The sequence below is a fragment of the Streptomyces sp. NPDC007991 genome (assembly GCF_042958445.1).
GTDB lineage: Bacteria > Actinomycetota > Actinomycetes > Streptomycetales > Streptomycetaceae > Streptomyces.
Genome location: NZ_JBIBJD010000004.1, coordinates 1 through 56,906 on the forward strand (window position 1 = coordinate 1; position 56,906 = coordinate 56,906).

Consider the following 56,906-nt stretch of genomic DNA (forward strand, 5'->3'; position numbering starts at 1 on the left):
ATCTGGTCCGCGGCCATGATGCTCGACCACCTCGGCCATCGCGCCGCGGCCAGGGACATCACGGACGCGATCGCCGCGGTCCTGGCCAAGACCGACATCCGCACCCGTGACCTGGGCGGAACCGCGACCACCGCCGAGTTCACCGACAAGCTGATCGAACTCCTCTGAGCCGGCACGGTGTCAGCACCGTGCTGGGGGGCGACCACCACCCAGACCACACCATCGAAAGGGAGCGACCTCATGCGCAACCCGAAGCGTGTCGCCGTGATCGGTGCCGGCAGCATGGGCAGCCAGGCCATGTGGCGCCTTGCCGGCCGCGGAGCCGAGGTCATCGGCTACGACCGGTACGCGCCGGGTCACGACCGCGGCGCGGCCGGGGGCGAGAGCCGCATCTACCGAGCCGCCCACCTCGGCGAGCCCGGGTACGTTCCGCTGCTGCGGCTCGCGGACCGGATGTGGGAGCAGCTCCAGGCGGAGACGGGCCGGCCGCTGCTACGCCGCAGCGGCAGCCTCGTGATGGGAGAGACCGCCTCACCGTCCATGCGCCTTCTCCTGTCCACCAGCGCCGCCCAGGGGCTGGATCACGAGGTGCTGGACCGGGAGGAACTCGCCCGCCGCTACCCCCAGCACCGGCTCCCGGACGGACACACCGCCGTCCTCGACCGGTTGGGCGCCGTCATCAGGCCCGAGGCAGCGGTCCAGGCCGCGGCCGCCCGCGCCGAACAGCTGGGCGCCCGGCTGCACCGCTACACCCCCGTGCGCGAGGTCGTCCCCGCGGCGGGCGGCGGGGTGCAGATCGTCACCGACCAGGGCACGGACCATGTGGACGCCGCCGTGGTGACCGTGGGGCCCTGGATCAACACCCTGCTCCCGGACCTTCCCCGCAGCGTCGACATCCGCCGGGTGGTCTGCTCCTGGCACCTGCCCACCCGCCACGACTGGTTCGCGGGCGGGGCGCCCCCCTTCGTACGCGCCACACCCCACGACTGCTTCGGACTCCCCTCGCCCGACGGCCTCTCCGTCAAGCTCGGTCTCTCCTTCGCCCGCCACCTGCCGGTACCCGACCCCGAACGGCTCGACCGCACCGTCCGCCCGGAAGAACTCGCCACCTTCCACAAGCTCATCCGTGAACTCATGCCCGACCTGAACCCCGACCCCATCAGGATGTCGGCCTACATGGAGGGCTACACGGAGTCCGGGAACCCGCTCGTCGGCCGTCTCCCCGGCGAGGACGACGTCATCGTCATGGCCGGATTCTCCGGCAGCGGCTTCAAGATGTCGCCCGCCATGGGCGAGATCGCCGCCGACCTGGCACTCGACGGCACCACGGAACACCCCATCGACTTCCTCGCACCGGCCGGGGCCGGCGCCGCCTGATCCCCGGTATGTCGCGTGCTCGGACTCGGGCGAACTCGGCGGTGCCGAACCACACGCTCAGCGATGCTCGGGGTTGTCCGCCCCCGGGCGGCAGCCCGCGTCCCACTCCGTGCGCTGGTTGCCGTGGGCCGGGATGCCTCCGGAGCGTTTGAGCAGGGCCGCCAGGTGCATCAGGTTCCAGGTCATGAAGGCGGTGTTGCGGTTGGTGAAGTCGTTCTCCGGGCCTCCCGAGCCGGGGTCCAGGTAGGAGGGGCCGGGTCCGGCGGCACCGATCCAGCCCGCGTCCGCCTGCGGTGGGACGGTGTAGCCGAGGTGCTGAAGGCTGTAGAGGACGTTCATGGCGCAGTGCTTGACGCCGTCCTCGTTACCGGTGATCAGACACCCTCCGACACGTCCGTAGTAGGCGTACTGCCCCTGGGGGTTGAGCAGGCTGGAGCAGCTGTACAGGCGCTCGATGACCTGCTTGGTGACGGAGCTGTTGTCGCCCAGCCAGATGGGTCCGGCCAGGACCAGGATGTCCGCTGCCATCACCTGCTCGTACAGCGCCGGCCAGGCGTCGGTGGCAAAGCCGTGTTCGGTCATGTCGGGGTAGACGCCCGGTGCGATGTCCTGGTCGACCGCGCGGACGAGCTGCGTGCTCACCCCTTGCGCGTCCATGATCGCCCGGCTCTTGTCGATGAGTCCCTGGGTGTGGCTCAGCTGGGGCGAGGGCTTGAGCGTGCAGTTGATGAAGAGGGCACGCAGGTCGTCGAAGCGGTATCCGTCCTCAGCGGACGGGGTCGGCGGTGCTGCCATGGGGGCCTCCGGGGAGATCCATCAGAAGGGTCCTGGGGCGGGTGCCAGCGGCAGCGTCTCGCGGAAATCCCGTGCTGTCCCGTTACGACGCACCGGCACTCGGTGGGTTCGGCTGAACTGCGCCCGCCGCCGTGAGTCCGAGGTCACGCGTCACGGGCACGGAAGACTCGGTTCAGCTGGTGCTCCAGCACCGCGGTGGCGGACTCCGGACTGCGCTGGCCGACCAGGATGCCGGTGCCGAGTCCCGCGGACAGGGCGAGCAAGCCGGCCGCCTCCAACCGCGGGTCCACACCGGGCTGGAGGAGGGCCGCCTCCTGCGCCTGCCGGAGGAGTGCGGTCAGGGCGTCTTCGGCGGCGTCGGGGTTCTTGATGAAGGGCTGGGCCGCCAGCGCCGGGTCGTTCACGGACAGCACGGCGTACGACGTGTAGAGGTGGTGGAAGGTGCGGCTCTCCTCATCCGTCGGCAGCGCCGCCATCAGCAGCGCCTCGACCATCGCGCGCGGACCGGGGCTGTCCCCGGCGGCCCGCACACGGGCGGAGACCCGCTCCCCGAATCGCTCCGCCAGGTGCTCGAGCCCGAAGAGGAGCAGCTTCTCCTTGGTCTGGAAGTAGTACTGCACCAGCCGCAGTGACACGCCGGCCTCCGCTGCCACATCGCGCATCCCGACGGCATGCAGCCCGCGCCGTCCAGCGACCCGGACGAGCGCCTCGGCGATCTCGGTGCGCCGTTCTGCGTGGTCCACGCGCTTGGGCATCGGCTGGTTCTCCGCTCATGTCGTGTTGCTGCCGTGGCTCCCCGGAGCCTGTTGATGATACATCTGTACCAACATCGTGGTACGTTCGTATCACGAAACCGAGAACGCCGGAGGTGCCCATGGCCCAGACCGCTGCCCGTACCCAGGCCGATGTCGGCCGCTACGTGAGCGATGCCTGGCGAGAGCGGTACTTCGCGGCCTGCGATGCGGTCTACGCACGGGGAGCGGCCGTGCTCGCGGAAGAGGACGTGGAGACGTCCTTCGCCACCACGCACGTCTACCACTACGGCCCCGCGAGCGAGGCGGCCCGATCCCGCACCCCCGTCGTGCTGGTGCACGGGGCGGGCTCCTGCTCCGCCATGTGGTACCCGAACACCCCCGCCCTCAGCGCGCAGCGCCCGGTCTACGCGATCGACACCCCGGGGGATCCCGGCCGCAGCGTGCAGCGCGAGCCGATCCATCGCCCCGACCACGCCGCGCAGTGGCTGGAGGAGACACTCGCCGGACTCGGCCTCGATCGCGTGCACCTCGTCGGCACCTCCTACGGTGGATGGCTCGCTCTCAACCAGGCGCACCGCGGGCCCGGTCGCCTCGCCTCGGTCACGCTGCTCGACCCCGGGGGCCTGGAGAAGGTGGGGCTGCGCTTCTTCGTCTGGATCTTCGCCGGTTTCTTCGCGACCTTCGCACCCAAGGCGTTCCGCCCGCGGCTGGCGGCCTGGCTGGAGCAGCCGGTCCTCGTCATGCCGGAGCTGCGCGCGATGATCAGAACGGCCGTCCGCGCCTACCGCATACGCCGCCCGGCGCCGCTTCCCCTGTCCGAGGAGGAGCTGTCCACCATCCGAACCCCGCTCTACCTGGTGCTCGGCAAGCGAAGCCTCCTCGTGCACCCGCAGCGGCAGGCCGAGCGCGTACCGCGCCTGATCCCCGGTGCCCGGGCCGAGATCATCTCCGGCACGGGCCACGGGCCGCAGATCGACCACGCGGAGGAGATCAACCGCAGGATGCTGGATTTCATGGCCTCCATCGACTGACGACGTCAGCACGGGTGCGCCATGGGCGCCCTGCTCCCGGCAGTACGGAAAGAAGCGAACGGCGTCCGACACCGTCGCCTGCTCCCCGCCGCCGCGCGTCCCGGCCGGCCGGGCGTTTCCGCCGCTCACGTCGGGGGACTCGCCGTGCGTGGTCGCGTATGGAGCGGAGCAGCGGGTGCGCGTTCCCGTGCTCCGGGCCGGCTGGCTGAGGCAGACGTTCGTCCACTGGGCCTTCCCGCCGGACACGGTCCGGGCGCTGCTGCCCGGGGAACTGGTGGTGGACGAGTACGACGGGGCGGCCTGGGTGGGGTTCACGCCCTTCGTGATGGCGGATGTGCGCCCTGCCGCGGTGCCGGCCACGGTGCCCGGTATCCCGACGTTCGCGGAGACCAACCTGCGGACCTACGTTCGGCACCGGGACGGGAGGGACGGGGTGTGGTTCCTGTCCATCGAGGTCGCCTGCCCGCTGATGCTGGCGGCCCGGGCCGTCGGCGCGCCGTACAACCCGGGCACGCTGAGCGTCTCCCTGGACGGGGACGCCGTGTCGTACGCCGGGTCCAGGTGGGTCGGCGAGGCCTCCTACCGCCTGGTGGTCCGGCCCGGGGACCCGGTCACGCCCACCGAGCGGGACGTGTGGCTGACCTCGCGCTGGCGGGCGTACACCCGTCGGCTCGGCATGCTCTGGGAGACGCCGGTCGAACACGAGCCCTGGCCGCTGGCCGACGCCGCCGTCGACGTGCTGGAGGAGACGCTGACCACCGCGGCAGGCCTTCCCGCGCCCACCGCCGCGCCCCTGGTGCACTTCTCGGAAGGGGTTCGGCACGTGCGGCTGGGCGTGTCGAGGCCGCGTGTCCCGACGCCGGACCGGTCCGGGGAATAGCACCGTGAGCCGCACGCGCGGCACCCGCGAAGGGCGCTCACGGCTGCGCTTCGACGGCTGGATCGCGGGCGTGGGCACCTCGTCGGGGACGCGCGTCGTGCTGGGCCACTGGCAGCGGTCGCCGTTCGGGCCGTTCAGCGACGTGATGATCGAGCGGGCCGACGGGGAACGGCTGCTGCTCGCGCCCTCGCACCGGACGGCGGACTTCGTCGGTGGCACCTACAGCTTCGACTCGGTGCGTGTCGTGCCGGTCGACGTGAGCGTCGCGGACGACACCTGGACGGTCACCGCGGGGCCGCTCGAACTGCGCTTCACGGTCGGCCGGCGACGGCCGGCGGGCGTCCTGCTGCGGGCCGTGCCCGGCGCGCTCGCCGCCCGCCCGGCCTGGGCTGCCCTGACGAACGGACCCGCCCGCCTGCTGCCGACCCACGTGCGCACCCGCGGCCGTACCGGCGTGCGACGCCGCGAGTGGTACGGCGTACGGGACATGCTGCCGATCGGCGTGGTGTCCGCGGTCTTCGAGGGCCTCGACCTCGGTGTCACGGCACCGGTCGCACCGCCCGTGCGCTTCGGATTCGGATCGGTACCCCGCAGGCCCGCCCTCACACGGGTCACGACGACGGTGGAGCCGGCCTGGGGGCGCCGAAGGAGCCGCACCGCGCGGCGCGCAGGGCGGTGAAGCCGGCCCCAGGAGCTGGAACGCGCCGGTGGGCGGCCCATACCGCCGCGATGTCCGACCCAGCCCCCCATCCCCGGGAGCCACCCCGCAGCGGCCCAGCAGACAGGGCCTCAGATTCCGTCACCCGTCTCGGCGTTGCCGGCTGCGGCGTTCCGGCCCGTCAGGCGCTTGACCGGACGATCAGCCGCGTGGGCAGGATCAACGGGGTGGGGTCGTGTCCGTTGACGACCGTGACGAGCATGCGTGCCATCTCCCGCCCGAGAGCCGTTATGGGCTGGTGCACGGTGGTGAGGGGCGGATCGGCGACCTGGGCGACGGTCAGGTCGTCGAAGCCGACGACGGCGATGTCGGCGGGGACCGCCCGGCCGGCCGAGCGCAGGGTGCGCAGCGCCCCCGCCGCCATGTTGTCGTTGGCGGCGAACACCCCGTCCACGTCGGGATGGCGGGCCAGCAGGACGGCCATGGCGGCAGCTCCGCTGGGCTCGGTGAAGTCCCCCTCCTGCGGCGGCAGCGGATCGAGCCCGGCCGCCAGCAAGGCGTCCCGGTAGCCGCGGTACCGGGCGCGCCCGGCCTCGGTGTCCATGCGCCCGCAGATCGCGGCCACGCGAGTCCGGCCGCGCGACACCAGGTACTCGGTCGCCTCGCGCGCTCCGCCGACGTTGTCGACGTCCACGAACCACCGGGGAGCCGAGCCGACCGGGCGCCCTCCGAACACGACGGGCATCTCCGCCTCCTCGGCCATACCGGCCAGCGGATCGCCCTCGCGCAGCGCCATCAGCATGACACCGTCGGCTCCCTTGGACCGGAAGAGCTCCTCCACCCGCTTGCGGCCCCGGTCGGAGGCGGCCAGACACAGCATCAGATGCAGATCGGCCTCCTCCAGAGCGCTCGACGCCCCCACGATCACCTGGGCGTAGAACGGATCCGCGAAGATCGACGGATCCTCTCCCGAGACGACCAGTGCGGCCGCTCCCGTCTGACGCGTGGCCAGGGCACGGGCGGTCGGATTGGGCACGTAACCGAGTTGCCGGACAGCCCGTTGCACCGCCTCCCGTTTGGCACGGCTGACATGCGGAGCGTTGTTGAGGGCACGGGAGGCCACGGAACGGGAGACACCGGCGCGTTCGGCCACCTCGTCGAGCGTCGGCTGCCGACGCGGGGCATCCTCTGCCATGAACCACGAGCCTTTCCCTGGACCGCGACGCCCCCCAATTCTGGGACCGCTTCCAGTCTCACGGCCATGGAGGCGTGTTCCCGCCATACGCATCACATGAGGCATCGACCCTTGACAGCTCAACTACCCCGCCACACCATACCGAACACACCCCAGCGATTTTCCAGTGTTGTTGGGATCGCTTCCAGTGGGAGCGCTCCCAAGATCAGGTCGTACCACCGCTCCTGCTCAGGTCGCGCGCTCGGGACCAGAGCGTGCGACGTCCCCTGCCAGGAAATCGAGGTTCCGTCATGCGCAGCAGACTCCGCGCCTTGGCAGCAGCGCTCTTCGCCCTGCCACTGGCGTTGGCCGCCGCACCGTCCGCCCACGCGGCCGACCCCACCTCCATGACCAGCGGGTTCTACGTGGACCCCGACTCCAGCGCGAAGAGGTGGGTCGCCGGCAATCCCGGCGACGGCCGGGCGGCCGCCATCAACGCGAACATCGCCAACACCCCGATGGCCCGCTGGTTCGGCTCCTGGAGCGGCACCATCGGCACCGCCACGGGCGGGTTCGCGGGAGCGGCGGACCGCGTCGACAAGCTCCCCCTCCTCGTCGCCTACAACATCTACAACCGCGACTACTGCGGCGGGCACTCCGCGGGCGGCGCCGCCTCGCCCTCCGCCTACGCCGACTGGATCGCCCAGTTCGCCGGCGGGATCGCGAACCGCCCTGCCGTCGTCATCCTCGAACCGGACTCCCTCGGCGACTACGGCTGCATGACCCAGGCCCAGATCGACGAACGGGAGGGCATGCTGACCGGCGCCCTCGCCCAGTTCAGCCGTCAGGCCCCCAACACCTGGGTCTACATGGACGCCGGCAATCCACGCTGGGCCGACGCGGCGACCATGGCCCGGCGCCTGCACGAAGCCGGCCTCCGACAGGCCCACGGCTTCTCGCTCAACGTCTCCAACTACGTCACCACCACCGAGAACACCGCGTACGGCAACGCCATCAACCGTGAACTGGGCTCCCGTTACGGCTACACCAAGCCGTTCGTCGTGGACACCAGCCGCAACGGCAACGGCTCCAACGGCCAGTGGTGCAACCCCTCGGGCCGCCGCATCGGCACCCCCACCCGGCTGGGCGGAGGCGCCGAGATGCTCTTGTGGATCAAGGTTCCGGGCGAGTCCGACGGCAACTGCGGCGTCGGAGGCGGCTCGTCGGCCGGGCAGTTCCTCCCCGAGGTCGCCTACAAGATGATCTACGGCTACTGATCCGGGACTCCCGTGGCCCGGTACGCCTTCCCCACGACCGGGCCACGGGGCCACGAAGTCGTACGCCGCCCCTTACCACGCGGTCCCGGCCCGTTGATCCACATCCTCGGCGGGTACCCGGTCGGCATGGCTGACGTCGTACAGGCTGGACTGTGGGGGCTGGTGGCGGGCTCGGCGCTGCTGCTCGGTGCCGCGCTGGGATACGGTCTGCGGGTACCGCAGAAGGCGATCGCGATCGTGATGGCCTTCGGGGCCGGAGTGCTGATCTCAGCGGTGTCGTTCGAGCTGGTCGGGGAGGCGTACGAGCAGGCGGGGCTCGCCCCCGCGGCCCTCGGCACCCTCGCCGGCGCCCTGGCCTACACCGGGGGCAACATCTGGCTGGCCCGCCGGGGTGCGCGCCACCGCAAGCGCTCCGGCCACGATCGGGCGCAGGCGCAGCCGTCGGAGGCCGAGCAGGGCGGGTCCGGGACGGCGCTCGCTCTCGGCGCCCTGCTCGACGGTGTGCCGGAGTCCGCGGTGATCGGCGTCAGCCTGCTCGACGGCGGCGCGGTCAGCCTCGTGACCGTGGCCGCGGTGTTCATCAGCAACGTCCCCGAGGGACTGTCCAGTTCGGCGGGGATGAAGAAGGCCGGCCGCACCAAGGGGTACGTCTTCGGCGTCTGGACGGCGATCGCCGCGGCCGGCATGGTGTCGGCCGTCCTCGGTTACACGGTGGTCGGTTCCTTCTCCCCCGCCGTGATCGCCGCGGTGACCGCGGTGGCGGCCGGGGCGATCCTCGCCATGATCGCCGACACGATGATCCCTGAGGCGTTCGACGAGGCGCACCTGGCCATCGGGCTCGTCACCGTCAGCGGCTTCCTCGTCTCCTTCGCCCTCTCCCACACCTGACCGCCGCGCTGGGGTGCTGACGGCAACGCCCGGTTTCAGGGCGTTGAAAGCACCCTGAAACCACGCTGAACGCGCCCTGCCGCACTCTCTGCGGCATGACCACAACGACATCCCGCTCACTCGCCATCGCGGCCAAGGGGCTGCGCAAGGCGTACGGGGACAGGACGGTCCTCGACGGCATCGACCTGGCGGTGCCGGCCGGTACCGTCTTCTCCCTGCTCGGCCCGAACGGCGCCGGCAAGACCACCGCCGTCAAGATCCTCTCCACCCTCGTCACCGCCGACGCCGGCGAACTGCACGTCGGCGGCCACGACCTGGCCACCGCGCCGCAGGCGGTGCGGGCCGCGATCGGTGTCACCGGGCAGTTCTCCGCCGTGGACGGGCTGATCACCGGCGAGGAGAACATGCTCCTCATGGCGGACCTGCACCACCTCTCCCGAAGCGAGGGCCGCCGCAGGGCCGCCGAACTCCTTGAGCGTTTCGACCTGGTGGAGGCCGCGAAGAAGCCCGTCTCCTCCTACTCGGGCGGCATGAAGCGCCGCCTCGACATCGCCATGACGCTGGTCGGCGATCCGCGGATCATCTTCCTCGACGAGCCGACCACCGGCCTCGACCCGCGCTCCCGGCACACCATGTGGCAGGTCATCCGCGAACTGGTCTCCGACGGTGTCACCGTCTTCCTCACCACCCAGTATCTGCAGGAGGCCGATGAACTCGCCGACCGCATCGCGGTGCTGAGCGAGGGCAGGCTCGCGGCCGAGGGCAGCGCCGACGAGCTGAAGCGGCTCGTCCCTGGCGGGCATGTGCGGCTGCGGTTCACCGACCCGGCCGCGTACCGGTCCGCCGCCGTCGCCCTGCGCGAGGCCACCGGGGACGACGAGGCGCTGTCGCTGCAGATCCCCAGCGACGGCGGCCAGCGCGAGCTGCGCGCCATCCTCGACTGGCTGGACTCGGCCGGCGTCGAGGCGGACCAGCTGACCGTGCACACCCCCGACCTCGACGACGTGTTCTTCGCCCTGACCGGCGGTGCCGGCGTCCCCGACCAGCCCAAGGAGACCGTCCGATGAGCGCCCTCTCCCTCGCCGTGCGCGACTCGTCCACGATGCTGCGCCGCAACCTGCTGCACGCACGGCGCTACCCGTCCATGACCCTGAACCTGCTGCTCACACCGATCATGCTGCTGTTGCTCTTCGTCTACGTCTTCGGAGGCGTGATGAGCGCGGGCATCGGTGGCGGCGGCGCCGACCGCTCGGACTACATCGCCTATCTCGTCCCGGGCCTGCTGATGATGACCATCGGCTCCACCGTGATCGGAGCCGCGATCTCCGTCTCCATGGACATGACCGAGGGCCTCATCGCCCGCTTCCGCACGATGGCGGTCTACCGCGGGTCCGTACTCGTCGGGCACGTCGTCGGAAGTGTGCTCCAGGTACTCGCCAGCCTGGTCCTCGTCGGTGCCATCGCCGTGGCCATCGGCTTCAGGTCCAGGGACGCCACGGCCCTGGAGTGGCTGGCGGCGTTCGGACTGATCGCACTGTTCGCCCTGGCGCTCACCTGGATCGCGGTCGGTATGGGCATGGCCAGCCCGAACCCCGAGGCGGCCGGCAACATGGCGACGCCGCTGATCCTCCTCCCGATGATCTCCAGCGCCTTCGTCCCGATCGACGCGGTCCCGGGCTGGTTCCAGCCGATCGCCGAGTACCAGCCGTTCACCCCGGCCATCGAGACCCTGCGCGGCCTGCTGCTCGGCACCGAGATCGGGAACAACGGGTGGATCGCGATCGCCTGGTGCGTCGGCCTGACCGGACTCGGCTACCGCTGGTCGACGTCGCTGTTCAACCGCGACCCGAAGTAACCGGCATCACGGCGCGGGCCGCCTCCCGCAACTCGTCCCGCCCCAGGGCGGCGTACTCCGACACCGCCTCGGCGTACGCCGCCCGGTCGGCGTCCTCGGCCGCCTTCCGGGCGCGGTCCGCCGACATCGTCGGCTGGAAATCGCGCAGCACCCGCAGCCGTTCGGCCAGCGCGATCAGCCGTACGGCACCGGCGTCACCGGAGGCGAGCCCCGCCATACCGAGGGCGTGCAGCACCGTCCCGATCACAGGAAGCTCCATGGGAGAGCCGGACGGACCGGCCAGCAGGGTCCGCAGCCCCTGCCGGAGCCGGTCGACCGGCTCGGGGACCAGTTCGAGACGGCCGGCGTGCGCATGCGCCGTCACCGCCACCGCCAGGGTCTGCAGCACCCACCGGTCGAAGAAGGGGTCGCCGCCGTGCGGCGAGTCGGCCGCGGCCGGCGGCTGCACGGCGCTGCGCCACAAGCCGAGCCCGACCTGTGTCAGTCCGCGGGCGAGCGCGATCTCGGCGCGCCCGAGGACGGCCATGCTGTAGTCCTCCTGCTGCGCGGTGTCGGCGCCCTCGGCCTGCCGCAGCCAGTACTCGGCCTCGTCGGGGTCGCCGCGGTGCAGGCACGCGAGGACGAGGCCCCAGCGGACGCCGATGAGATCGTGGTCGGCGCCGAGCCGCGGCAACGCCTGGAGCGCCGCCTGGAGGTGTCCGTACGCGGCCTCGCCCTGCTCCGTCTGCAAGCACAGCTCACTCAGCCGGGCGTACCCCATGACCTGGAGGAACGGATTCTCGACCGGCGCCAGTACGGCGGTCATCCGCCGGGCGGAGGCGAGCGCGCGGTCGATGTCGTGCTCCGCCTCCCAGACGTAGGTGGCGACGCCCTCCGCGATGCCGGCGAGCAGCGGCTGCTCGCTCTCGCAGAGCTCGTGCAGCACGTCGTAGTCGGGCGGCAGCATCTCCGGGATCGCGCTCACCACCACCGCGACGGCCCGCAGCAGCGTGTCCGGCGGGGCCGGGGGCAGCCGCCGGAGGGTGACGAGCTGGCGTACGACGTGCGGGCCGTAGCCCATGAACAGGCTCGTCGTGGACAACACCGCGGCGGCGCGGGCGACTTCGACGTGGTCGGGCTCGGGGTGGTAGTGCGACAGCGGCGGGCCGGTGTCCGCGGCGAGGGCGGTGAGGCGGGCGTAGTTGGAGCCGGTGGACCACAGGGCGGCGAGGACTGCGGTGAGGGCGGCGGTGGCGGGTCCGTCCGTACGGGCCAGGGCGTGCCGCAGGGCCAGCACGAGGTTGTCCTGCTCGGCCCTGACCCGCTCCCAGGCGGTCAGTGGTTCGCAGCGGAAGAGCCAGTCGTGGTACGCGACCCCGAAGTCCCGCGCCCAGGCGAGGAACCGGCCGACGGCCTCCTCTTCCTCGCCCGTTTCGGCACACCGGGCGGCGCTGAACTCCCGTACGGTCTCCAGCATCCGGAACCGTACGCCGGCCGGGGTGTCGGCGACGGTGAGCAGCGACTGATCGGCCGGCTGCTCCAGCAGGAACAGCGCGTCCTCGCCCAGCACCTGCTCCGCCGCCTCGCCCGAGAAGCCGCCGGGGAAGACGGACAGCATGCGCATCGCGGCCCTGGCGTCCTCGTCGAGCAGGTTCCAGCTCCAGTCCACGACGGCGTGCAGGGTGCGGTGGCGCTCCGGCGCGTCCCGTGCCCCGCCGCGCAGCAGCGCGAACCGGTCGCCGAGGCGGCGGGCGATCTCCGGCACCGACAGCACCCGCACCCGCGCCGCGGCCAGCTCCACGGCGAGCGGCAGCCCGTCGAGGTGGCGGCACAGCTCGGTCACCTCGTCCGCCGGCAGTGCCACGCCGGGCCGGGCGGCCCGGGCCCGCTGCGTGAACAGCTCGACCGAGGTGTCGAGGGCGAGCTCCGGCAGCGCGTACACCGTCTCGGACGTGAGGCCCAGCGGGGCCCGGCTGGTGGCGAGCACCCGCAGGTCCTTCGAGGACGAGACCAGGGCCCGTACGAGGCCGGCGGCGCCCTCGATGACCTGTTCGCAGTTGTCCAGCACCAGCAGAGCGGGCCCGGAGCCGAGCACGCCGAGGATGCCGGGCACCGGGTCGGCCGTGGCGTGGCCGCCCACGGCGCCGGGCCGTCCCTCGCCCGCGCCGAGCGCGGAAGCCACCTCCGCGGCCACGTCCGTGTCCGCGGTGACGCCGGCGAGCGGCACGACATACACCACCCGCTGCTCGGCCCGTCGGGCCACGGCGTGCGCGAGCCGGGTCTTGCCGAGGCCGCCGGGGCCGACGACGGTGACGGCACGCGAGGCGCGCAGCAGCCGCCGCACCGCCGCGATGTCCTCGTCCCGGCCGAGCAGCGGGTTCGGCTCGTGCGGCACGCCGTGCCTGGCCACGGGTGCCTCGCCGCTCAGCAGCTCCCGCTGGACGGCCTTGAGACCGGCGCCCGGATCCGTGCCGAGCGTCTCGCGCAGCTCACGGCGGTAGGCCTCGTACCGCGCCAGGGCGGCGGACGGTCCCGCCGTCGCCGCCTCGCCGCGCAGCAGTTCGGCGAGTACCTCCTCGTCGCGCGGACGCTCCGCGGCGGCCACGGCCAGCGGCCCGGCCGCCTCCGCGTGCCGGCCGAGGCGGGCGAGCGCGAGCCCGCGGGCCCGTATGAGTGTGCCGCGGACGGGGGCGCGCTCGGCGCGCAGCGCAGCCACGGGATCCTCGCTGTCACCGCTCCAGTCCGGGGTGCCCTCCCACAGCGCGAGCCCGGCCTCGGCCGCGGCCAGCGATCCCGCGTGGTCCCCGGCCCTGGCCCGGTCCGCGCTCGCGGCGGCGTGCAGCAGCAGGGCGGAGCTGTCGACCTGGTCCTCGGCGAGGGTCAGACGGTATCCGGTCGGCGTGCCGGCGATGACGTCCGCGCCCAGCTGCGCCCGCGCCCTGGACACGAGGACCTGCACCGCTTTCGCCGGCCGCTCCGGCGCCTCGGCCGGCCACAGCCCCGCCACCAGGCGCGCGGTGCTGCATCCCGTGCGCAAGTCGCCTGCGAGCAGCGCGAGGAGGGCGCGGAGCCGGGGCGCGGTGATCTCCTGTCCGCGGTGGGCGACCCGCGGCAGGAGGGTGAGGTCGGTGGTCACGCGTGCAGACTAGCCAAGGCGCCCGCCCCCGCCTTCTCTTCAGTCTCTTCAGCGCCCTGCCCGGGTCAGCATGCACCAGAGGTCCTCGCCTGCCGGTGGTGAGGCGATCACGACAGGGACGGCGGTAGCGTCACCCGGTCGGCGCAGGGCTCGGTGCGCGGTCTTTCAGCCTGCCGACGGCGCTCGGACCTGGGCAGTGTCCGTCCCTGACCGTCGGGCCGCGCCTCTCAGCGCCAAGGCCGACGGGAGAGTGCGGGCCGACCACTTTATGGTGGGCCGAGCGCGCGGTCCGGACTCTCAGGGCCGAGGCGGAAACCGTGTCGAGCACAGCCCCAGTGAGCCGGGAGTCGCCATGCCCCCTGCGGATCCTCCGCGTGTCAGCGTGATCATCCCCGCCTACAACTCCATGCCGGAGCTGACCAGGTGCGTGACGTCCGCCATGGAGCAGACGCTGGGACTCGACATGATCGAGATCATCGCCGTCGACGACGGCTCGACCGACGGCACCGGTGCCGAGCTGGACAGGCTCGGGCGCAGCTGCCCTGCCCTGCGCGTCGTGCACCAGACCAACAGCGGAGGAGCCGGAGGCCCCCGCAACACCGGCCTGGACATCGCCCGCGGGGACTACGTCTTCTTCCTCGACTCGGACGACTACCTGGGTCCGGACGCGCTGCGGCGCATGGTCGCGATGGCGGACGAGAACGGCACCGACGTCGTACTCGGCAAAATGGTGTCGGTGGACGGCCGGGCGGTCCCCACGGCTGTCTTCCAGCACAACCAGCCCAGAACCGATGTCTTCTCGTCCCACGCCTACCGCACTCTGGGCTGTTGGAAGCTGTTCCGCCGCTCGCTCATCGAGCGCCTCCACTTGAGGTTCCCGCCGTACCGCAACTGCGAGGACAAACCCTTCACGGCCGCCGCCTACCTCAATGCCGACGGTGTTTCCGTAGTGGCCGACTACGACTGCTACTACGTCCGCAACCGGCAGAACGGCAACAACCTCACCCGCACCGCCGCCGCCCTCAGCCACCGCCTGGACGGCACCCGGCTGTGTTTCGAGACCGTCGCCCGCTATGTCGAACCGGGCCCACGGCAAGACCGCATCATGCGCCGCCATGTGGAATGGGAGCTCTGCGGTCCCCTTCGCGCCCTGCTTCCGCAGGAAAGCGAACAGGAGGCCCGTGAGCGTTTCTTCCCGGAGTTCCGGCGCTGGGCACTGTCCTATGTGACGGAGGGCGTCTTCCAGCAGATCTCCCCGCCCGACCGTCTGCTGATCCACCTCCTGCGCACCGACCGGTACGACGACCTGATGGCCGTGGCCCGTTGCGCGAAGGAGGACGCCGGGCGCGGATATCTGGTCGACAAGGGCCGCGTCTACTGGTGCCACCCCTTTTTCCGGGACCCGGCCAAGGCCGTCCCGGACGACTGCTTCGACGCCACAGACCGGCTCCCGGTCCACACCGAGCTGGCCGAAGCGGCCTGGCAGGGGGACGGCGGTGTGCTCCGGCTCGCCGGCCACGCCTACATCGAGCACGTCGCGACCGTCGACCCCGGCACTCAGCTGGTCCTGCGCCCTCGCGGCTTCCCGCACCCCGGCATCCGCCGGCCCGTGACCGTGCGCACCGTCAGGAACCTGCCCGGCGAGGGCAGCCACGACAAGGCCGGCTTCTCCGTCGCCGTCGACCTCGGCACGGCGGCCGGAGGCGACCCGCTGGATCCGGGTGTCTGGGAGTTCTTCCTGGACGTACGCACGCAGGGAGTCAGCCGGACCGTGAGACTCCGGCGGCCATGCGGGGATGCGCGCGACGCGAGGACGAGCCCGGCTCAGCGAGTGGTGGCCGGCGGGTCCCGGCACCAGCACACCGTGGTGCGGCCCTTCTTCGGCCCGGACGACACCTTGTCCCTGGACGTCCGGCCGGACCGGAACCAGTTGAGTCAGACATGCCATGTCACCAGCACCGTCTGGGACGTGTCCGCACGCGGCCATCTGATCGTCAGTGGGTTCCTGACGGGCCAAGCCCGGCCTGCCCCGGGAGCCATCACCCTGTGTGCCGAGGCCGCGTCCGGCTCGGTGCACGAGGTGCCCCTGCACTGCTCGGCGGACGGAAACGGCACCGGCTTCACCGCCCGGCTCCCGGTCCGTACGCTGCCGCCGGGGCGGTGGACGATCACCCTGCACGCGAACGAGACGAAGGAGACGGCCGACGTGCCGGACCTGGGCGGGCTGACCGGCACCCACTGGTTCCGCCCGTCCCGGCTCGGCCGCCCCTACTACGCCAAGCCCCTCCCGCCCGGACGCCGGCAGGCCCTGGTCCTGCGGGTGGCTCCGGTGAGACTGGCGACGGCACTCCGCCGACGGCTCGACCCGCGCGGATGGGCCCGCGGCCGATGGGGCCGCCGGGGCTGAGTCCCGCCGCAGGCCACCCAGCGCGTGATGGTGAACGCACCGCTGTCGCCGCTGTGTTGCTCCCGCTCAGCCGGTGCGAGGCCGTGGCGGTGGTGCGGAGCTTTCCCGGACGACGAGCTCGGTGCCGATGAGGGTGACTTCCGGGTGGCGCGGTGCTCCTCGCATCTGGGACACCAGCACATCGAGGGACCGGCGACCCGCTGCGCCGAAGTCCTGGCGCACCGTGGTCAGCGGCGGCCGGAGGTAGGCGGCTTCGGGCAGGTCGTCGTACCCGACGAGGCTGACGTCACCGGGCACGTCGCGGCCCGCTTCGCGCAGGGCGCGCGGGGCACCGATGGCCATCTGGTCGTTGGTCTCAGCCTTCAGCGGGGTGGGCCCGGGCGAAGCGGAAGGCGGCGGCGCGGACGTCGCCGTGCAGGGTGAGCCGCAGGTCGTGGACGCCGTCCAGGGCAGCGGTGAGCCGGCAGCCGACGGTCGTCCAGGCATGGCGGTCACCGGTGGACGGGACCGCGATCCGCACCAGGAAGCGGTCGTCGGCGTGGAACTCCAGCGCCGCCGCGTCCGGTTCGTCGCCGCTGCGGGAGACCTCGGCCTCCACCCGGACGGCTCCCGTCAGATCGACGCAGCGGAAGAGCAGGGTCGCCGGGCGCGCCGGGTCGGCGGGGGTGACGGCGTCGCCGGTGGTGCGGGTCGCGTCGGTGATGGTGAGGTCCGCGTGGTCGTCGAAGTCTGGCCAAACGCCCCACCCCGGCTGCCGGGAGCCCGGCAGCCGGACCACTCGTCGATGCGCACCCGAGCGCGGCTCCGGCCGGCGCTCGGGCCGCGACGGCGATCCCGGCCGGGGTGAGGACCAGGCGGCCCGTCAGGCCGAGCCGGGCAAGCCGCCGACCGACGCGGTGATCCTCCGCCTCAGAAGCCCACCCGCACGGTGCGTCAGCGACGGGGCTCGGGCGCCTGCCGGGCCGTGGAACTCGGCCCAGTCGGGTGGCGTGTCCCCGTCCACCATGAACTCCAGCAGCATCGGCCCCCGCCCGGCCAGCGCGTGCTCCCAGACATCCCCCACCTGGCCCGGCCGGGTGCAGCGGATACCGGGCAGGCCGAGCAGCCGGGCGTAGCCGGCGTACGACACGGCGGGGACCTCGCCGGTCGCCGGAATGCGCGGATTCCCGGCGGTCTTCCGGCGCTCCCAGGTCAGCCGGCTGAGGTCCTCGTTGTTGAGGACGCAGAAGACCGTCGGTGGCAGGCCGGCGAGCCGCTCCAGATGCCGCCGCACGGTGATCAGCTCGTTCATGCCGCCTGCCTGCATGGCCCCGTCGCCGACCAGGGCGATCACCGGCCGTTCGGGGAGGGCCAGCCGGGCGGCGACAGCGTAGGCAACGGCTGCTCCGGGCGTGGCCAGATGCCCGGACAGGGCCGCGCGCATGCCGGTGCGCAGTTCGAGGTGGCGGGTCCACCAGTCCATCGCGGAGCCCGAGTCGGCGACGACGACGGCGCGGTCCGGCAGCCGCGCGGACAGTTCCGCGACCACGGAGCGGGGATTGATGGCCATGCCGAAGAACCGGTGGGCCTTCGAGTGGCCCTCGGCACGCCACTCCCGGACCGCGCGCTGCACGTCCGCGCGCCATCTACGACCGGACTTGCGGTGCAGCAGCGGGACGAGGGTCTCCAGGGCCGTTGCCGCATCGCCCGTCACCCGCGCGGCGAAGGACGCGTCAGGGCCCCACGGGGAATCCCCGGCGTCCGTGTCGACGGCGACGATCCGACGTCTCGCCTGCTCCGGCACCACGCGGACGTCCAAGTCCTCCGCCCCGACCAGCAGCAAGGTGTCGCAGTCGCGCAGCAGAGCGGCGGCGACCGCGCTGCCGAAGGGGCCGGCCGTGCCCGCGGCGTAGGGCAGGTCGTCGGGGAGCACGTCCCGGGCCAGCGGTGTTCTGGCGACACCGGCGCCGAGCAGTTCGGCGAGGCCCGCCACCTGCCCGGACGCCCCCGCCGCGCCCGGCCCGACGACGACCGCGACCCGGCGGCCCGCGTTCAGAACGTCGGCCGCGCGGCGTACGTCCCGCTCCGCGGGCGGCCGGAGCGGCGGACGAGGGGGCACGGGAGCGGACTGGTCCGTGGTCCGCGGGGAGCGGGGCGCCCCGGCGCGCAGAACAGCGCCGGGAATGAGCAGCGTGGCCACGCCCCGCTCCGACAGCGCCGCCCGGAAGGCACGGTCCAGGGCGGTCCCGGCGACGGCGGGGTCAAAGACCGCTTCGCAGGATGCGGAGACCTCGGTGAAGTGAGGGACCGTCTCGATGGCCGGTCGGCGACCGCCGTGTGCGGGCAGAGGCTGGTGGCCGACCAGGGCCACCACCGGCCGGCGGTCCAGCGCCGCGTCGTAGAGGCCGCTGAGGAGATGGAGTGCCCCGGAGCCGGACGGCGCGAGGCAACAGCCGACGCCTCCCGTGAGCTTGGCGTGTGCGCAGGCCATGAGAGCGGCTGACTCCTCGTGGCGCACCTGCACGAACTCCGGTGTGTCCCGACCGCCGCTCAGAGCGGTGACCAGGGCGTCCGTGTCCCGGCCCGGGAAGCCGAACACGCGGTCCACATCCCACGCCCGCAGACGTGCCGCGAGGAAGTCGGAGACGCTGGTCACGAGGACCTCCCGCACCGTAGGCCGGCTCTCGTACGACCGGGTAGCCGCGGCTCCGCCGCGCAAACAACGGCACCCCCGCTCGCGCACGCTTCCCCGTCACGGCCTGCCGGCGCGTCCCGCGTCCCTCCGACGCCGTTTCGGCCGCGCGTGCCGCGGACACCCATGCCAGGCTCGAAACGAGCAGTCGGCGGCCGGGCACGCGGTGCGGTCGCCGACGTGGTCGACAGGAGGGCGAACGCACGTGGCGGTGGCTGACCAGCACGGAAGAACCCGGTCCGCCGCGCGTGGAGAACGGGTGGTGAGCGCGCTCGACAAGCGCCTGCCGCTGCGTGAGGGGGGCAAGGAGTTCCTGCGCAAGGCGTTCCCCGACCACTGGTCGTTCCTGCTGGGCGAGATCGCCCTGTACAGCCTGCTCGTCCTCGTTGCGACCGGCGTCTTCCTGACCCTCTTCTTCCACCCCGGCATGACGGAGCAGCCGTACACCGGCTCCTACGTGCCCCTGCGGGGCGTGCTGACGTCGGAAGCGTACGCCTCGACCCTGCACATCAGCTTCGACGTCCGCGGTGGGCTGTTGATCCGTCAGATCCACCACTGGGCCGCCCTGGTGTTCGTCGCCGCGATCGGCACTCACCTGCTGCGGATCTTCTTCACCGGCGCCTTTCGACGCCCCCGGGAAGCGAACTGGACGATCGGCGTGACGCTGTTCATGCTGGCCGTACTGGAGGGTTTCTGCGGTTATTCGCTCCCTGACGATCTGCTGTCCGGGACCGGCCTGCGTACGGCTGAGGGCATCGTGCTGTCGATCCCCGTGGTCGGCACCTATCTGTCGTTCTTCGTCTTCGGCGGGCAGTTCCCCGGACACGAGATCATCCCGCGCCTGTACGTCGCCCATATCCTGCTGCTGCCGGGACTTCTGCTGGCGCTCGTCGCCGTACACCTGATCTTCATCGTCTACCACAAGCACACCCAATGGGCCCGACCTGGCAGAACCAACCGGAATGTGATCGGCAAGCCGCTCTACCCGCAGTACACCGCCAAGTCCGTCGGTCTGTTCTTCACCCTGGCGGGTGTGCTGGCCTTGCTCGGGGCCCTGCTTCAGATCAACCCGATCTGGGCGTTCGGCCCCTACCGCGCCGACCACGTCTCCCTCGACGCGCAACCCGACTGGTACGTGGGCTTCCTGGAGGGCGCGCTGCGGCTGATGCCGGGGGCGGAGACCGACGTCGCCGGACACACCGTCGTGTGGGACGTCTTCCTGCCGGGAGTGGTGCTGCCCGTCACGCTGTTCCTGATCCTCTACAGCTATCCCTTCTTCGAACGGTGGATCACCGGGCCGGCGGCCGAGCAGCATCTCTGCGACCGTCCGCGCAACCAGCCCACCCGCACCGCCCTCGGTGTGGCCGCCGTCTGCGCCTACGCCGTCCTGCTCATGGCCGGCGGCCAGGACGTGATCGCGCTCGTCTTCCACATCCCGCTGGAACTGGTGACGTACACCTTGCGCACCGCCTTGTTCCTGGTGCCGTTCCTGGCCTACCACGCCACCAAACGGGCCTGCCTGGGGCTCCAGGCAGCCGACCGCCGACGCCTGCTGGAAGGGCAGTCGGCGGCCGAGGTACGGCAGAGCGCGGACGGCGGCTACCAGCAGGCACGGACGCTGCTGCCGCCCGCCGAGACCTACCGCATCCTGGTACGCGACGAGCCGCGGCCCCGGGCACACGGTACGGAGGCATGGCGCTGGTTCCACAAGCACCGCCTCCGCAACGCGCTCAGCCGCTGGTACTTCGGCAAGCGGGTGGAACTGCCCGCGACCGGGCCGCAGCGGCATGGCGTCGAGGTCGTACGGGCCGGTCCGGGGGAGGCTGAGGATGCCGACGGCTCATGAGTGCCGGCGGTCCGGCGCCCGCTACACGGCGGCCCCGAGCCGCCGGGCCAGGTCCGTCACCCCGGTCACCTGCCGGCCGGCGGACCGCAGCGCCGACAGGTACGGAACCTGCACACGGGCCACCCATGCGGCGGCCGCAGGGGCCCGGCCGGCGCCGTCGATGTCCCAGGAGCGCATGGAGGCCGGCATCGCCGCCCCGGCCGGCACGTTCGCCGCGTGCAGCGCACGGACGGCCGCGGGCGAGGGTCAGGGCGATGCCGTCGTGCCGTACGGAGGCGAACCACACCGGGGGCACGCCGCCGGGCGGCCGTCAGCGGGTACGCGGATCACGGGCCCCCGGCCGCGAGCGGAACCGCGTCCGCGGTCGCCTGCCTCTCCTCCCGGTTGATCCATGACCAGGTGAGGGCCGCCGCGATGACACCGAGGGGCAGCATGCCGACGATCATCGCGAGTCCTTCCGCGGAGTGCCCCGCGGCGATCATCCCGAGCACGGGGAGATCCAGCAGCGGCGCGGCCAGGAACAGACAGAGGCATCGGCCGGCATCACCGGGCCGGTGTCGCGTCCGCACGACGACGGGCACCCAGAACGTCACCGCCGCCGCGAGCAGCACGAGCTCCGACACGACCGTGAGGGCTGCGGGCATCGGATGCAGCAGGTCGGCGAGCACCACCCAGGCGTGCACCACGACCAGCACGGGCAGGGCGATGACCGGCGGCAGGCTCACCCGCTCCCACATCGGCACGCGGCGCGCGAGCCACACGACGCCCGGCACCACCGCGGCCAGGACGAAGCCCGACAGAGCCATGGCGGCCACGGACGAAGGGTGCGTCACGTGCGTCGAGTGTTCCATCCCCGTCACTCCTCCCGGGCCGTGGTGCCTCGCACCGCGAGAGCCGCCGCCACCAGCAGCAGCGGGCCGGCGAGGGCGAGCAGCCACCAGCCGTAGACGAACGCCAGCGCGACGAGGAGAAGGCCCAACGCGGCGGGCGGCACCGCACCGGCCGCGCGATCCGGAACCCGGTAGCGGACGTGCTGGTCGGGCCCGGACCGGGAGGAGGCGAGCACGGCGACGGCAGCCAGCTCCAGCAGCACGACGACACCGCCCCAGAGCCAGTACACCAGCGAGTTCTCGCCGTACCCCACCAGCACCGCCAGGAGGATGCCGTTCAGTGCGCCCCAGCCGGCCACGACGACGAAGGGCAGGTGCCGCTTCACGGCGCGCTCCTCCCGGCGGCGTCCTGTTCTTCCTGACGCTGCCGGAGGTCCAGCAGCGGGGCGAAGCTGGTGACGGGCGGGACGGGGTGCTCCGAGGTGAAGTTCAGCCGGGGCGGCGGGGACGAGGTGGCCCACTCCAGGGAGTGGCCGCCCCATGGGTCGCCCGGGGCTTTCTCGGCCGTGCCCAGGGTCCGCCGGCGCAGCGCCCACAGCACATTGACGGCGAACACGGCCATGGCGGCGGCGAGGAAGGCGGCGCCGATGCTGGACAGGAGGTTCATCCAGCCGAATCCCTCGAAGGACGCGTAGGACGAGACCCTGCGCGGCATGCCGAGGTAGCCGAGGGCGAACATGGGCAGGAAGGTCACGTTGGTTCCGATCACCAGCAGCCAGAAATGCAGCCGGCCCGCCCCGTGGCCGAGCATCACGCCGGTCACCTTCGGGAACCAGAAGTACACCCCGGCGAACAGGCCGAACGCGCTGCCCGCGAACAGCACGTAATGCAGGTGCGCCACGATGAAGTAGCTGTCGGTCACGTGGTAGTCGATCACCGGGGTGCCGACCATGATGCCGGAGAGCCCGCCGATCAGGAACTGCGGGATGAACGCCAGGGCGAACAGCATCGGAGGAGCGAGCCGCAGCCGCCCGCCCACGATGGTGCCCACCATGGCGAAGTACTCCACACCCGCGGGAACGAGCAGGGCGATGGACGCCAGCGAGTAGTAGTCGTTGGTCGCCTGGCCGGTGGCGAACATGTGGTGTCCCCACACGCTCATCGACAGCGCCGCGAACACCAGCAGCGACAGCACCGTGCCCTTGTAGCCGAAGAAGCGGCGCCCGGAGAAGACGGCCAGCACCTCCGCCACCGCCGCCAGAAACGGGAAGAACATCACGTACACCACAGGGTGGCCGTAGAACCAGAAGAGGTGCTGGTAGCCGATGTTCCACACATTCGCGTCGAAGACCGACGGGTCGGCGCGGCCGGCGGCGAGCAGGCCGAGCGCGGCCAGCAGGGACGGGAAGGCGCCGATCACCATCAGACAGCTGACGATCATCGACCAGGAGAACACCGACAGACGCAGCATCGTCATGCCGTGCGTCCGTCTGCGCAGGACCGTCCACAGCACGGTCCAGCCCATGATGATGGTCCCCGTGGTGGACAGGAACACCCCCGCGATCCACAGGTCGGAGCCCGCGCCCGGCGAGTGCCGGCTGTCGGCCATCGGCGGATAGGAGAACCAGCCGTCGGCATGGGCTCCCAGGGGGGTCGCGAAGCCTGTCAGCATGACCACCGCACCGAGTGCGTAGAGCCAGTAGCCCAGCAGTGTCAGGCGGGGCATGGCGATGCCGGGAGCCCCGATCTGGAGCGGCACCAGGTAGACACCCATCCCGAGGGCGAACGGGGTGACGACCATGTAGATCATGCCGGAGCCGTGGATGGTGAACAGCTGGTTGTAGAGGTGGCTGCTCACCAGCTCCTGCTCGGGCTGCGCGAGTTGGGCCCGCATGGTCAGGGCGAGCGTGCCCATGCCCAGAAGCAGCACCAAGGCGGTACCGACGGTCAGCAGTCCGATCCGCTTGTGGTCGGTGCTGGTCACCCATCCCAGCCAGCCGCTCGGCGGGATCGGCCGTCCGCCGGTGTCTTCCGTCCCGGTGGGTGCGTCGACCGTCATACCGCCGCTCCCTGCTGGCCCTGGAGCCACCGGTCGTACTCCTCGGGCGACACGGCCTTGATCCAGAAGTGCATGGTGCGGTGCCGCTGCCCGCAGAACTCCGCGCACTTGCCCAGCCAGCGGCCTTCCCGGTCCAGGGTGAGGGTGAAGGTGTTCACATGGTCGGGGAAGGCGTCCATCTTGTAGCGGAAGTGCGGCACCCACAGTGAGTGGATGACGTCACGGGAGGTCAGCCGCAGCTGCACCGGGCGGCCGGTCGGGACGACGAGTGTCGGCAGGTCGTCGCCCCGGCAGGTCCCGGAGACGTTGCGCCGCCCGGGTGCCTGGGGGTAGCCGAAGGTCCAGCACCACTGGAAGGAGGTGACGTCGACGCGAACGGGCGGGTGTTCGGCCGCCTGGTGCTCCCGGTGGTTCTGCCATGCCGTCCACGCCACCAGGAAGACGGCGAACGCGACGAGGACACCGACGTAGTAGGCCTCCAGCCGTGGCCGCTCGGCCCTCTCGGACGCGGTCACCGACATCCCGGCCCGCCGCCTGACGAGCGCGTAGGCCACAAGGGCCAGCACGACGACGAAGACTCCGGCTGCGACGATCGACTCCAGGGCGAAGACGTCACCGAAGACATTGCGTTGCTTCACCAGGGCACTCTCTCCGCAGGGATGGCCGCGCTCTCTCGAACGAAACTCAAGCGGACATTACGGACAGTCGACCAGGTCCGCGAGCAGACACACCGCTGCCGGGAGTGGCGGCCCGGCGCCGACACTGCTTGGAGCGACGGCGTTCCCGCGCCCGGCTCCGTCTACGACCTCCCGGAAGCACCCGCGCCACGAGCGGGGCTCACCGCTGCTTCCAGCGCCTCCTGAACGGGGGGACGAGTCACCGACAACGACTTGGGGGGCAACGCCTCGGCCGTCACCCGCTTCGACGCGGCCCCGACGGGCGGCCGGTGGCGCGACAACGACGGCTGACAGACGGGTACCAGGTCCGTCGCTGCCTTCGGCTGGCTGGCTCCGCCCCGCCCGGGTCAGCGGCGTACCGCGCGCATGCCGGCCGCACCCACGGCGGCTCCCAGAGCCACGACGGCAAAGACGCGCAACGCCCGTTCACGCAGCGGCGGGGCCGGGCGCCGAGCGGCGCCGCGTTCCGGCAGCCGGGAGACAGCCTGGGCGCCCTTCTCGCGGGCCAGTTTCATCACTTCGGCGATGTGCAGGGCTCTCCGGCCGGTTCCCGCGTCCTTGATCTGTGTCTTGCAGGAGAATCCGTCGGCCACGACCAGGCAGTCGTCCTGGGCGTCGCGGACGGCGGGCAGCAGAGCCTGTTCGCCGCAGTCCATGGAGATCTTGTACTTGCCGGATTCGAAGCCCCAGGAACCGGCGAGTCCGCAGCAGCCTCCCTGAAGGTTCCGCACTTCAAGGCCCATCTTCTCCAGCAGTTCCTGTTCGGAGTCCATACCGCCGGTCGCACGGTGGTGGCAGTGGCCCCACAGCAGGGCCTTGCCGCCGAGCCGGGGCGGCTCGATACCGAAGGTCTGGAAGAACTCCGGGAAGTGGTAGGCGTTCTGGGTCAGCCGTCGGCCGTCGTCGTCGTGGGGCAGCAGCTTGGGCAGTTCGTCCTTGAACACGGCCAGGCAGCTCGGTTCCATGCCGACGATCGGGGTGCCGGCCCTCAGGTGCGGGCGCAGCAGGTCCAGTACGCGGTGGAGATAGCGCTCGGCGGAGTCCAGGAAGCCGTAGTCGTACAGCGGCCGTCCGCAGCAGATGTGCTCCTCGGGCATGATGACCCGCCAGCCGGCCGCCTCGATCGCCTCGACGCACGCCACGCCGACATCGGTGTGGAAGTGGTTGTTGAAGGTGTCCGGGAACAGGACGACGGGACGGCCGGAGGGGTTGGCGGTGCCGCCGCGCCGGGCGAACCACTCCTGGAGCGTCATGGGCGCGAAGCGGGGCAGCGGACGGTGGCGGTCGATGCCCGCGACCAGCTTGGTCAGGCGGGCCAGACCCGGCGTGTGCGTGGCGAGGTTCGCCAGTTCCGGGACACGGGAGGCGATCCGGGCGGCCTGGTCGATGAATCCGAAGGCGTAGGCATGACGCGGGCGCCGGCGACGGACCGACTTGAAGTGGTGGTACAGGAACTCCGCCTTGTAGGTGGGCATGTCGACGTTGACGGGGCAGTCGTTGGTGCAGCCCTTGCAGGCCAGGCAGAGGTCGAGGGCGTCATAGACCTCCTTGGACTGCCAGCCGTCGGTGATGACGTCGCCCCTGAGCATTTCGTACAGCAGGCGGGCCCGGCCGCGGGTGGTGTGCTTCTCCTCCCGGGTCACCTGGTAGCTGGGGCACATCGTGGTCTCGGCCTGCGGCACGCGGCACTTGCCGATCCCGACGCACCGCACGGTGGCGTGCGCGAAGTCGCCGCCGTCCTCCTCGTAGGCGAACCTGACCGGGTGGCGGGGCGGGTTGTAGTCCGTGCCCAGCTTGAGGTTCTCGTCCATCCGGTAGGGGTCGACGACCTTGCCCGGGTTCATCTTCCACTGCGGGTCCCAGATCGCCTTGAACTCCCGCATGGCCTGGAGGAGTTCCGGTCCGAACTGCTTTTCCAGCAGTTCGCCGCGCTGCTGTCCGTCCCCGTGCTCGCCGGAGACCGAGCCGCCCATGTTCACGCACAGGTCGGCGGCCTCCTCCATGAACGCCCGGTAGGTGGCCAGGCCCTCGGCGGTACGCAGGTCGAAGCTGAGACGGCAATGGATGCAGCCCTGAGCGAAGTGGCCGTACATGGCGCCCGTGATGCCGTGCCTGTCCATGACCTTGTGCAGCTCGCGCACGTACTCGCCGATCCGGTCCGGCGGGACCGCGGAGTCCTCCCATCCCGGCCAGTGGTCCTTGCCGTCGGGTGGGAACGCGGTCGAGCCGAGGCCGCTCTCCCGGATCGCCCACAGATGTTCGCTCGTGCCGCCCTCCTGCTCACTCCTGGCGATCCGGATGCGGTCCTCGGCGTATCCCTTGCTGCGGGTGAGCCAGTCGGCGAAGGCGTGGGCCTGTGCGACGGACTCCTCGGCCGCGTCGGCGCCGAACTGCACCACGAGCCAGGCTCCGCCGGTGGGGCGTGGCAGCTCCTCGATGTTCTCCAGGTTCATGTTCTGCAGCCGCTGGTCGCGGATGAGTTCGTCGTCGAGGGCCTCCAGGCCGATCGGCCTGAAGCGCTCGACGATCTCCGCGCAGTGCTCGGCGGCGTCGCCGAGGTCGTCGTACTCCACGACCACGGTGGTGCGCTGCAGCAGGGCGGGCGTGAGCAGGAGTACGGCCTGCAGGGCGGTGGCGCAGGTGCTCTCGGTGCCGACCAGGGCGCGGGCCACGTTGAAGCCGCGCTCGGGCAGGAGTTCGTCCAGGTTGTAGCCGGAGACCCGGCGCGGCACCTGCTCGGCGGAGCGGAAACCGGCCCGGATGGCGTCGGCGTACTTGTCACGCAGGTCGCGCAGGGCGGCGTAGATCTCACCCTTGCGGCCGCCCGCCGCGATGATGTCGTCCAGGTGTTCTTCCTCGTTCACCCCCACCCAGAACCGGGCGCCGTCGTAGGTGACGATCTCCAGGGCGTGCACGTTGTCGCTGGTGCGTGGGCCGGGTCCGTACAGCTGTGACTGCACGGAGTGGATGCCGCAGGAGTTGTTGCCGATGTTGCCGCCGATGAGGCACCGGGAGTGGGTGGAGGGATCGGGTCCGAACACCAGGCCGTACGTGCCGGTGTGCCGGTTCAGCTCCTCGTTGATCACGCCGGGTTCGCAGGTGACCATGCGGCGGTCGGGGTCGATCTTCCCGATGCGGGTGAGGTACTTGGAGTGGTCGATCACGACGGCCTCGTTGACCGTCTCGCCGGAGAGGCTCGTCCCGCCGCCCCGGTTGAGGATGGGTGCGCCGAAGCGGTGACAGATCCTGTGCACCGCGACGACGTCCTCGAGGGTGCGCGGTACGACCACCCCGATCGGCACCTGCCGGAAGTTGGACGCGTCCTGGGCGTAGAGGCCGAGCGAGCCGGCGTCGAAGCGGACCTCTCCGTCGACAGCCTTGCGCAGCGCCTGTTCCAGTTTGCCGGTGTCGAGGGTCTGGCGGGCCCGCGGAGCCCCCGGGATCTCCGGGTGCGTCTTGGCGGGGATGTCGCGCGTCGTGCGGCGTGCTGCCTTCTCCATCGGGTCTCAACTCTCCTTTGTGAGCCTGGTCAGGCCGGTCGCGCTCCGTACACGCGGTAGGGCTCGGCGTCGGCCCACTTGATCTCCAGTCCGAGCCCCGGTCGTCCGGGGTCGGGCCGCAGAGCGCCGCCGTCGGGTGACAAGGTGCCCTCGAACAGCAACTGCTCGACGCGCACGTGGTCGTGGAAGTACTCCAGGTGCCGCAGTCGGCGGACCGCGCAGAAGGCGTGGGCGGAGAGCGCCGGGGCGCAGTGCGCGGACAGGTCGATCTGCCGGGTGGCCGACAGGCCGGCCACCTCCAGTAGGCCGGTGATGCCGCCGCAGCGGGTGACGTCGGCCTGGAGGCAGTCCACGGCCGGGGGCTCCACAAGGTTGACGAAGTCCTGCGGGGTGAAGGCGTATTCGCCCGCGGCGATCTCCAGGCGCTCCGGTCCCCGGTCGCGCAGCATGCGCAGCCCTTCGAGGTCGGCGGAGCTGACGGGCTCCTCCAGCCACCGAACGTCCCACTCGTCGTGGAACCGGCGTGCCCAGTACAGGGCCTCCTTGCGGCCGAGCGCGCCGTTGGCGTCGGTGAAGATCTCCGGCTCGTCGCCGATGGCCTTCCGTACGGCCGTCAGCCGCCGCGGGTCCCGCTCGGGCTCACGGGAGGTCTTGAGCTTCACCCGGGGCACGTCCTGCGCCACCCATCCGGCGAGCTGCTCGGTGAGCCGGTCGAGCGAGTAGTTCGTGAAGCCGCCGCTGCCGTACACCGGTACCCGGTCGTGACAGGCGGGCAGGAGGTGGATCAGGGGCAGGTCCAGCAGCCTCGCCTTGAGATCCCACAGCGCCACGTCGACGGCGGAGACGGCCATCGCTCCGACGCCGGGGCGGCCCGCGTTGCGGATCTGTACGCCCATGCGGTGCCACAGGGCCGGGGGTGCGGTGACGTCCTGGCCGCGCAGCGGCGGAGCGAGCTTGGACGACACGAACGACGCGGTCGACACATCGCCGTAGGTGTAGCCGAGGCCGGTCCTGCCGCCGGCGTGCACACGGACCAGGACCATGGTCGTGGAGTCCCACTCCAGCGTCCCGTCCTGTTCCTTGCCGTCGGGCCCGTCGGTGGGCACCTCGAAGGCGTGCACGTCGACCGCCTCGATGCGGCACTCCTCCAGTACGGCTCCCCCGGCGCCCGTACGCCCGGTCACGGATGCCTCCCGGGCAGGTGCTCGACCAGCTCGGTGACCTTCTGACGCGCGCCCTTGGCGGCGATGCCGAGCCCTTCGGGGTCCCGCACGGTGGCCTTGGCGGCCTTCTTGCCCTGCGTCTTCGTGATGTGCGGCGGGATCGGCGCGATCTCCGGGTCGACCTTGAACTCCAGCACCACCGGCCGGTCGCAGGCCAGCGCCTCGTCCCAGGCCTTGCCGATCTTCTTCGGCTTGTCGCAGTACACGCCCTTCAGACCGATGAGTTCGGCGTACTTGGCGTAGGGGATGTCGGGGATGTCCTGGGAGCCGGGGAACTTGGGGTCGCCGGCCATGGCGCGCTGCTCCCAGGTGACCTGGTTGAGGTCCTGGTTGTTGAAGACGCAGAAGATGAACGGCGCCGGCCCGGACAGTCTGTCCAGGTACCGCTTGACGGTGATCATCTCGGCCATTCCGTTCATCTGGAACGCGCCGTCCCCCACAAAGGCGATGACCGGGCGGTCGGGGTGGGCGAACCGGGCGGCGATCGCGTACGGGGTGCCCGGACCCATCGTGGCCAGCGTCCCCGACAGCGACGCCTGCATTCCCTTGCGCAGCTTCAGGTGGCGCGCCCACCAGTTCGTGGCGGAACCCGAGTCGGCGGTCAGGATGACATCGTCCGGCAGGCGGGGGGAGAGCTCCGAGGCCACGGCCTCAGGGTTGATCGTCTTTCCGAAGTGCCGGCCGGCCCGCTTCCGGCAGATCGCGTTCCATTCGGCGATATCCTTCTCGATCTTCTGCCGCCAGCCGCGGTCCTCCTTGCGGTGCAGCAGCGGCAGCAAAGCCTTGAGGGTCTCCTTCGCGTCGCCGACGAGGTGAGCGTCCATCGGGTAGCGGATGCCGATCATCCGGCCGTCGATGTCGATCTCGACGCCGCGGGCCTGGCCCTCGTCGGGCAGCCACTCGGAGTAGGGGAAGCTGCTGCCGATCATGAACAGGGTGTCGCAGCCGCGGATCATGTCGTCGCTGGCCTTGCTGCCGAGCAGGCCGATGGGGCCGGTGACGAACGGCAGGTCGTCGGGCAGCACCTCACGGCCGAGCAGCGCCTTCGCCACGCCCGCGCCCAGCAGCTCGGCGACCTCGACGAGCTCGCTCTCCGCGTGTGCGGCTCCCTGGCCGATGACCATGGCGACCTTGCTTCCCGCGTTCAGGATGCCGGCGGCCCTGCGCAGCTCCCCCTCGTCCGGCAGCAGCCGCGGGCGGGACCAGCCGACGCTGGAGAACACCGAGCCGTGCTTCTTCGGCGGAGAGGGCTGGGCGTCCTCCTCCTGCACATCGTTCGGGATGATGACCGTGGCGACCCCGCGGGTGGTCAGCGCGGTCTTGAAGGCGCGGTCGATGACATGCCGGACCTGTGCCGGGTGCGTGACCATCTGGCAGTACTCGGAGACGTCGGCGAACAACGGCTGGAGGGCGATCTCCTGCTGGTAGTGGGCGCCGAGTGACAGTCGTTTCTGCTGGCCGACCACGGCGACGACGGGCTGATGGTCGAGTTTGGCGTCGTACAGCCCGTTGAGCAGATGGACGGCGCCGGGACCGGACGTGGCGACGCAGCAGCCGACCTCGCCGGTGAACTTGGCGTGCGCGCAGGCCATGAAGGCGGCCATCTCCTCATGCCGGGTCTGGATGAACTCCGGCTCTCCCTTCGCACGGTCGAAGGCACCCAGCAGCCCGTTGATCCCGTCGCCGGGATAGCCGTAGAGCCGCTCCACCCCCCACTCCCGCAGGCGTTCCAGCACGAAGTCGGCGACCAGCGTCATGACGAACTCCCTAGGACACACCTCTGCCGTCATCAGTGGGTGACCCATGACGAAGGCGTATAAACGGTGTGTCCCGCTTCGCCACTCGCATGGACCGGCACTGCGACCGATCGCCGACCGCCCGGCACAGGCGCGAACGGGCGGACTCCGCAAGTGGTGGGCATGTGACGCCATCCGTGTGGCGGGCACGGCTCCCGCGAACGGGTCATGTGCGTTTCACGGCGGTGTCGGCGGGTCACTTCCAGACTGACGTGAATGCCACGACCGCCCCAGAGCGGGACTTCCCGTTCACACGTCCACGGACAGCAGCGTCAACCGTGAGCTCGCCCTTCCTGCCAGCCGCTCCCGGGCGGCGCACGAGGGCGCGACGCCGTGCCCGCGCAGGCCCGACCCACAGAGGCTCCCATGTCTTCCTCAGTCGCCGACCCGCTCCGGACACGCAGCGCGACAGCGGTACCCGAGCCGTCCTCGGAGCACCTCGACGCGCTGATGCGCGAGCTCTGGGAGCAGCCGGCCGGACCACGGCGGTCCGCCCTGCGGGACCAGGTCATCCGCCTGCTGCTGCCGATGACCCGGCGGGTGGCACGCCGGTTCGGACGCCACGGCGAGGACTACGACGACCTGGTGCAGGTCGCGTGTCTCGGGCTGGTCAAGGCAGTCGACGGCTACGACCCGACGCTGGGACACGCCTTCCTGTCCTATGCGCTTCCCAAGGTCACCGGGGAGCTCAGGCGGCATCTGCGCGACCGCACGTCCGCCGTGCGGCTGCCGCGCCCTCTCCAGGAGGCGAGCGGTCAGGTCTTCCAGGCCGTCGAGGAACTCCAACAGCGGCTCGGCGGCTGCTCGCCGCCTCCCCGGCAGATCGCCGAGCACACGGGGCTGGAACACCGTCAGGTGCTGGCCACTCTGCGTGCGGTACACGAGTGCCGCACCCGTTCCCTGGAGGAGCCGGCGGGGCACGATCAGTACTCCCCGCTGGCGTGGCTGATCGGCGCCGAGGACGCCGCTCTGGGGCGGGTGGTCGACACCGTGGCCCTGACGTCGCTGGTACGGCGGCTTCCGGAGCGGGACCGACACGTTCTCTATCTGCGTTTCTACCGGGAGCTGACCCAGCAGCAGATCGCGGACGTCATCGGCGTCTCCCAGATGCAGGTCTCGCGCATTCTGCGGCGCTGCCTCGACAGGCTCCGCGAGGGTCTCCTGCCGGCCGAGCCGCTGTCGGGACGTGGCGGGGACGAGCGTCGGCCGGTGGCCGACCGGGTCGCCCGGCCGGCCACGAGTTCCGGTCGCCGTCAGCCGGTGCCCGCGCGGCCTGCGTGTGCTGAGCCGGCTCGCCCGGCGGCCGGTCCGGCTGTCCGGGCGAACCCGGGCCCGGCCGGGCCCGGCCCGGACAAAAGCCGTGCGAGCGGGCGGCGGGGCCGTCTCGCACACCTCGTGGCCGGTACCTGGTGCGGCCTGGCACGGCGGTCCGTGCGCGGACTGCCGCTGCGGACCTGCCGACGGCTCGGCGCCCCCGTCCCCGCACGCGTGCGGCGCCGGACGTGCCCGAGGACCATGCGGGGAGCACCGACGGCCCGGCGGGCCGCCGCCGTTCGTGCCACATGCCCCGGCGCAGTCGCACGTCCCCCTCCGGCCACTGTGCTCGCACGGAGACGGTTTCATTCCCACTTGCTGCGCCGAGTGACGCTGGAGTCGGCCGGGCAGAGCGGACACCAGGGCTGGTGAGCTGAGGTTTGTCCGACTTGTCGCCGGTGACTCAGCGGCGTGTGCGCGAGCCGATGAAGGAGGGCGCCGTCAGACGGTATCTGCGGGCGCTCCAGGACGCATGGGAGTGGCTCGGTGCCCACACGCTGGTGCGGCGCGGCCGTGACCTGGAGCTGATGCACCGGGCCACGGGATTCGCCACGCTGGCCCTGGTCACCCTCGCCCCGCTGCTCATCGTGGTCGCCGCCGCGGACCCGCTGGGGCGTGGCGGCTTCGCGGCGTGGCTGGCGGACGGCATGGGCCTGTCCGGCCGGTCCGCGCGGGTGCTGACGGACATCATCAGCCCCGCGCGCGACGTGATCGGCACCACGAGTGTGTGGGGCGGGCTGGCCCTCGCCCTGTTCGGTGTCTCCCTCGGGGCGAGTGTCCAGAACGGCTACGAGCGGATCTGGTCCCTGCCTCCCGGGGCATGGCACCGCGTCTGGCGGCAGGCGGTCTGGCTGGCCGTGCTGACCGCGTACCTCTACCAGGAGGTGCGCACGGGCGGTGCCATGCAGGGGCCGGAACGGATCACTCTGTCGTCGGTGAGCGGCATCCTGTTCTTCTGGTGGGGACAGCATTTCCTGCTCGGCAGCAAGGTCCGCTGGCGCGATCTGCTGCCGGGCGCGGTCGCGACCATGGTGGGCCTGATCGGGCTCAGAGGCTTCTCCTACTTCGTGTTCACACCGCTGATCGTCGACAACGCGATCAGTTACGGCGCGGTGGGCGTCGTGCTCGTGATCGAGTCCTGGCTGATCGGTGTGGGATTCGTCGTCTACGGCGGTGCCCTGTTCGGACGCTGGCTCCTCGACCATCACGGTCACCGGTTCGCGGGGAGCGGGCCCACGCCGCCGGAGGAACCGTTGGACGACGATTGAGACCCAGGGTCCCGTCCTGTGTGACAGAGCACCCGGGCGGCCTGTGGGCCACCCGGGCTGTTCGCGCAGGAGTACGACGTGCGTCAGCGCCAGTTGCGCGGCGACCTGCCCCAGGCGTTCGTCCACGCCTTGCTGCTGGAGCGCGCGGTCCGTCTGGGCGGCGCCTCGGCCCTGCCGTTGTGAGCGTGCCGGCGCAGACCGGCGGCGAGGGCCGTACCGGCCGTCGTGGCGAGGGCCGCGCCCATGGCGAGCGGTCGGCGGTGGCGCGAGAGCCACAGCTGGAGGCTGCGTTCGTGCGCCTGCTCCTCGAAGACACCGTGCGCGCCGAAGTCCCGGCCGGCGGCACCGTCGACGGGCTCCCACAGGTTGGCCGGGCGCGAGGGATCCACGGCGTCGTCCGTCTGCTGGGAGTCGTACCCCGTGCGGGCGAGATACCGGTCCAGCAGTCCGGTGGCGAAGCGCTGTCCGAGCAGGGTCGCGACGGTGGAACCGCCGATCCAGTGCTCGCGCCGCCGAGGATGGTCGGCCGCGTGCAGGATGCCTCGCGCGGCGACCTCCGGCTGGTACACCGGGGGCACCGGCCGCGGATGCCGGGACAGCCGTGACAGTACCCAGCTGAACTGCGGCGTGTTCAGGCCCGGCAGCTGCGCCATGGTGACGTGCACCCCGCTGCGGTCGTGGAGAAGTTCGCAGCGCAGGGACTCGGTGAAACCCTGGATGGCGTGCTTGGCGCCGCAGTACACCGACTGCAGCGGCACACTGCGGTACGCCAGCGCGGAGCCGACCTGGACGATGGTGCCCCGGTCGCGCGGCAGCATGCGGCGCAGGGCCGCCTGGGTGCCGTAGACGAAGCCGAAGTACGTCACCTCGGTGGCCCTTCGGAACTCCTCCGACCGGATCTCCGGCACGGGCGCGAACACGGTCGAGAAGGCCGCGTTCACCCACACGTCGATCGGGCCCAGCTCCCTCTCCACACGTTCGGCGGCCGCGTCGACGGCCTCGGCATCGGAGACGTCCACGGCGAGGGGCAGCGCACGGCCACCCGCCTGGCGTACATCACGGGCGGCGCCCTCCAGTCCCTCCTCGCCACGGGCGAGCAGCGCGACCGAGGCGCCGCGTGCGGCGAAGGCACGGGCGGTGGCACGGCCGACCCCGCCGCTCGCCCCCGTGACGACGACGACCTCGGTCGCGTCCCGCTGGTCACGTTTCCCGGTCATGAGCTCCCCCGGCCCGGCAGGTGCTCGGCGTACTCCGTGATCTTCTGGCGCACGCCCTTGGCCGTGATGCCCGCCTTCTCGGGATCGTGCAGGGCCGCCTTGGCGGCCTTCTTGCCCTGCTCGGTCATGATGTGCGGCGGGATCGGCGCGATCTCCGGGTCGACCTTGAACTCGAGCACGACCGGCACCTCGCAGGCCAGGGCCTCGTCCCAGGCGGCACCGATCTTCTTCGGGTCGTCGCACACGATGCCCTTCAGCCCGATGAGCTGTGCGTACGCGGCGTAGGGGATGTCAGGGATGCCCTGCGACCCGGGGTACTTCGGGTCGCCGGCCATGGCCCGTTGCTCCCAGGTGACCTGGTTGAGGTCCTGGTTGTTGAACACGCAGAAGATGAACGGCGGGGAGCCGGCCAGGCGGTCCAGATAGCGCTTGACCGTGATCATCTCGTTCATGCCGTTCATCTGGAAGGCTCCGTCGCCCACGAACGCGATGACGGGCCGGTCCGGGTAGGCGAACCGCGCCGCGATGGCGTACGGCGTGCCCGGCCCCATGGTGGCCAGCGTGCCGGACAGCGAGGCCCGCATGCCCTCGCGGAGCTTGAGATTGCGGGCCCACCAGTTCGTGCCCGAGCCCGAGTCGGCGGTCAGGATCACGCCGTCCGGCAGCCGGGGCGAGAGCTCGGAGGCGACGGCCTGAGGATTGATGGTGTTGTCGAAGTGCTGGGCGGCCCACCGCTCACACAGGTCGTTCCATTCGCGGACGTCCTTTTCGATCTTCTCCCGCCACGAGCGGTCCTCCTTGCGCCGCAGCAGTGGGATGAGCGCCCTCAGGGTCTCCTTGGAGTCCCCCACGAGATGCGCTTCCATCGGGTAGCGGATGCCGATCATGCGCCCGTCGATGTCGATCTCGACGCCGCGGGCCTGGCCCTCGTCGGGCAGCCACTCGGAGTAGGGGAAGCTGCTGCCGATCATGAACAGGGTGTCGCAGCCGCGGATCATGTCGTCGCTGGCCTTGCTGCCGAGCAGGCCGATGGGGCCGGTGACGAACGGCAGGTCGTCGGGCAGCACCTCACGTCCGAGCAGGGCTTTGGCCACTCCGGCGCCGAGCAGTTCGGCGACCTCGACGACCTCGGCCTCGGCGTGGGCGGCACCCTGCCCGATCAGCATGGCGACCTTGCCGCCCTCGTTGAGGATGTCGGCGGCCTTGCGCAGTTCCCCCTCGTCCGGCAGCACGCGCGGACGGGACCAGCCGACGCTGGAGAACACCGAGCCGTGCTTCTTCGGCGGAGAGGGCTGGGCGTCCTCCTCCTGCACATCGTTCGGGATGATGACCGTGGCGACGCCGCGGGTGGTGAGCGCGGTCTTGAAGGCACGGTCGATGACATGCCGGGCCTGCGCGGGGTGCGAGACCATCTGGCAGAACTCGGAGACGTCCGCGAACAACCGTTCGAGATCCACCTCCTGCTGGTAATGGGCACCGAGGCTGAGCCGCTTCTGCTGGCCGACCACGGCGACCACCGGCTGATGGTCGAGCTTGGCGTCGTACAGCCCGTTGAGCAGATGGACGGCGCCGGGACCGGACGTGGCGACGCAGCAGCCGACCTCGCCGGTGAACTTGGCGTGCGCGCAGGCCATGAAGGCGGCCATCTCCTCATGCCGGGTCTGGATGAACTCCGGCTCTCCCTTCGCACGGTCGAAGGCACCCAGCAATCCGTTGATGCCGTCGCCCGGGTATCCGTACACCCGCTGGACGCCCCATTCGGTCAGGCGCTGCAGCACATAGTCGGCGACTTGGGTCATGGACTTCTCCTGGGCGGGTGAGGGGGACGGTGGACCCCTGGGTTGCCTCCCGCACCCGCCCGTAAACCGCGACTTGCCAGGCCGTTCGAGTGCCGTCCCCGAGACCTTTGCATAGGGCAAAGCTGTTCGGGAACCCGGCCGGCGACCGTGCCGCGAAGCCCGCCGTCCCACCGGGCCGGCCCGTCCCCTCACAACCGACGCGCTCTTCAGCAGGCATCACTGTGCCGCCGCGGCCCCCGGTGTCCAGCGGTGAGGGGGCCTCCACCTCCCGAGTCGCCCCGGATCTCCCCGCCGCGGCGGCTGCCGGAGAAGGGGTGGGCGCCGGGCTGGCGCCAGGCGATGCCGTCGGTGAAAATGCTGCCTGCCGGATCTTGCTTGCACCTATCGCCGGTAATAGTCGCCTCAACCCGACCCATGAGGACGTGTGACGTGCCACAGTTTCCGGCCTTCGATGTCATGACGGCGACCTGCCCGTCCCGCACCTCACTCGCCCGCATCGCCAACAAGTGGACGGCCATGGTGGTCATCGCGCTCAGCGCAGGCCCCTTGCGCTTCCGCGACCTGCGCACCGGCGTCGACGGCATCAGCGCCAAGGTCCTCACCGAGACGCTCCGGGACCTGGAGCGTGACGGTCTCGTCACCCGGCACGTGTACGGCGAGGTCCCGCCCCGGGTCGAGTACGAATTGACCGCGCTGGGGCGCACTCTGCATGCCCCGCTTCAGGCACTGGCACTCTGGGCCGAGGAACACTTCACCGAGGTACTCGCGGCACGCGAGAGCTACGACGCCCGCCAGTGACCGTGACCGTCACCGGAGGTGACGTGGCGTAAATCGCGACGGTGGACCCGACGGCGCGGGGTCCTGAACTCGCTGCCGCCATCGCGTCCGTCGTCGCCGGCTGCGCAACGATCACCGCGGTACACACGGGCGGGCCTACTGCCCCCAGAAGGCATCCTCGGCCACCTGGTCGCCGGAGAACAGCCACATCTCGACGATCTTGCCGTCCTTGAGGCGCAGGACATCCACGCCGTCCATGCTCATGGACTCGTCCTCGCGCCGCCCGGCGAAGTGGATCGAGGCGGCCACCATGTCGCCGTTGCCCATGAGGGCGTGGATCGTGTCGATGGCGAAGGAGCCCTGGCTGGCCTCCATCATCCCGCCGAGCATCGCGAAGACGGCGTCGCGCCCCTTGTGCTCACCGGAGAACCGGTTGGCGCCCGGCTGATGCCAGACGATCTCCTCGGCCAGAAGCTCCCCCACCTTGGGCAGGTCACCCTTCTGTACGGCCTGGAAGTACTCACGCGCGATGTCGACGTTCTTGCTGGTCATGACAACACTCCCTACGCCTCTGACATGGAGGCAGTACGACTACCGATACGGGCTGGATGCGAGGCGCTCTCTTAGGTGAGCCCGCCTGCTTACGGGCTCCATACTCACCCTCGGTAACCGGTCACCTCAACGTAACCAATGGGGCGACGTGACGCGCATCACACATCGTTTCGGTGTCGCCCGAGACGGCAGTGGGCTCGGTCCATCATTCATCCGATCTATTGACCCTTCCGACCCTTACGTCCGGCGGCTTGATCCTGATACTTGACTGCTCCATCAGTCATGAGGAAGGGATCCTGTGTCGATCCTCTAGACAGAGCTCGCACTGAAGCTTGTTAATAGATCCGATGTCACTCCGGCGAAAGCACACCTCGCAGCGGGTGTGTTGTCACGCGAAGAGTCAGGTTCCAGCGGAGCACCGTGTCACCGCCACGTTGACCGTCCGTGCGTGCCCCGGCACTCAGGCCGTCGCCTGCCGTCTGACACGTCGTCACCGCGATCCACGCCATCGATCCACAGGAGTCAGCCATGTCCTCACGCAGAATGACGCGCCGTACGCTTCTCGGCGCGGCGGGTGCGGCAACCGCCGCGACGGCCCTGCCGATCGTCCCCCGCTTCTCCGGCCTTCTGCCGCAGGCGGCCGCCGCGGACACTCAGAGCAATCTGAGCAGGATGGTCGACATGCGGTTCGGCATGTTCAACCACTTCAGCCTGGGCACGTTCACGAACCAGGAGTGGGCCGAACCCAACCAGAGCCCCACCCTTTTCGCTCCCCCGAGCGTCACCTGTGCGCAGTGGGCCGACGCGGCGGTCGCCGCGAAGATGAGTTACGGCATCCTGACCACCAAGCACCATGACGGCTTCGCCCTGTGGCCGAGCGCCCATGGCACCCAGAACGTCGCGAACAGCTCCTACAAGCAGGACGTCGTGCGGGCGTACTGCGATGCGTTCCGGGCGAAGGGGCTGAAGGTCGGGTTCTACTACTCGATCTGGGACCGCACCTTCGGCGTCGAGGCATGGGAGAGCCGGCACAAGGTGACCGGGCTCGAGATCACCGATGCCATCCAGCCCGGCGACATGACCTTCATCCTCGGCCAGATCACCGAGTTGCTCACCAACTACGGCACCATAGACATGTTCATGACCGACGGCTACGCATGGCAGATGGGGCAGCAGGCCGTCTCCTACCAGAGGATCCGTTCGCTGGTGAAGAAGCTGCAGCCGGACTGCGTCATGATCGACATCGGTGGGCTGTCGGAGCCCTTCCTCAGTGACGCGATCTTCTTCGAGGAACCGCTCGGGATCACGGCGCCGGCGGGCAACACCTACGCCGGAATGCAGGGGCAGACCATCAGCAACGGCTGGTTCTGGCATCCTTCCACCCCGACCGAGGGCCTCATGAGCAAGGCCGCGATCCTGTCGCACCTGGCCGACCTGGAGCCGAAGTACACCTCGTTCATCCTCAACTGCCCGCCCAACCGCAACGGCCTGCTGGACACCAACATCGTCAACCGGCTCGCCGAAGTGGGTGCCGCCTGGAGCCCGGACACCTCCCGGCCCCCGCTGCCCACCCAGCCACTGCGCGCCGAGCACCCGGTCACACCGGTCAACGCTTATGCGACCGCCTTCCACACCGGCGAGGGACCACTCAACGCCATCGACGGACTCAGCGACGTCCGCTACGAAACCTGCTGGTCGACCTGGGGCCTGCCGCTTCCCCAGTCCATCACCATCGACCTGGGCGGCGTGTGGAGCGACGTCTCCACCCTGGAGTACCTGCCCAAGCAGTGGAACCGCACCAACTCCACTGACGGTGACATCACTTCGTACACCATCCTGACCAGCACCGACGGTGTCACCTTCACCCAGGTCGCCACCGGCACATGGGCCGGCGACGGCAAGTACAAGCTGGTGGAGTGGCCCAACCGGAACGTGGGCTTCGTACGGATCCAGGTCAATGCGGCCACCGGCGGCTACGCCAACATCGGCGGCGTGAGGATCGGCGGCCGCTCGGTCAAACCGGCGCTGGTGTCCACCACACTGCCCGGCGACGGCACTGTCTATCGGCTGGTGGCCCGCCACAGTGGCAGGGTCGCCGACGTGGAGGGGGCGCGCACCGCCAACGGCACCAACGTCCATCAGTGGCCATGGCTCAACCAGGCGAACCAGAAGTGGACCTTCACCAGCACCGGCGACGGCTACTACAAGATCAAGGGTGTGGGCAGCGGCAAGCTTCTGGAGGTCGCGGGTCTGGCTCGCGAGGACGGCGGCAACGTCGGCATCTGGGCGGACGCCAACGCCCCCCAGCAGCACTGGGCTGTCACGCCCACCGGTGACGGAAACTACTTCCTCATCAACCGCTACAGCGGGCTTTCCCTCGGCGTCGACGAGGGCAGCACCGCCGACGGGGCCAACATCGAGCAGCAGCCGTACACGTCGCAGACGCGGCAGCAATGGCAGATCATCCCCTCCTGACCTGCCCCACGGTTGGCGACGGCGACCGTGAGGACTGCCAGTTGGGCCCGCTCGCCGGCAGAACCCGGTTCTCTGACCGAAGCGGTCATGCGGAGGGCGTCACCTGGACGCTGTGCCCGAGACGGGACGACGCAGGTGCCGGGCACCTCATGGGAGCCCGGCACTCAGGGTCGTTCGCCGTCGTGCGGGACGCCGATGAGGACGAAGGCCATCGTGGCCGGTCGGTCGCCGTGGTTGCGCCAGGCGTGGCGGGTCCCGTTCTGGATCACGACGTCCCCCGCCGAGAGCCGGGTGCGGTGGCCGTCGTCGAGTTCGAGGACGATCTCGCCCTGCAGCACGATGCCGTAGTCGACAGTCGGCGTGGTGTGCATGCCGTCGGGCTCGATGAGTTCCGCGATGCCGGGCGAGTCGGCCCGCTGCTCCCGGTCGAAGGCGACGGGGTCGAAGGCCGGGTCGGCCATCGCGGTGTCCGGTGGGAAGGTCAGCACGATGAACCGGGTGCCGCCTGGGGCCGGGAGCAGGCTGGTCACCTTCGGCGTGGGGTCCTCCCCCGCCCGGCTGACCGGTTCGCCGGGGTCGGTGGCCCACGGCAGGCGGGACACCCAGCCCGGCAGGCTGCTGAATTCGCGGCTGCGCGGGACGGGGCCGTCGCTGACGACGACCGACCTTCCGTCCTCGTCGTGGCCGGTGACGACTCTGCGCATGTGTCTCTCCTCGGTCGGGTCCGCCGGCTGCGTCGAACCCGTCGTTTCAGTCGGACCGGTCGGTGCCGGACTCGGTCAGGGTCGTCAGCGCGGTGGTCCAGGCGTCCAGCACGTCCTCCACCGTGGGGGCCGGTGCCCGGAGCAGGGCGGATGCCACCGTGCGGACGAACAGCCGGTGCCGGTCTGCCGTCAGGTACTCCACCGGGGACTTGCCGTCCACGCGCGCGAGCAGCAGCGCGGGCAACAGGGAGGCGGCTCGTGCCTCGACGGCAGGCCGGGGCTCCCAGTCGACGCACCGGACGTATGCCTCGGCCAGCGTGCGGGCGGACCGCAGGAGGCCGGTTCGGTGCCCGGGCAGTACCAGGCTCTTGAGGAGCAGGTGGTTGACGCAGAAGGCGAGGTCGAAGGCCGGGTCTCCGTACCAGGCGCACTCGGCGTCCAGCAGCACGGGACCCGACGGGCCGACGAGGATGTTCTTGGGGCTGACGTCACCGTGGACCAGGGCCAGGTGGGTGGCGGCCGTGCGCTCGGCGAGGCTGTGCAGGATGTCGCTCAGGGCCGGGTGGGCTGCCGCGGTGGCGAGCAGGTACGGCTCGACGCGCAGTGCGTGGAAGTTGTCGTCGGTGGCGAACTCGGCGGCCAGGGACGCGTCGCCCGCGCTCGCCGCGTGCAGCATGCCGAGTGCCTCTCCGACGGCCGCCGCGGTCGTCACGTCCACCTCGCCGTGGAGCAGTTGCGCCTTCCACATCGGGTACCGCTCGGGGGGCAGATACGCCATGGCGAAGAGGCCGGCTCCGGGGTCGTGGGCCAGGAGTTCCGGCACGCTCTCCGGTCGGTGCCGGGACGCGAACCGCATCCACGCCCACTCGTAGGCGTTGCGCGACACCGGTGCCTGCCAGTCTGCGGCGACCTTGAGCCGGGCCAGGGCGCGTTTGACGCAGAGGGAGCGTCCCGGCAGGTCCACCCGCCACAGGTCGGACGAGACACCGCCGGCGAGCGGGGTCCAGCGTGCGCTCTCACCAGGGTCGGCGAGTTGGTGGGCGGTCAGGAAGCCGGACAGCGCGGGGTCCGGACCCGCCTGCACGGAGGCGGGACTCATCACCGCTCACCCGACCCGGTGGTCAGGCCGCGGGGGCTGTTGCAGGCGTGGGCCGGCGGCTCGCCCGCCAGGATCCGTACGACTTCTTCGGCTGCGCGGCGGCGCAGCTCCGTCACCGAGGCGTCGGAGGAGAAGGCGACGTGGGGAGTGATCAGCGCGCCCGGCTGGTCCAGCAGCGCGGCGGGCACGTGCGGTTCGGACTCCAGGACGTCGAACGCGGCTGAGTCGAGGTGCCCGCTGTCGAGCGCCTTGACGACCGCGTCGGTGTCCACCAGGGGGCCCCTGCTGACGTTGACCAGCAGGCCGCCCGGCTTCATGAGCGCCAGCTGCTCGGCGCCGATGATGTGGTGCGTGCCGGGGGTGAGCGGCACATGGAGGATCACCACGTCGCTGCGGCGCAGCAGTTCCTCCAGGCCCGCCCGCTCCACCCCGGGGGCGTCCTCCGGCGGGAAGGGGTCGTGGGCCAGGATCCGGCAGCCGAACGCGCCGAGCTTGGCCGCGGTGGCCCGTCCGATGCGTCCGTAGCCGACGATGCCGCAGGTCAGCGTGGACAACCGGCGCAGCCGGGCGCTCGCGGGGTTCCATCGTCCGGCTCTGACCTCGCGGTCGAACACCGCCAGGCCCCGCGTCCAGGCGAGCACCATGCCGACGGCGTGGTCGGAGACCTCCTCGACGCAGTAGTCCGGAACGTTGGTGACCCATGCGCCCCGCTCGGTGGCGGCTTCCACTGCGATGTTGTCCAGGCCGACGCCGAGTCTGGCCACGATGCGCAGGCCGGGTGCGGCCCCGATCGCGGTGGCGGAGACGGGGGCCCAGCAGGTGAGGATTCCGGCAGGCCGGTGCTCGGCGACCAGTTCCTCGATCGCCTCGGCGGAGGCGGGTTCGGCGGGGCCTGTCACCAGGGTGTGGCCCGCCTTCTCGATGACCAATCGCTCGACGGAGTCGTCGGGCCAGGCGTAGTCGGTGAGCAGCACGGTGCCCAGACGGCTCGGGGAAGTCATGGCAGGTCGTCCTCGCAGAAATCGTACGGCCGCGGCGGGTGTCCTACCCGGTCGCGGCCGGTGAGCGGTGTGATCGCCGCCCGCAGGGGGCCGGCAGCCTGTCCGACGGGACTGCCGGCCACCACGGGGGGAGCGGAGAGGGGATCGAGTCGCTGGACTCGGTTCGGTGCCGGCGCTCGCCGACTTGTGGTCGGTCCGGGCGTCGCGGTACGTCCCTGGAACGGGTCACGAGAAGCCGGGGTACGTCGCATCACTCTGTCATAGCCACGCGATGCTAACGATAGCACCGAGGGTTCGTGGGGCGTCAAGGTCTCGGCATGCGCTCCCGGGACGACATCCCTCCCGCGGGCCTCTGCCCCAGCCCGAATGCCGATACTCCCGGTGAAAGCGAATACCGGCGAAGAAATCCTCTCCTCACGTCTTGACGCGCCGGGTGCTTGCCTTCATGGTTTCTGCCAGCGCCGACCGTGTGACCGCCAAGCGTCCGCACGATGTCCGGCTGTCGAAGACGCCATAGCCACGGACGTCCCCGACAGGCGAAGTCGGGCTGAATTCCGCAGCCGGTGTCCGACCGCGCGGCAGCCCACCGCCTCCTGATCCATTGTTGCCGGCGGCATTTCGCCCTCGTCGGCACGAGTCCGTGTTCAGCTCACCGCTTCTCGTCACCGCCCGTACGCGCCCCGTACCGGTGGTGGATCCGCCGCGGCATGCCGCGGCCCCTTCCCTCTCAGGAGCCGCTATGACTCACGCAGCGCAAGTCGACACCAGTGCAGTACCCGTCGGCGACGCACAGGAAAGCAGCCGTCTCCCCATTTCCCGCGTCATGATCGGGGTCGGCTTCCTTCTGGTGGTCCTCTCCTACATGGTCAACGCGATGGACCGCCAGGTCTTCCCCCCGCTGCTGCCCGCCATCCGTGCGGACTACGGGTTCTCCCTGGAGCAGGGCGGGCTGCTGGCGACGAACTTCACTCTCGGCATGGCCCTGGCGGGCCTGCCCGCCGGCTACCTGCTCGACCGCTTCCGCCGCAAGACCGTGCTGCTGGTCAGCATCGTGATCTACTCCCTGGGTACGATGGCCACACCACTGGCGACCGGTTTCGCCGACATGAGCCTGTACCGGGTCGTCTCCGGCTTCGGCGAGGGCATGCAGTCCGCCGCCATCTTCGCGGCGATCGGCGCCTTCTTCGCTCACCGCCGCGGCCTCGCCTTCGGCACCATCGGCGTCGGCTACTCCCTCGGCGTGTTCATCGCCCCGCTCATCGGCGTCCGCCTGATGAACGCGCACGGCACCTGGCACTCGCCCTTCTATCTCTTCGGCGCGGCCGGTCTGCTGATCGCCGCCGCCTCCCTGTTCCTCGTGAAGGCCGGCCTGACCGAGCACTCCGTGGACAAGACCGTCTCGACCAGGACCTACGAGTACATGCCGACCTCCCCCTACAACCGCAACACCATCGCGCTGGTCGTCCACTCGGTCGTCAGCGGTGTGGCCATCTACGGGTTCCTCGGCCTCTACCCGACGTACCTCATCACCTCACTGCACTACACCCCCGAGCAGGCCGCACTGGCCATGAGCCTCCTCGGCTTCGGTGGCATGACGGCCCTCTTCGGCGGCTGGCTCGGTGACCGCGTCGACCAGCGCACCCTGCTGATCGTGAGCATGCTGGCCGTCTCCGCCGTCAGCGTGTGCATCTACACGACGCAAGCCGGAGTCGGCCTGCAGTGCGTGTTCGCCTTCCTCATGGGCGCTTTCGGCCTCGGCTTCATCTACCCGAACACCAACAGCGCGATGCAGCGGGCCGTCCGTCCCGCGCAGATCGGACGCGCCTCCGGCCTCTTCGTCACCAGCTACTACGGAACGGCAGCCTTCTCGGGCCTGCTCTTCGCCGCCCTGGTGGACTCCTTCGGCTGGAGCCGGGCCGGGTTGCTGCAGGTCACAGCCCTGCCGCTGGTGGGCGTCGCCGCCCTGGCCTTCGTCCGCACCTCACGGTTCAACAACGCGGTCCGCTGACGGGCCGGCCCCGCTGGGACCCGTCACCCGTGTCGCACCTGCCGATCGGCTGGTGCGACACGGGTTTTCCGGTGGCGGGGCGAGGTCCCTGCGCCGACACACCACAGGGCCTGTTCCACCGGCGAGCGGTGGAACAGGCCCTGGCGACCGGTCACCGGGTGGGCGCCCGCGGTTCAGTGGCTCTCGGCCACGACCGGGTTGCGCAGGACGCCGATGCCCTCGATCTCCACCTCGACCTCGTCCCCGGGACGGATCGGCCCGACACCGGACGGCGTTCCGGTCATGATCGCGTCTCCGGGCAGCAGCGTCAGGTAGCGGCTCAGATAGGCGACGAGGTCGGGAACCGCGAGCAGCAGATCGGCCGTGCTCGCCGACTGCGCGACGACGCCGTTCACCCGGGTCGTCAGCGACAGGTCCGAGGGGTCGAGTCCGGTGGCGATGACCGGTCCGAGCGGAGCGAACGTGTCCTGCCCCTTCCCGATGAGCAGCGTTCCGAACGCGCTTTCCCTGCGCTGGACGATTCGGTCGCTGACGTCATTACCGCAGGTGTAACCGAGGATGTACTCATGGGCCTCGGAAGCCTTCACATGGCGGGCTTCCTTTCCGATGACGGCCACCAACTCGCCTTCGAAATGGATGAGTTCACCGTCCGCCGGATAGACGATGGCATCGCCGGGCCCGACGACAGCGGTGCTCGGCTTCATGAAACACACGGGAACTTCCGGGACGTCCCGGTCGGTTTCGTCGATGTGTGCGGCGTAGTTGTAGGCGAACCCGAAGATCCGCGGCCTTTCGAGGGGCGGGAGAACGACCACGTCAGCGACTTCGTCGACCTGCCCCGTGGGAGACAATCCGGTAAAGGGATCGCCTTCGCATCTCATGATCCCGGCGTCCCCGTCTTCGAATCCTCCGTAGTGGCGCACCCCGTCGACGGCATACCTGACGATCCTCACGGAAACCTCCGCAACTAGGCAGCCGCGGGCGGCTGCACGGGCACCTCCCGCAGTGCTAACGTTAGCATGGGGGCTTTGCTCAACTCCGATGCCCTCGCTTTCCGACCGCGGAGCGCGACGGGATTGCTATCGTTGGCACGCGGAAAGCAATGGCACCGGACCAGTCGCCTGAGGGAGCCGCTCACGTGATCACGACCAGGGACATCGCCGAACGCCTCGGGGTCTCCGTCTCGACGGTCGGCCGGGCGCTCTCCGACGACCCCCGCATCAGCGAGGAGACCAAGTTCCGGGTCCGCCAGGCCGCGTCCGAAATGGGTTACGTGGGCAACCGTGCGGCGCGGATGATGCGGGGAGCGTCGAGCAACGTGGTCGCGTTGGTGATCCCGGACATCCGCAACAGCTTCTACTCGACCATCGCGCATCAGCTGTCGAAGAACATGCAGGCCGAGGGCTTCCAGCTGATGCTCTCGGAGACCGACGACGACCGGATGGTGGAGCTGCGCCACCTCCGGGAACTGTCCGCCAACCGCGTCGCGGGCGTCATCATCGTGCCCACCGCGCGCCCGCACGGCGACTCCGTCAAGCTTCTGCGCACCCTGCCGCACCTGCAACTACTGCGCCGTCACCCCGCCCTCGGCTCCCAGTGGTTCGGCGTGGACGACCACCAGGCCCTGCGTCAGGCCACCGCTCACCTGGTGGAGCTGGGCCACACTCGCATCGCCTATATGGGCGGCCCCGAGGAGCTGCCCACCGGCGCCGAGCGGCTGCGCGGATTCCGCAGCGCCCTGCGCGAAGGCGGCCTGCCGGACGACGCCGGGCGCACAGAGCTGTGGCCCCCCTCGTCCGTGGACCACGGCCGCCGGGCCACACGCCGGCTGCTGGACGGCCCGGACGCGCCCACGGCACTCGTCCTGGGGTCGACTCAGCTCACCCTGGGTGTGCTGGAGGAGTTGTCCGAACAGGGCGTGAAAGTGCCCGGGGAGCTGTCCGTGGTCGGGTTCGGGGACGAACCGGGTTTCTCCTGGTGGGGACCCGGGCTCACCACGACCGGTCTGCCGATCCAGGAGATGGCCACCGGCTGCGCGCTGTGGCTGATGCGCCGCCTCAAGACCAAGCCGGACAACGACGGGCCGTACACGTCGGTCTCCCTCGGATCGCTTGTCCTGCGCGGCAGCACGGCACCCCCCGGCGCGGCGGCGACGACCTCCGGGCGCGGCTGAGGCGCTGCCGGGCTCGGGCCCCGATCCATGCGGGGCCTGCGCCGCCGGGGCCCTCCGTTCGCAGTCCCACCCGGCTCGCCCGGTCCATGAACCGGACCCCGCCCGGCTCCTCGGTCCGCCGGCAAGCCGGCGCACGACGCCGAGGGCGCCCGGAGCACATCGCTCCGGGCGCCCTCCGTGCCGCCGGTCACGTCGGTCACTTCGGTCGAGCCGGTTCACGCCAGTACGTCATCAGGACGTTCCGCCACGCAACCGGCGCATGACGCCGGCGGTACGGGCGAGTTCGTCGAGCACCTGCTCGGCAGCGGTCTCGTGTATCTTGCCGGGCCGGAAGACGCCGTCCGCGACGACCTCGGTGACGAACGGGATGCTCACGGTCGGGCCGATCGGCAGCATCCTGAGGTTCGCCACCACCTGCTTGGCCATCTGCACCGCCCGGGTGCCCGCCGATACCCCTCCATAGCTGACGAACGCGGCCGGCTTGTGCTGCCACTCCACGACGAGGTAGTCCCAGGCGTTTTTCAGCGGGGCCGGGAAGCCGCCGTTGTACTCCGGGGTGACGAAGACGAACGCGTCCGACGCGTCCACGATCCGGCTCCACTCCACGGTGTGGCTCTTGGTGTACTGCCGCAGCGCCGGCGGGTGCGGCTCGTCGTAGAAGGGCAGAGCCAGTTCGCGCAGATCGACGAGGTGCGACTCGAACCCGTCGTGTTCCGCGGCCCTGGCGGTGAACCAGTCCGCGACGGATCTGCCGACGCGTCCGGGGCGTGTGCTGGCGACAACCGTGGTGAGGGTCATCGGCGTCGCCGAGGGCTCGGATGCCATAGGGGGCTCACTTTCGAGGGGCGCGATCAGATTGTGCGAACGATAGCACTCACCTGAAGACGCACCCCTGCCGCAAGAGCAATCAGCGGCCGCACCGAACTCGATACTGCCTGGCCCTTGACAGGTCAGTCAGCTCTTCGCAGGATTGCGCTATCGTTAGCATTCATCAGTCGGGGTCCCTGTGTCGCACCATGGGTTCGCCCTCTCCCGCCGCCGGTCGGCAGGGGTTCCTCCCGCTCATCGTCCCGAACTCCGAAAGGTCGCACCGTCATGACAGACACGCGGATCGCCAGGCTCCACGGTCGCAGGGTGTGGGACTCACGCGGCCGGCCGACCGTCGAGGTGGAGGTCCACCTCGCGGACGGCGCGATCGGACGGGCCATCGCACCCGCGGGGGCCTCGACGGGACAGGGCGAGGCGCTCGACCTGCGCGACGGCGGCGACCGCTTCGGCGGACTCGACGTCCGGCGCGCGGTGGCGTCGGTCAACCGTGAGATCGCGCCCACTCTGCTGGACCTCGACGCGGCCGACCAGGAGGCCGTCGACCGCCTTCTGGTGGACCTGGACGGCACCCCCGACCGCGGCCGTCTCGGCGGCAACGCGATCGTGGCCACGTCCATGGCGGTCCTGCACGCCGGCGCCGCTTCGGCGGACGTACCACTGTGGCAGCACCTGGCGGGCGGGCATCCGGTCCGCATTCCGCTGCCGGAGATCCAGATCTTCGGCGGCGGCGCCCACGCGGACCGCCGGGTCGACGTCCAGGACTTCATGGTGGTCTGCCCCGCGGCACGGAGCTTCTCCGAGGCACTGGACTGGACGGCGGAGATCTACCGGGCGGCCGGGAGCCTGATGCGCGCCGCCGGCAAGGCCCAGGGCGTCGCCGACGAGGGCGGCTTCTGGCCCGCCTTCGACTCCAACGAGGAAGCGCTGGAGACGCTGAGCCTCGCCATCGAGAGCGCGGGGTTCGCTCCCGCCACCCAGGTCGGCATCTCCCTGGACGTCGCGGCCTCGCAGTTCGGCAGTGCGGGCAAGTACACCCTGGCCCTGGACGACCGCACCCTGGACACCGAGGCGCTGATCGACATGCTGGGCGGCTGGATCAGGCAGTACCCGATCCTGTCCGTCGAGGACCCGGTGGGCGAGGACGACCACGACGGAATGCTGGAGTTCACCCGGCGCCACGGCCGCCACTGCCAGGTGATCGGCGACGACTACCTCGTCACGAACGCCGAACGGGTGGAGGCCGCGGCCACCGGCAAAGCGGTGAACGCCGTCCTCATCAAGCCGAACCAGGCCGGCACGGTCACGGAGGCGTTCCAGGCCCTGCGGGCCGGAAAGGACGCCGGCTTCGGCACGATCGTCTCGGCCCGTTCCGGAGAGACCGAGGACATCACCATCGCCCATCTGAGCGTCGGCTGGGACGCCGGCCAGCTGAAGGTGGGATCGTTCACCCGCTCCGAGCGCATGGCGAAGTGGAACGAGGTTTTGCGCATCGAGGAGTCCCTCGGTGATTCCGCCGAATTCAGCGGCTGGTCCGCGTTCCCGTTCGCCGACCCCACGTCCTTTGCGTCCAGGCCCTGAATCGGCTTCGGAGCATTAAAGTCATTCGAATTCCAAAAGCCGATCCGAGCACGGAGACCAGCATGCTGCCACCCGTCAATCTGCGCCCGAATTTCAACATCACCCGCTCCAGTCACGTCCGTCTCACGGTCGCCGATCTGGCCGAGAGCCGGAACTTCTACGTGAACGCGCTGGGCCTCGTCGTCAGCGACGAGGACGAACGCACCTGCTACCTCCGCGGCCTGGCCGAGGCGTGCCACCACAGCCTCGTGCTGGAGCTGGACGAGGAGGGAGCAGGATCGTGCAGGCGGGTCGGCTACCGGGTCTTCTTCGACGAGGACTTGGACCTCGCGTACGCCTGGTTCCGTGAGCGGGGGCTGCCCGCCGAGTGGGTCGACGCCCCGTACCAGGGCCGCACCCTGCACGTCAGCGACCCCATCGGCACCCCGCTCGAACTGTGCGCGCACATGGAGACCCGGCCTCGGCTGCACATCGACTTCGCCTCCTACAAGGGCGCCCACGCGCAGCGGCTGGACCACTACCAGATCTTCGCGCCCGACACCTACGAGCTGTGCGCCTTCTACAGCGAGCTCGGCTTCCGCAACTCGGAGTACCTGGAGCACGGCGACAAACTGCTGGGCGCCTTCATGTACCGCAAGGGCACCTGCCTGGACCTGGCGATCGTCGAGAACACCGGGCCCGCCCTGCACCACTTCGCCTACACCGTCTCCGAGAGCCGCGACATCTTCACCGCCTGCGACTGGGCGGGCATCCTCGGCTACGGCGACGGGGTGGAGCGCGGCCCCGGCCGGCACGGGCCGGGCGGAATGCTCTTCGCCTACCTCCGCGACCCCGACGGGCACCGGGTGGAGGTCTTCAACAGCCACTACCAGACGATCGACACCGAGATCGAGCCCGTCCGCTGGGACGCCGCGTCGCTGAGCACCAACGCCCGCTGGGGTCTGCCGGCCCTGGAGAAGTGGTACTTCGAGGCGTCGCCCTTCGTCGGCGCGCCGCTGATCCCGCCGGCCGAGCCGCCGAAGCCGATGTCACTCGAACGTTTCCTGCTGGAGCAGTCCGCCCCCTGACCCGGCCCGGCCCGGCCCCTTCACCCCTACGTCACCCGAGGAGACACCGTGGCACGAGTGCCCTACCTGAACCGCGAGGACGCGGACCCGGCACACAAACCCCTGTACGACCGGCTGGAAGCCGAACGCAAGGTACCGACGGCGAACATCTTCCTCGCCCTCGCCAACGCGCCGGCCCAGCTGGACGCCTTCCTGACCTACGCCAACTCGCTGCGAGCCGCCGACCTCAGCCCCCGTTTGCGGGAACTGGCGATCCTTACCGTCGGATACGCGACCCGGTCCGCGTACGAGGTCGCGCACCACCAGTCGCACGGGCTCAAGGCCGGACTCACCGAGGAACAGCTCGCGGCGGTGCCCGACTTCGAGTCTTCGGGTCTGTTCGACGACACGGAGAAGGCCGTGATGCGCCTCGCCAAGGAGTCCACGCTCCAGGTCGACGTCTCCGAGCAGACCTGGCGTGCCGCCGCCGACCTGCTGACGGACCGGCAGATGGTCGAACTGTCCTTGTCCATCGCCTGGTACAACTCGGGCGTCCGCATCATGGGGCTGCTGGACATCGACCTCGAGGAAAATTATCGCAATCCCTTCCCGACATCGTAGAACTCGGCGCCGTAAAGGACCCTCAATGTTTCCTCCGCCCCTCGACCGTCGGGACGGAGTATTTCCAAGGAGTATTTCGATGGCGAAAATGCTCGCTGCACGACTGCACGCGCTCGGTGAGCCGATGTCGATCGACAGCATCGACGTGCCCACCCCGCGGGCGACCGACGTGCTGGTGCGGGTCAAGGCGTGCGGGATCGTGCCGAACATGGCCAACGTGATCAACAACTGGCCCACCTGGTTCCCGCACCAGCCGCTGCCCAAGTTCCCCGCGATCTTCGGACTGGACGCCGCGGGTGTGGTCGAGGCGGTCGGCGATGCGGTGCTGCACACCAAGCCCGGCGACCGGGTGTACGTCAACCCGCTGCGCGGGTGCGGCAGTTGCCAGGTATGCCGGGGCGGCGAACTGAGCCGCTGCCGCTACTTCACGCTGAACGGCTACTTCAGCACCTCGCGCGACGGCCAGCGGATCTTCGACCTGTATCCGTACGGCGGTTTCTCGCAGTACATGACCGCACCCCAGTCCTCGATCGTCAACCTCCCCGACAACATGACCTTCGAGCAGGCCGGCAAGCTCGGCTACATCGGCACGTCCTACGGAGCCCTCAGGAACGCCGCCGCCGGCCCCGGCCAGGTCGCGCTGATCGACGGGGTCACGGGCACACTCGGTGTCGCGTCGACCCTGCTCGCGCTCGCCTCCGGCGCCTCCCGGGTCCTCGGGACCGGCCGCAACGAGGAACTCCTCAAGCGCGTCAAGGAACTGGCCCCGGAGCGGATCGAGGTCATGCGGCTCGGCGACGGCTCCACCGGTGAGTGGGCCAAGTCCCGCACCGGCGGTGAGGGCGCCGACTACGTGATCAGCGCGCTGGGCGCCAAGGCCCCGGTGGAGACGATGCTCGACTCCATGCAGGGCGTCCGCCGCGGCGGCAGGGTCGTCAACGTCGGCGGCGTCGCCGACCGGCTGCCCGTGGACGTGAAGTGGCTCATGGACGAACAGGTGCAGCTGATCGGCTCCAACTGGTTCTCCACCGCCCAGGGGCAGGAACTCGCCGACATGGTGGCCACCGGCGCCCTGGACCTGTCGTACCTGCAGACCAAGCCCTTCCCGCTGGCCAGGGTCAACGAGGCGATCTCGGGACTCGAGGACCGCGACGGCGGATTCAGCAACTACGTCGTCATCCCCTGAACCGCCACCGGCCGTGCTGCCGACGGCCCCTGCCCCCTACTCACCCCGCGGCGATCCTGTTCTGCCCTGACGAGCGCCGCGGGGTGTGCTCACCACAGGCCGTACACCCAGCCCGTTCCCTCCTCGGAGCGGGCCCGGCGGGATGGAGGAGCCGATGGAACTGCGCTGGCTGGAATCGTTCGTCGTCGTCGCGGAGGAACTGCACTTCGCACGGGCGGCCGACCGTTTGCACCTTGCCCCCTCGGCACTCAGCGCCCAGGTCAGAGCACTGGAGTCACACCTCGGTGTGCGGCTCATCGACCGCGGACGGCGCACCCGCCCCGCGCTCACCAGCGCCGGGGTGCTGTTCCTCGAAGAGGCGCGGCTGACCCTCGCCCAGGCCGCCCGGGCCGAGGCCGTAGGCCGGCGTGCCGGTCGCGGAGAACTGGGTCACGCCCAGATCGCCTACGTCGCCTCGGCCGCTTTCTCCGGGGTGCTGACCGACGTCCTCACCCGCTGCGCCGCTCCCGGCACCGAACTGACCGTGCAGGTGCGTGAGCTGGAGACACCCGCCCAACTGGAGGCGCTGGTCTGCGGGGACATCGACGTCGGATTCCTGCGCTTCAGGCCGGAGTACCCGCCCGAGGTCACGGCCACCCGCCTGCTCACCGAGGACGTCGTCCTGGCCCTGCCGGCCGGCGCCCCGCTGGCGGCCTACGAGGCGGTCCCGGCGGCACAGTTGCGCGACCAGTGCTTCGTCGCCCCGCACTTCGACGAGGAGTACGGCTGCCGCGACCAGATCCTCGACGTGGCGGAGCAAGGGGGCTTCAGCCCGCGGTGTGCTCCCCCGGTACGGGACTTCATCGCGGCTCTGACCATGGTCGGCGGAGGTCTCGCGGTCGCCCTGGTCCCCGATTCGCTGCGCCGCGTCCAGATCCCGGGCGTGGCCTACCGTCCGCTGGCCGACGTGGCGCTGACGACCAGTCTGGTCGGCGCCTTCCGCAGGGGCGAGACCTCGCCCGCGGTGCGCGGTGTGATCCGCCGTCTGCGGGAGGCGGCTGCCGCCACTGTCACCGCCGGCTGAAACCCCCGCTCTCCGGCGGGTGTCCGGCCACCTGCCGACACCGGACCGGCGCATGTTTGTGCGCCGAAAACGCATCATCAGAGCAGGTCAGAGGGGTTGTCCCCGGCCTAGTCTCGACACCGCGGCACAGACCGTCACGGCGTCGGCCAAGCGCCGCCGGACGCGGGAACAGGCGGAGGAGAACATGACAGCGATCAAGCACGTGGGCGTCGTCGGCGCCGGGCAGATGGGCCGGGGCATCACCGAGGTCTGCGCCCGGGCCGGGCTGCACGTCACCTTGTGCGACGTCACCGAGGACAGGGCCCGCGCCGGGCTGACAGGCGTCGCCGACTCACTGCTCAAGGCGGAGAAGCACGGCGCCATCGGCCCGGAAGACCGCGCCCACGCCCTCGCCGGGATCTCGGTCACCGACGACCTGTCCCGGCTGTCCGGCGCCGACCTGGTGATCGAAGCCGCCGTCGAGGACGAGCGGGCCAAGACAGAGCTGTTCCAACAGCTGGACAAGGTGGTCACCAATCCGTCCGCCGTGCTGGCCAGCAACACCTCCTCGATCCCCATCGCCCGGCTCGCCGCCGTGACCGGACGTCCTCAGGCGGTGGTGGGCCTGCACTTCTTCAACCCGGTCCCCGCCATGCCGTTGGTCGAGGTGATCCCCTCGATGCACACCTCCAAGGCCACGGAACAGCGCGTACGCGGCTTCGCCGCCGAGACCCTGGGCAAGAAGACGATCGTCACTCAGGACCGCGCGGGATTCGTCGTCAACTCCTTGCTGATTCCGTACCTGCTGGCAGCGGTGCGCATGGTCGGTTCCGGCACCGCGACGGCCGAGGACATCGACACGGCCATGACCGCCGGCTGCGCCCACCCCATGGGCCCGCTGCGCCTGGCCGACCTCATCGGCCTGGACACGGTGGCGGCGATAGGCGAGGCCCTGTACGAGGAGTACCGCGAACCGCTGTACGCCCCGCCGCCGCTGCTGCGCCGCATGGTCGAATCGGGCCTGCTGGGCCGCAAGTCGGGACAGGGGTTCTTCAACTACCAGGCAGCCTGAGGGCGGCCGCGCGCGCAGCCCGGGGGCTCATGCCGTAGGCCGCCTTGAAGGCGTGGCTGAAGTGGGCCGGGTCGGAAAAGCCCCAGCGTCCACCGATGGCGCCGACCGGAAGGTGGTCCATGGCCGGATCGGCGAGGTCGCGCCGGCACCGTTCCAGACGCTGTTCCCGGATCCAGCCCGAGACGGTGTGTCCCTGTGCGGCCAGCAACTTGTACAGGTAGCGGCGGGAGATGCGGTGGGCGGCCGCGATGCCTTCGGGGCTCAGCCCGGGGTCGGCGAGCCGCTCCTCCATGTAGGTGAACAGGCGCTGGGTGAGCACGCCCGGGCCGTCCTCCTCGGTTGTCCGGTCCGCCCCGGCCTGCTCCGCGAGAAGGGTGCCGATCAGACCGACCACGTGGTCGGCGAACCGGGGCGCGCCACAGGACTCCAGGTGTGCCATCTGCCGCGCCAGCCCGTAGAGGAGGGGCTGCACGACTTGGCCGAGCCCGTCGTGGCACGGCACCGGTGTCGCCGTCACCCGCGCCAGATCACGTTCCGTGATGCGCAGCATGGCGCGGGGGAACATCAGGACGAGGCCGGTGTGGGACTGCCGCAAGTCGTAGGTGAAGGGCGAGCGGGTGTCGTAGACCACCAGTTCCCCCGGGCGCACCTGGGCCTGACGATCTTTCTGGGTGAGCACCCCCTGCCCGCTGAGCTGCAGCGTGAGCTGGAGGAGGTCGGGCGCGTCGGAGGTGATGTGCCGTCGGGTGCGCGCGACGCTGTGCGGTTCGGCCGTGATGACCGACATCTGTACCTGGCCCACCCGCGCGGCGTGCAGCGACGCGCGGAAGTCGGAGCATTCGCGAGGCAGGACCGCCAGGGGCACCAGGCTCCGGCTGACGGCGTCCCGCCAGGATTCCAGCCTCTCGCCGGCCGTGGCATCGCTCGGCGTCGTCATCCGGGGCATTCTGCTCTCCTCCTGGCCGGAGTGTAGGACACCCCGGGCGAAATCCGACCCGTTCTGCGACCGGCCACTTGTGCGGGACGTCCCGCCGCTGTGGCCGGTCGGGAACTGTTCTCACCCGAGCAAAAACCTGTGCTCTCCCATACAAGCGGGGCCTGTGCCACGCCCCACATCATTCGGGCAGTGAACGGGACGCGCCGATGGCCCCAGGACCGCGCCGACCGCTCCAGGACCGCGGCGGTCGTCTCCGACCGCAGGCACTCACAAGGACACATCATGACGACATTGCTCCAGCCCCCCGCATCCTCCGACCGGGCAACCGACGACGGCGTGCTCGGCCGTGTCCGCGCGCATCTGCCCGAGATCGCGGCGCGGTCGGCCGAGGCCGAGGCGGCCCGGTCGGTTCCCGCGGAGATCATCACGGCCCTGCGTCAGGCCGGCGTGTTCCGGATGGCCCTGCCCACGGCATGGGGCGGCGCGCAACTCGACCTGGTGGAGAGCGCGCGAGTGGTCCGGGAGATCTCGCGTGCCGACGGCTCGACCGGCTGGACCGTTCAGGCCGCCTCGATGGCCTGGTTCTTCGTGCGGTCGCTGCCTCGGGAGACGCTCGAGAAAGAGGTCTTCGGCGACGGCGCGGACCTGATGCTCCGTGGGGCGATCGCCCCGAAGGGGGCGGCGACGGCGGTGGCGGGCGGCTACCGGATCAGTGGCCGCTGGCCGCTGGCCAGCGGCTCGTTCACCCCGGACTGGATCCTCGCGGGCTTCGTGGTCGAGGGCGCGCCCCCGCTGCCCGACGGGCGCCCCGACATGCGCGTCGCGCTGATCCGCCCCGAGCACGTGTCCTTCCTCGACACATGGGACGCGGTGGGCCTGCGTGCCACACAGAGCACCGACTTCACCATGGACGACGTCTTCGTGCCGGAGCGCTTCACGGGCCCGCTGATGGGCGGCAACAACATCCCCGCTCCCTTCTACGACCTGCCGTACACGGCCACGGGCGCCTCGCACGACGCCGTCATCGTCGGCTGTCTGGAGGGTGCGCTGGGCGACCTGGCCGAACTGGCCGCCACCAAGCGGCCGGCGTTCAACCCGAGGGTGGTCATCGGTGAGGATCCGGTGTTCCAGGAGAGGTTCGCCGAGCTGCACCTGCGTACGGCGGCCCTCGACGCCCTGCTGGAGCGGACCGGCCGAACGGTCATGGACCGGGCCCTGGCGGGAGACGAGCCCACCCCGGCCGAGTGGTTCCGCTACACCGGCGGCCACCAGCACATCCACCACGAGGGCATCCGGATACTCAACGAGATCATGACGCTGTCGGGGAGCTCCGGGATCTACAGCTCCAGCCCCCTGCAGCGTCGCTGGCGCGATGTCCGCTGCGTCTCCCAGCAC

General features: G+C 70.6%; 48 protein-coding genes (1 of these 48 running past the window's edge). 24 read left to right on the forward strand and 24 right to left on the reverse strand.

Going from position 1 to position 56,906, the window contains the following annotated elements; all coding sequences use genetic code 11:
- Both ACFZDA_RS11715 and solA read left to right on the forward strand, forming a co-directional pair.
- Positions 1 to 168, forward strand: a 168-nt coding sequence (locus ACFZDA_RS11715; RefSeq protein WP_391080083.1) for an isocitrate/isopropylmalate family dehydrogenase, incomplete at its 5' end; no start/stop codon positions are given.
- A gap of 72 nt (positions 169 to 240) precedes the next feature.
- Positions 241 to 1,377, forward strand: a complete 1,137-nt coding sequence (gene solA / locus ACFZDA_RS11720; protein WP_391078610.1) for an N-methyl-L-tryptophan oxidase — start codon at positions 241 to 243, stop codon at positions 1,375 to 1,377.
- 57 nt (positions 1,378 to 1,434) lie between these two features.
- Here the strand turns inward: solA and ACFZDA_RS11725 are convergent, their stop codons facing one another.
- A complete protein-coding gene (locus ACFZDA_RS11725) occupies positions 1,435 to 2,172 on the reverse strand; it encodes an NAD(P)H-dependent oxidoreductase (RefSeq protein ID WP_391078613.1) in 738 nt (245 codons plus the stop codon).
- A gap of 143 nt (positions 2,173 to 2,315) precedes the next feature.
- The gene (locus tag ACFZDA_RS11730; protein ID WP_391078616.1) at positions 2,316 to 2,927 is read right to left on the reverse strand and encodes a TetR family transcriptional regulator C-terminal domain-containing protein; all 612 of its coding nucleotides are present in this window, start codon (positions 2,925 to 2,927) and stop codon (positions 2,316 to 2,318) included.
- Between the two features lie 119 nt (positions 2,928 to 3,046).
- On the opposite strand from ACFZDA_RS11730, the gene ACFZDA_RS11735 reads away from it, so the two are divergent.
- The 3 genes from ACFZDA_RS11735 to ACFZDA_RS11745 all read left to right on the forward strand — a co-directional run bounded on the left by ACFZDA_RS11735 (position 3,047) and on the right by ACFZDA_RS11745 (position 5,517).
- Entirely contained in the window at positions 3,047 to 3,958 is a 912-nt protein-coding gene (locus ACFZDA_RS11735; protein ID WP_391078618.1) for an alpha/beta fold hydrolase, read from the forward strand.
- 175 nt (positions 3,959 to 4,133) lie between these two features.
- Positions 4,134 to 4,838: a DUF2071 domain-containing protein gene (locus tag ACFZDA_RS11740; protein WP_391078621.1), complete on the forward strand. Its 705-nt coding sequence runs from the start codon at positions 4,134 to 4,136 to the stop codon at positions 4,836 to 4,838.
- 4 nt (positions 4,839 to 4,842) lie between these two features.
- Positions 4,843 to 5,517 carry a hypothetical protein gene (locus tag ACFZDA_RS11745; RefSeq protein ID WP_391078624.1) on the forward strand — a complete coding sequence of 225 codons (675 nt, stop codon included), beginning with the start codon at positions 4,843 to 4,845 and terminating at the stop codon, positions 5,515 to 5,517.
- Positions 5,518 to 5,677: 160 nt separating this feature from the next.
- Here the strand turns inward: ACFZDA_RS11745 and ACFZDA_RS11750 are convergent, their stop codons facing one another.
- On the reverse strand, positions 5,678 to 6,691 hold the full coding sequence (locus tag ACFZDA_RS11750; protein WP_391078627.1) for a substrate-binding domain-containing protein: 1,014 nt from the start codon (positions 6,689 to 6,691) through the stop codon (positions 5,678 to 5,680).
- A 290-nt stretch (positions 6,692 to 6,981) separates the two neighbouring features.
- On the opposite strand from ACFZDA_RS11750, the gene ACFZDA_RS11755 reads away from it, so the two are divergent.
- The 4 genes from ACFZDA_RS11755 to ACFZDA_RS11770 all read left to right on the forward strand — a co-directional run bounded on the left by ACFZDA_RS11755 (position 6,982) and on the right by ACFZDA_RS11770 (position 10,690).
- On the forward strand, positions 6,982 to 7,947 hold the full coding sequence (locus ACFZDA_RS11755) for a glycoside hydrolase family 6 protein (RefSeq protein WP_391078630.1): 966 nt from the start codon (positions 6,982 to 6,984) through the stop codon (positions 7,945 to 7,947).
- Between the two features lie 126 nt (positions 7,948 to 8,073).
- Positions 8,074 to 8,835, forward strand: coding sequence for a ZIP family metal transporter (locus tag ACFZDA_RS11760; protein WP_391078633.1), 762 nt, complete (start codon positions 8,074 to 8,076; stop codon positions 8,833 to 8,835).
- Between the two features lie 95 nt (positions 8,836 to 8,930).
- Positions 8,931 to 9,902, forward strand: coding sequence for an ATP-binding cassette domain-containing protein (locus ACFZDA_RS11765; protein WP_391078636.1), 972 nt, complete (start codon positions 8,931 to 8,933; stop codon positions 9,900 to 9,902).
- Positions 9,899 to 10,690, forward strand: coding sequence for an ABC transporter permease (locus tag ACFZDA_RS11770; RefSeq protein ID WP_391078638.1), 792 nt, complete (start codon positions 9,899 to 9,901; stop codon positions 10,688 to 10,690). The genes ACFZDA_RS11765 and ACFZDA_RS11770 overlap by 4 nt, the downstream gene beginning before the upstream one ends.
- Here the strand turns inward: ACFZDA_RS11770 and ACFZDA_RS11775 are convergent.
- A complete protein-coding gene (locus tag ACFZDA_RS11775) occupies positions 10,671 to 13,805 on the reverse strand; it encodes a BTAD domain-containing putative transcriptional regulator (protein ID WP_391078641.1) in 3,135 nt (1,044 codons plus the stop codon). The genes ACFZDA_RS11770 and ACFZDA_RS11775 overlap by 20 nt on opposite strands.
- A gap of 352 nt (positions 13,806 to 14,157) precedes the next feature.
- Here ACFZDA_RS11775 and ACFZDA_RS11780 point away from each other — a divergent pair, with 352 nt between their 5' ends.
- Positions 14,158 to 16,212: a glycosyltransferase gene (locus ACFZDA_RS11780; RefSeq protein ID WP_391078644.1), complete on the forward strand. Its 2,055-nt coding sequence runs from the start codon at positions 14,158 to 14,160 to the stop codon at positions 16,210 to 16,212.
- A 66-nt stretch (positions 16,213 to 16,278) separates the two neighbouring features.
- On the opposite strand, the gene ACFZDA_RS11785 is transcribed toward ACFZDA_RS11780, so the two are convergent.
- The 3 genes from ACFZDA_RS11785 to ACFZDA_RS11795 all read right to left on the reverse strand — a co-directional run bounded on the left by ACFZDA_RS11785 (position 16,279) and on the right by ACFZDA_RS11795 (position 18,847).
- Positions 16,279 to 16,554, reverse strand: a complete 276-nt coding sequence (locus ACFZDA_RS11785) for a substrate-binding domain-containing protein (protein ID WP_391078646.1) — start codon at positions 16,552 to 16,554, stop codon at positions 16,279 to 16,281.
- 13 nt (positions 16,555 to 16,567) lie between these two features.
- Positions 16,568 to 16,990: a hypothetical protein gene (locus ACFZDA_RS11790; RefSeq protein ID WP_391078649.1), complete on the reverse strand. Its 423-nt coding sequence runs from the start codon at positions 16,988 to 16,990 to the stop codon at positions 16,568 to 16,570.
- Between the two features lie 84 nt (positions 16,991 to 17,074).
- Positions 17,075 to 18,847 carry a thiamine pyrophosphate-binding protein gene (locus ACFZDA_RS11795; RefSeq protein WP_391078652.1) on the reverse strand — a complete coding sequence of 591 codons (1,773 nt, stop codon included), beginning with the start codon at positions 18,845 to 18,847 and terminating at the stop codon, positions 17,075 to 17,077.
- Between the two features lie 295 nt (positions 18,848 to 19,142).
- Here ACFZDA_RS11795 and ACFZDA_RS11800 point away from each other — a divergent pair, with 295 nt between their 5' ends.
- Positions 19,143 to 20,729 carry a cytochrome b N-terminal domain-containing protein gene (locus tag ACFZDA_RS11800; RefSeq protein ID WP_391078655.1) on the forward strand — a complete coding sequence of 529 codons (1,587 nt, stop codon included), beginning with the start codon at positions 19,143 to 19,145 and terminating at the stop codon, positions 20,727 to 20,729.
- 21 nt (positions 20,730 to 20,750) lie between these two features.
- Here the strand turns inward: ACFZDA_RS11800 and ACFZDA_RS11805 are convergent, their stop codons facing one another.
- The 8 genes from ACFZDA_RS11805 to ACFZDA_RS11840 form a co-directional block, all read right to left on the reverse strand.
- Positions 20,751 to 20,906, reverse strand: a complete 156-nt coding sequence (locus ACFZDA_RS11805; RefSeq protein ID WP_391078657.1) for a hypothetical protein — start codon at positions 20,904 to 20,906, stop codon at positions 20,751 to 20,753.
- A gap of 149 nt (positions 20,907 to 21,055) precedes the next feature.
- Positions 21,056 to 21,535 (reverse strand): hypothetical protein, encoded by a 480-nt coding sequence (locus ACFZDA_RS11810; protein ID WP_391080086.1) that lies wholly within the window; start codon positions 21,533 to 21,535, stop codon positions 21,056 to 21,058.
- A gap of 50 nt (positions 21,536 to 21,585) precedes the next feature.
- A complete protein-coding gene (locus ACFZDA_RS11815) occupies positions 21,586 to 21,945 on the reverse strand; it encodes a hypothetical protein (RefSeq protein WP_391078660.1) in 360 nt (119 codons plus the stop codon).
- Entirely contained in the window at positions 21,942 to 23,618 is a 1,677-nt protein-coding gene (locus tag ACFZDA_RS11820; protein WP_391078663.1) for a cbb3-type cytochrome c oxidase subunit I, read from the reverse strand. The genes ACFZDA_RS11815 and ACFZDA_RS11820 overlap by 4 nt, the downstream gene beginning before the upstream one ends.
- Positions 23,615 to 24,256, reverse strand: coding sequence for a cytochrome c oxidase subunit II (coxB, locus tag ACFZDA_RS11825; protein ID WP_391078666.1), 642 nt, complete (start codon positions 24,254 to 24,256; stop codon positions 23,615 to 23,617). The genes ACFZDA_RS11820 and coxB overlap by 4 nt, the downstream gene beginning before the upstream one ends.
- Before the next feature lie 386 nt (positions 24,257 to 24,642).
- The gene (locus tag ACFZDA_RS11830) at positions 24,643 to 27,795 is read right to left on the reverse strand and encodes an FAD-linked oxidase C-terminal domain-containing protein (RefSeq protein WP_391078669.1); all 3,153 of its coding nucleotides are present in this window, start codon (positions 27,793 to 27,795) and stop codon (positions 24,643 to 24,645) included.
- Positions 27,796 to 27,824: 29 nt separating this feature from the next.
- Entirely contained in the window at positions 27,825 to 28,979 is a 1,155-nt protein-coding gene (locus tag ACFZDA_RS11835) for an enolase C-terminal domain-like protein (protein WP_391078672.1), read from the reverse strand.
- Positions 28,976 to 30,775 (reverse strand): thiamine pyrophosphate-requiring protein, encoded by a 1,800-nt coding sequence (locus ACFZDA_RS11840; protein WP_391078675.1) that lies wholly within the window; start codon positions 30,773 to 30,775, stop codon positions 28,976 to 28,978. Before ACFZDA_RS11840 ends, ACFZDA_RS11835 begins: the two co-directional genes overlap by 4 nt.
- Before the next feature lie 405 nt (positions 30,776 to 31,180).
- Here ACFZDA_RS11840 and ACFZDA_RS11845 point away from each other — a divergent pair, with 405 nt between their 5' ends.
- A complete protein-coding gene (locus tag ACFZDA_RS11845) occupies positions 31,181 to 32,500 on the forward strand; it encodes a sigma-70 family RNA polymerase sigma factor (protein WP_391078677.1) in 1,320 nt (439 codons plus the stop codon).
- 53 nt (positions 32,501 to 32,553) lie between these two features.
- Complete coding sequence (locus ACFZDA_RS11850; protein WP_391080089.1) at positions 32,554 to 33,396, forward strand: ribonuclease BN; 843 nt, start codon at positions 32,554 to 32,556, stop codon at positions 33,394 to 33,396.
- A gap of 83 nt (positions 33,397 to 33,479) precedes the next feature.
- Here ACFZDA_RS11850 and ACFZDA_RS11855 read toward each other — a convergent pair whose 3' ends face one another.
- Both ACFZDA_RS11855 and ACFZDA_RS11860 read right to left on the reverse strand, forming a co-directional pair.
- Complete coding sequence (locus tag ACFZDA_RS11855; RefSeq protein ID WP_391078679.1) at positions 33,480 to 34,613, reverse strand: SDR family oxidoreductase; 1,134 nt, start codon at positions 34,611 to 34,613, stop codon at positions 33,480 to 33,482.
- Positions 34,610 to 36,412, reverse strand: a complete 1,803-nt coding sequence (locus ACFZDA_RS11860) for a thiamine pyrophosphate-requiring protein (RefSeq protein ID WP_391078682.1) — start codon at positions 36,410 to 36,412, stop codon at positions 34,610 to 34,612. The genes ACFZDA_RS11855 and ACFZDA_RS11860 overlap by 4 nt, the downstream gene beginning before the upstream one ends.
- Positions 36,413 to 36,826: 414 nt before the next feature.
- On the opposite strand from ACFZDA_RS11860, the gene ACFZDA_RS11865 reads away from it, so the two are divergent.
- The gene (locus ACFZDA_RS11865; RefSeq protein WP_391078684.1) at positions 36,827 to 37,210 is read left to right on the forward strand and encodes a winged helix-turn-helix transcriptional regulator; all 384 of its coding nucleotides are present in this window, start codon (positions 36,827 to 36,829) and stop codon (positions 37,208 to 37,210) included.
- A 135-nt stretch (positions 37,211 to 37,345) separates the two neighbouring features.
- Here ACFZDA_RS11865 and ACFZDA_RS11870 read toward each other — a convergent pair whose 3' ends face one another.
- Positions 37,346 to 37,741: a nuclear transport factor 2 family protein gene (locus ACFZDA_RS11870; RefSeq protein WP_391078687.1), complete on the reverse strand. Its 396-nt coding sequence runs from the start codon at positions 37,739 to 37,741 to the stop codon at positions 37,346 to 37,348.
- Positions 37,742 to 38,269: 528 nt separating this feature from the next.
- Between ACFZDA_RS11870 and ACFZDA_RS11875 the strand changes: the two genes are divergently transcribed.
- On the forward strand, positions 38,270 to 40,216 hold the full coding sequence (locus tag ACFZDA_RS11875; protein WP_391078690.1) for an RICIN domain-containing protein: 1,947 nt from the start codon (positions 38,270 to 38,272) through the stop codon (positions 40,214 to 40,216).
- Positions 40,217 to 40,380: 164 nt separating this feature from the next.
- Here ACFZDA_RS11875 and ACFZDA_RS11880 read toward each other — a convergent pair whose 3' ends face one another.
- From ACFZDA_RS11880 to ACFZDA_RS11890, 3 genes are read right to left on the reverse strand one after another with little or no spacing between them, the layout of a single operon-like run.
- Positions 40,381 to 40,920: a cupin domain-containing protein gene (locus ACFZDA_RS11880; RefSeq protein WP_391078692.1), complete on the reverse strand. Its 540-nt coding sequence runs from the start codon at positions 40,918 to 40,920 to the stop codon at positions 40,381 to 40,383.
- Positions 40,921 to 40,966: 46 nt separating this feature from the next.
- A complete protein-coding gene (locus tag ACFZDA_RS11885; RefSeq protein WP_391078695.1) occupies positions 40,967 to 42,019 on the reverse strand; it encodes a phosphotransferase in 1,053 nt (350 codons plus the stop codon).
- The gene (locus ACFZDA_RS11890) at positions 42,019 to 43,020 is read right to left on the reverse strand and encodes an NAD(P)-dependent oxidoreductase (protein ID WP_391078698.1); all 1,002 of its coding nucleotides are present in this window, start codon (positions 43,018 to 43,020) and stop codon (positions 42,019 to 42,021) included. Before ACFZDA_RS11890 ends, ACFZDA_RS11885 begins: the two co-directional genes overlap by 1 nt.
- Before the next feature lie 823 nt (positions 43,021 to 43,843).
- Between ACFZDA_RS11890 and ACFZDA_RS11895 the strand changes: the two genes are divergently transcribed.
- Positions 43,844 to 45,028 (forward strand): MFS transporter, encoded by a 1,185-nt coding sequence (locus ACFZDA_RS11895; protein WP_391078701.1) that lies wholly within the window; start codon positions 43,844 to 43,846, stop codon positions 45,026 to 45,028.
- 173 nt (positions 45,029 to 45,201) lie between these two features.
- Here ACFZDA_RS11895 and ACFZDA_RS11900 read toward each other — a convergent pair whose 3' ends face one another.
- Positions 45,202 to 45,981 (reverse strand): fumarylacetoacetate hydrolase family protein, encoded by a 780-nt coding sequence (locus tag ACFZDA_RS11900; protein WP_391078703.1) that lies wholly within the window; start codon positions 45,979 to 45,981, stop codon positions 45,202 to 45,204.
- A 185-nt stretch (positions 45,982 to 46,166) separates the two neighbouring features.
- On the opposite strand from ACFZDA_RS11900, the gene ACFZDA_RS11905 reads away from it, so the two are divergent.
- A complete protein-coding gene (locus ACFZDA_RS11905; protein WP_391078706.1) occupies positions 46,167 to 47,201 on the forward strand; it encodes a substrate-binding domain-containing protein in 1,035 nt (344 codons plus the stop codon).
- A gap of 231 nt (positions 47,202 to 47,432) precedes the next feature.
- Here the strand turns inward: ACFZDA_RS11905 and ACFZDA_RS11910 are convergent, their stop codons facing one another.
- Positions 47,433 to 48,026, reverse strand: coding sequence for an NAD(P)H-dependent oxidoreductase (locus ACFZDA_RS11910; protein ID WP_391078709.1), 594 nt, complete (start codon positions 48,024 to 48,026; stop codon positions 47,433 to 47,435).
- A 270-nt stretch (positions 48,027 to 48,296) separates the two neighbouring features.
- Between ACFZDA_RS11910 and eno the strand changes: the two genes are divergently transcribed.
- The 6 genes from eno to ACFZDA_RS11940 all read left to right on the forward strand — a co-directional run bounded on the left by eno (position 48,297) and on the right by ACFZDA_RS11940 (position 54,574).
- Complete coding sequence (eno, locus tag ACFZDA_RS11915) at positions 48,297 to 49,607, forward strand: phosphopyruvate hydratase (RefSeq protein WP_391078712.1); 1,311 nt, start codon at positions 48,297 to 48,299, stop codon at positions 49,605 to 49,607.
- 62 nt (positions 49,608 to 49,669) lie between these two features.
- Positions 49,670 to 50,674, forward strand: a complete 1,005-nt coding sequence (locus tag ACFZDA_RS11920; protein ID WP_391078715.1) for a VOC family protein — start codon at positions 49,670 to 49,672, stop codon at positions 50,672 to 50,674.
- A 48-nt stretch (positions 50,675 to 50,722) separates the two neighbouring features.
- Complete coding sequence (locus tag ACFZDA_RS11925) at positions 50,723 to 51,274, forward strand: carboxymuconolactone decarboxylase family protein (protein WP_391078718.1); 552 nt, start codon at positions 50,723 to 50,725, stop codon at positions 51,272 to 51,274.
- 79 nt (positions 51,275 to 51,353) lie between these two features.
- Entirely contained in the window at positions 51,354 to 52,460 is a 1,107-nt protein-coding gene (locus ACFZDA_RS11930) for an alcohol dehydrogenase catalytic domain-containing protein (RefSeq protein ID WP_391078720.1), read from the forward strand.
- 154 nt (positions 52,461 to 52,614) lie between these two features.
- Positions 52,615 to 53,523 (forward strand): LysR substrate-binding domain-containing protein, encoded by a 909-nt coding sequence (locus tag ACFZDA_RS11935; protein WP_391078722.1) that lies wholly within the window; start codon positions 52,615 to 52,617, stop codon positions 53,521 to 53,523.
- Positions 53,524 to 53,707: 184 nt separating this feature from the next.
- The gene (locus tag ACFZDA_RS11940; RefSeq protein ID WP_391078725.1) at positions 53,708 to 54,574 is read left to right on the forward strand and encodes a 3-hydroxybutyryl-CoA dehydrogenase; all 867 of its coding nucleotides are present in this window, start codon (positions 53,708 to 53,710) and stop codon (positions 54,572 to 54,574) included.
- On the opposite strand, the gene ACFZDA_RS11945 is transcribed toward ACFZDA_RS11940, so the two are convergent.
- The gene (locus ACFZDA_RS11945; protein WP_391078727.1) at positions 54,555 to 55,511 is read right to left on the reverse strand and encodes a helix-turn-helix domain-containing protein; all 957 of its coding nucleotides are present in this window, start codon (positions 55,509 to 55,511) and stop codon (positions 54,555 to 54,557) included. The two genes, ACFZDA_RS11940 and ACFZDA_RS11945, sit on opposite strands and share 20 nt — an antisense overlap.
- Before the next feature lie 282 nt (positions 55,512 to 55,793).
- On the opposite strand from ACFZDA_RS11945, the gene ACFZDA_RS11950 reads away from it, so the two are divergent.
- Positions 55,794 to 56,906: the 5' portion of an acyl-CoA dehydrogenase family protein gene (locus ACFZDA_RS11950; RefSeq protein ID WP_391078729.1), read on the forward strand. 69 nt of this gene lie beyond the right edge of the window; 1,113 of the gene's 1,182 nt are visible here — the first part of the coding sequence; it begins with the start codon at positions 55,794 to 55,796; its stop codon lies beyond the right edge, outside the window.

Bases quoted from the DNA above. Each gene is read 5' to 3' on its own strand.
- solA (WP_391078610.1), top strand. From the start codon at position 241: ATGCGCAACCCGAAGCGTGTCGCCGTGATCGGTGCCGGCAGCATGGGC.
- ACFZDA_RS11725 (WP_391078613.1), bottom strand. From the start codon at position 2,172: ATGGCAGCACCGCCGACCCCGTCCGCTGAGGACGGATACCGCTTCGAC.
- ACFZDA_RS11730 (WP_391078616.1), bottom strand. From the start codon at position 2,927: ATGCCCAAGCGCGTGGACCACGCAGAACGGCGCACCGAGATCGCCGAG.
- ACFZDA_RS11735 (WP_391078618.1), top strand. From the start codon at position 3,047: ATGGCCCAGACCGCTGCCCGTACCCAGGCCGATGTCGGCCGCTACGTG.
- ACFZDA_RS11750 (WP_391078627.1), bottom strand. From the start codon at position 6,691: ATGGCAGAGGATGCCCCGCGTCGGCAGCCGACGCTCGACGAGGTGGCC.
- ACFZDA_RS11755 (WP_391078630.1), top strand. From the start codon at position 6,982: ATGCGCAGCAGACTCCGCGCCTTGGCAGCAGCGCTCTTCGCCCTGCCA.
- ACFZDA_RS11760 (WP_391078633.1), top strand. From the start codon at position 8,074: ATGGCTGACGTCGTACAGGCTGGACTGTGGGGGCTGGTGGCGGGCTCG.
- ACFZDA_RS11765 (WP_391078636.1), top strand. From the start codon at position 8,931: ATGACCACAACGACATCCCGCTCACTCGCCATCGCGGCCAAGGGGCTG.
- ACFZDA_RS11770 (WP_391078638.1), top strand. From the start codon at position 9,899: ATGAGCGCCCTCTCCCTCGCCGTGCGCGACTCGTCCACGATGCTGCGC.
- ACFZDA_RS11780 (WP_391078644.1), top strand. From the start codon at position 14,158: ATGCCCCCTGCGGATCCTCCGCGTGTCAGCGTGATCATCCCCGCCTAC.
- ACFZDA_RS11785 (WP_391078646.1), bottom strand. From the start codon at position 16,554: ATGGCCATCGGTGCCCCGCGCGCCCTGCGCGAAGCGGGCCGCGACGTG.
- ACFZDA_RS11805 (WP_391078657.1), bottom strand. From the start codon at position 20,906: ATGCGCTCCTGGGACATCGACGGCGCCGGCCGGGCCCCTGCGGCCGCC.
- ACFZDA_RS11810 (WP_391080086.1), bottom strand. From the start codon at position 21,535: ATGGCTCTGTCGGGCTTCGTCCTGGCCGCGGTGGTGCCGGGCGTCGTG.
- ACFZDA_RS11820 (WP_391078663.1), bottom strand. From the start codon at position 23,618: ATGACGGTCGACGCACCCACCGGGACGGAAGACACCGGCGGACGGCCG.
- ACFZDA_RS11830 (WP_391078669.1), bottom strand. From the start codon at position 27,795: ATGGAGAAGGCAGCACGCCGCACGACGCGCGACATCCCCGCCAAGACG.
- ACFZDA_RS11840 (WP_391078675.1), bottom strand. From the start codon at position 30,775: ATGACGCTGGTCGCCGACTTCGTGCTGGAACGCCTGCGGGAGTGGGGG.
- ACFZDA_RS11845 (WP_391078677.1), top strand. From the start codon at position 31,181: ATGTCTTCCTCAGTCGCCGACCCGCTCCGGACACGCAGCGCGACAGCG.
- ACFZDA_RS11850 (WP_391080089.1), top strand. From the start codon at position 32,554: ATGAAGGAGGGCGCCGTCAGACGGTATCTGCGGGCGCTCCAGGACGCA.
- ACFZDA_RS11855 (WP_391078679.1), bottom strand. From the start codon at position 34,613: ATGACCGGGAAACGTGACCAGCGGGACGCGACCGAGGTCGTCGTCGTC.
- ACFZDA_RS11860 (WP_391078682.1), bottom strand. From the start codon at position 36,412: ATGACCCAAGTCGCCGACTATGTGCTGCAGCGCCTGACCGAATGGGGC.
- ACFZDA_RS11865 (WP_391078684.1), top strand. From the start codon at position 36,827: ATGAGGACGTGTGACGTGCCACAGTTTCCGGCCTTCGATGTCATGACG.
- ACFZDA_RS11870 (WP_391078687.1), bottom strand. From the start codon at position 37,741: ATGACCAGCAAGAACGTCGACATCGCGCGTGAGTACTTCCAGGCCGTA.
- ACFZDA_RS11875 (WP_391078690.1), top strand. From the start codon at position 38,270: ATGTCCTCACGCAGAATGACGCGCCGTACGCTTCTCGGCGCGGCGGGT.
- ACFZDA_RS11880 (WP_391078692.1), bottom strand. From the start codon at position 40,920: ATGCGCAGAGTCGTCACCGGCCACGACGAGGACGGAAGGTCGGTCGTC.
- ACFZDA_RS11885 (WP_391078695.1), bottom strand. From the start codon at position 42,019: ATGAGTCCCGCCTCCGTGCAGGCGGGTCCGGACCCCGCGCTGTCCGGC.
- ACFZDA_RS11890 (WP_391078698.1), bottom strand. From the start codon at position 43,020: ATGACTTCCCCGAGCCGTCTGGGCACCGTGCTGCTCACCGACTACGCC.
- ACFZDA_RS11895 (WP_391078701.1), top strand. From the start codon at position 43,844: ATGATCGGGGTCGGCTTCCTTCTGGTGGTCCTCTCCTACATGGTCAAC.
- ACFZDA_RS11910 (WP_391078709.1), bottom strand. From the start codon at position 48,026: ATGGCATCCGAGCCCTCGGCGACGCCGATGACCCTCACCACGGTTGTC.
- eno (WP_391078712.1), top strand. From the start codon at position 48,297: ATGACAGACACGCGGATCGCCAGGCTCCACGGTCGCAGGGTGTGGGAC.
- ACFZDA_RS11920 (WP_391078715.1), top strand. From the start codon at position 49,670: ATGCTGCCACCCGTCAATCTGCGCCCGAATTTCAACATCACCCGCTCC.
- ACFZDA_RS11930 (WP_391078720.1), top strand. From the start codon at position 51,354: ATGGCGAAAATGCTCGCTGCACGACTGCACGCGCTCGGTGAGCCGATG.
- ACFZDA_RS11935 (WP_391078722.1), top strand. From the start codon at position 52,615: ATGGAACTGCGCTGGCTGGAATCGTTCGTCGTCGTCGCGGAGGAACTG.
- ACFZDA_RS11940 (WP_391078725.1), top strand. From the start codon at position 53,708: ATGACAGCGATCAAGCACGTGGGCGTCGTCGGCGCCGGGCAGATGGGC.
- ACFZDA_RS11945 (WP_391078727.1), bottom strand. From the start codon at position 55,511: ATGACGACGCCGAGCGATGCCACGGCCGGCGAGAGGCTGGAATCCTGG.